This is a genomic window from Tenacibaculum sp. TC6 (assembly GCF_050606265.1).
In the GTDB taxonomy this organism is placed as follows: domain Bacteria; phylum Bacteroidota; class Bacteroidia; order Flavobacteriales; family Flavobacteriaceae; genus Polaribacter.
On the sequence record NZ_JBOCUK010000004.1, the window covers coordinates 80914 to 138584 of the forward strand.

At 32.1% G+C, this 57671-nt stretch carries 45 protein-coding genes (2 of these 45 only partly in view); 9 read left to right on the top strand and 36 right to left on the bottom strand.

What is annotated here, in order from left to right; translation table 11 throughout:
• The 8 genes from ACQY1Q_RS03490 to ACQY1Q_RS03525 all read right to left on the bottom strand — a co-directional run.
• On the bottom strand, positions 1-1928 hold the 5' portion of the coding sequence (locus ACQY1Q_RS03490) for a zinc-dependent metalloprotease (RefSeq protein WP_431003899.1). Its footprint begins 568 nt before the window's first position; 1928 of the gene's 2496 nt are visible here — the first part of the coding sequence; it begins with the start codon at positions 1926-1928; the stop codon falls past the left edge of the window.
• Positions 1929-2188: 260 nt separating this feature from the next.
• Complete coding sequence (locus tag ACQY1Q_RS03495) at positions 2189-2929, bottom strand: phytanoyl-CoA dioxygenase family protein (protein ID WP_431003900.1); 741 nt, start codon at positions 2927-2929, stop codon at positions 2189-2191.
• 154 nt (positions 2930-3083) lie between these two features.
• Complete coding sequence (locus ACQY1Q_RS03500; RefSeq protein ID WP_431003901.1) at positions 3084-3479, bottom strand: hypothetical protein; 396 nt, start codon at positions 3477-3479, stop codon at positions 3084-3086.
• Positions 3480-3539: 60 nt separating this feature from the next.
• Complete coding sequence (locus tag ACQY1Q_RS03505; protein ID WP_431003902.1) at positions 3540-4106, bottom strand: hypothetical protein; 567 nt, start codon at positions 4104-4106, stop codon at positions 3540-3542.
• Between the two features lie 517 nt (positions 4107-4623).
• Entirely contained in the window at positions 4624-5355 is a 732-nt protein-coding gene (gene qatD, locus ACQY1Q_RS03510) for a Qat anti-phage system TatD family nuclease QatD (protein ID WP_431003903.1), read from the bottom strand.
• Positions 5355-6776, bottom strand: a complete 1422-nt coding sequence (gene qatC, locus ACQY1Q_RS03515) for a Qat anti-phage system QueC-like protein QatC (protein WP_431003904.1) — start codon at positions 6774-6776, stop codon at positions 5355-5357. Before qatC ends, qatD begins: the two co-directional genes overlap by 1 nt.
• On the bottom strand, positions 6769-7557 hold the full coding sequence (locus ACQY1Q_RS03520) for a hypothetical protein (protein ID WP_431003905.1): 789 nt from the start codon (positions 7555-7557) through the stop codon (positions 6769-6771). Before ACQY1Q_RS03520 ends, qatC begins: the two co-directional genes overlap by 8 nt.
• Entirely contained in the window at positions 7557-9431 is a 1875-nt protein-coding gene (locus tag ACQY1Q_RS03525; protein WP_431003906.1) for a KAP family P-loop NTPase fold protein, read from the bottom strand. The genes ACQY1Q_RS03520 and ACQY1Q_RS03525 overlap by 1 nt, the downstream gene beginning before the upstream one ends.
• Positions 9432-10524: 1093 nt before the next feature.
• On the opposite strand from ACQY1Q_RS03525, the gene ACQY1Q_RS03530 reads away from it, so the two are divergent.
• The 4 genes from ACQY1Q_RS03530 (at position 10525) to ACQY1Q_RS03545 (ending at position 16620) form a co-directional block, all read left to right on the top strand.
• On the top strand, positions 10525-11268 hold the full coding sequence (locus ACQY1Q_RS03530; protein WP_431003907.1) for a DJ-1/PfpI family protein: 744 nt from the start codon (positions 10525-10527) through the stop codon (positions 11266-11268).
• A 158-nt stretch (positions 11269-11426) separates the two neighbouring features.
• Complete coding sequence (locus tag ACQY1Q_RS03535; RefSeq protein ID WP_431003908.1) at positions 11427-13433, top strand: cytochrome c biogenesis protein CcdA; 2007 nt, start codon at positions 11427-11429, stop codon at positions 13431-13433.
• A 384-nt stretch (positions 13434-13817) separates the two neighbouring features.
• The gene (locus tag ACQY1Q_RS03540; protein ID WP_431003909.1) at positions 13818-15773 is read left to right on the top strand and encodes a YgiQ family radical SAM protein; all 1956 of its coding nucleotides are present in this window, start codon (positions 13818-13820) and stop codon (positions 15771-15773) included.
• A 214-nt stretch (positions 15774-15987) separates the two neighbouring features.
• Positions 15988-16620 (top strand): hypothetical protein, encoded by a 633-nt coding sequence (locus tag ACQY1Q_RS03545; RefSeq protein ID WP_431003910.1) that lies wholly within the window; start codon positions 15988-15990, stop codon positions 16618-16620.
• Between the two features lie 234 nt (positions 16621-16854).
• Here the strand turns inward: ACQY1Q_RS03545 and ACQY1Q_RS03550 are convergent, their stop codons facing one another.
• From ACQY1Q_RS03550 to ACQY1Q_RS03645, 20 genes are all read right to left on the bottom strand, one after another.
• On the bottom strand, positions 16855-18306 hold the full coding sequence (locus tag ACQY1Q_RS03550; RefSeq protein WP_431003911.1) for a nicotinate phosphoribosyltransferase: 1452 nt from the start codon (positions 18304-18306) through the stop codon (positions 16855-16857).
• An 83-nt stretch (positions 18307-18389) separates the two neighbouring features.
• Positions 18390-19397, bottom strand: coding sequence for an ADP-ribosylglycohydrolase family protein (locus ACQY1Q_RS03555; RefSeq protein ID WP_431003912.1), 1008 nt, complete (start codon positions 19395-19397; stop codon positions 18390-18392).
• Between the two features lie 18 nt (positions 19398-19415).
• A complete protein-coding gene (locus ACQY1Q_RS03560) occupies positions 19416-19967 on the bottom strand; it encodes an NADAR family protein (RefSeq protein WP_431003913.1) in 552 nt (183 codons plus the stop codon).
• 64 nt (positions 19968-20031) lie between these two features.
• Positions 20032-20757, bottom strand: a complete 726-nt coding sequence (locus ACQY1Q_RS03565; protein ID WP_431003914.1) for a metallophosphoesterase family protein — start codon at positions 20755-20757, stop codon at positions 20032-20034.
• 2 nt (positions 20758-20759) lie between these two features.
• Positions 20760-21314 (bottom strand): RNA 2'-phosphotransferase, encoded by a 555-nt coding sequence (locus ACQY1Q_RS03570; RefSeq protein ID WP_431003915.1) that lies wholly within the window; start codon positions 21312-21314, stop codon positions 20760-20762.
• Positions 21307-21819: an O-acetyl-ADP-ribose deacetylase gene (locus tag ACQY1Q_RS03575; RefSeq protein WP_431003916.1), complete on the bottom strand. Its 513-nt coding sequence runs from the start codon at positions 21817-21819 to the stop codon at positions 21307-21309. The genes ACQY1Q_RS03570 and ACQY1Q_RS03575 overlap by 8 nt, the downstream gene beginning before the upstream one ends.
• The gene (locus tag ACQY1Q_RS03580; protein ID WP_431003917.1) at positions 21809-22456 is read right to left on the bottom strand and encodes a DUF4291 domain-containing protein; all 648 of its coding nucleotides are present in this window, start codon (positions 22454-22456) and stop codon (positions 21809-21811) included. Before ACQY1Q_RS03580 ends, ACQY1Q_RS03575 begins: the two co-directional genes overlap by 11 nt.
• Entirely contained in the window at positions 22453-23295 is an 843-nt protein-coding gene (gene prs / locus ACQY1Q_RS03585; RefSeq protein ID WP_431003918.1) for a ribose-phosphate diphosphokinase, read from the bottom strand. The genes ACQY1Q_RS03580 and prs overlap by 4 nt, the downstream gene beginning before the upstream one ends.
• Positions 23296-23359: 64 nt before the next feature.
• Positions 23360-24049, bottom strand: a complete 690-nt coding sequence (locus ACQY1Q_RS03590) for an NUDIX hydrolase (protein WP_431003919.1) — start codon at positions 24047-24049, stop codon at positions 23360-23362.
• A 124-nt stretch (positions 24050-24173) separates the two neighbouring features.
• Positions 24174-25298, bottom strand: a complete 1125-nt coding sequence (locus tag ACQY1Q_RS03595; protein WP_431003920.1) for a glycerophosphodiester phosphodiesterase — start codon at positions 25296-25298, stop codon at positions 24174-24176.
• Positions 25299-25364: 66 nt separating this feature from the next.
• Positions 25365-25904 (bottom strand): sigma-70 family RNA polymerase sigma factor, encoded by a 540-nt coding sequence (locus tag ACQY1Q_RS03600; RefSeq protein ID WP_431003921.1) that lies wholly within the window; start codon positions 25902-25904, stop codon positions 25365-25367.
• Positions 25905-26204: 300 nt separating this feature from the next.
• On the bottom strand, positions 26205-26543 hold the full coding sequence (locus tag ACQY1Q_RS03605; protein WP_431003922.1) for a DUF3703 domain-containing protein: 339 nt from the start codon (positions 26541-26543) through the stop codon (positions 26205-26207).
• A gap of 43 nt (positions 26544-26586) precedes the next feature.
• Positions 26587-28200, bottom strand: a complete 1614-nt coding sequence (locus ACQY1Q_RS03610; protein WP_431003923.1) for an amidohydrolase — start codon at positions 28198-28200, stop codon at positions 26587-26589.
• Between the two features lie 370 nt (positions 28201-28570).
• A complete protein-coding gene (locus ACQY1Q_RS03615; protein ID WP_431003924.1) occupies positions 28571-30337 on the bottom strand; it encodes a S41 family peptidase in 1767 nt (588 codons plus the stop codon).
• A 13-nt stretch (positions 30338-30350) separates the two neighbouring features.
• A complete protein-coding gene (locus ACQY1Q_RS03620) occupies positions 30351-31097 on the bottom strand; it encodes an outer membrane beta-barrel protein (RefSeq protein ID WP_431003925.1) in 747 nt (248 codons plus the stop codon).
• 451 nt (positions 31098-31548) lie between these two features.
• Positions 31549-31911 (bottom strand): DoxX family protein, encoded by a 363-nt coding sequence (locus tag ACQY1Q_RS03625; RefSeq protein ID WP_431003926.1) that lies wholly within the window; start codon positions 31909-31911, stop codon positions 31549-31551.
• A gap of 12 nt (positions 31912-31923) precedes the next feature.
• Complete coding sequence (locus tag ACQY1Q_RS03630) at positions 31924-33369, bottom strand: M20/M25/M40 family metallo-hydrolase (protein WP_431003927.1); 1446 nt, start codon at positions 33367-33369, stop codon at positions 31924-31926.
• 166 nt (positions 33370-33535) lie between these two features.
• Positions 33536-34036, bottom strand: coding sequence for a GNAT family N-acetyltransferase (locus ACQY1Q_RS03635; RefSeq protein WP_431003928.1), 501 nt, complete (start codon positions 34034-34036; stop codon positions 33536-33538).
• Positions 34037-34943: 907 nt separating this feature from the next.
• Entirely contained in the window at positions 34944-36716 is a 1773-nt protein-coding gene (locus ACQY1Q_RS03640; RefSeq protein WP_431003929.1) for a hypothetical protein, read from the bottom strand.
• A gap of 36 nt (positions 36717-36752) precedes the next feature.
• Positions 36753-39773 (bottom strand): tetratricopeptide repeat protein, encoded by a 3021-nt coding sequence (locus tag ACQY1Q_RS03645; protein ID WP_431003930.1) that lies wholly within the window; start codon positions 39771-39773, stop codon positions 36753-36755.
• A gap of 127 nt (positions 39774-39900) precedes the next feature.
• Between ACQY1Q_RS03645 and ACQY1Q_RS03650 the strand changes: the two genes are divergently transcribed.
• Positions 39901-40584, top strand: coding sequence for a cell division ATP-binding protein FtsE (locus ACQY1Q_RS03650; protein WP_431003931.1), 684 nt, complete (start codon positions 39901-39903; stop codon positions 40582-40584).
• 1 nt (position 40585) lies between these two features.
• Positions 40586-41461 carry a glycosyltransferase family 2 protein gene (locus tag ACQY1Q_RS03655; RefSeq protein ID WP_431003932.1) on the top strand — a complete coding sequence of 292 codons (876 nt, stop codon included), beginning with the start codon at positions 40586-40588 and terminating at the stop codon, positions 41459-41461.
• Here ACQY1Q_RS03655 and ACQY1Q_RS03660 read toward each other — a convergent pair.
• From ACQY1Q_RS03660 to gyrB, 5 genes are all read right to left on the bottom strand, one after another.
• Complete coding sequence (locus tag ACQY1Q_RS03660; RefSeq protein ID WP_431003933.1) at positions 41432-42520, bottom strand: glycosyltransferase; 1089 nt, start codon at positions 42518-42520, stop codon at positions 41432-41434. The genes ACQY1Q_RS03655 and ACQY1Q_RS03660 overlap by 30 nt on opposite strands.
• 301 nt (positions 42521-42821) lie before the next feature.
• The gene (gene mdh / locus ACQY1Q_RS03665; protein WP_431003934.1) at positions 42822-43748 is read right to left on the bottom strand and encodes a malate dehydrogenase; all 927 of its coding nucleotides are present in this window, start codon (positions 43746-43748) and stop codon (positions 42822-42824) included.
• 111 nt (positions 43749-43859) lie between these two features.
• On the bottom strand, positions 43860-45752 hold the full coding sequence (locus ACQY1Q_RS03670; RefSeq protein WP_431003935.1) for a PQQ-binding-like beta-propeller repeat protein: 1893 nt from the start codon (positions 45750-45752) through the stop codon (positions 43860-43862).
• A gap of 105 nt (positions 45753-45857) precedes the next feature.
• Complete coding sequence (locus ACQY1Q_RS03675; RefSeq protein ID WP_431003936.1) at positions 45858-46883, bottom strand: DUF6588 family protein; 1026 nt, start codon at positions 46881-46883, stop codon at positions 45858-45860.
• Between the two features lie 102 nt (positions 46884-46985).
• Entirely contained in the window at positions 46986-48923 is a 1938-nt protein-coding gene (gene gyrB / locus ACQY1Q_RS03680; RefSeq protein ID WP_431003937.1) for a DNA topoisomerase (ATP-hydrolyzing) subunit B, read from the bottom strand.
• Between the two features lie 623 nt (positions 48924-49546).
• Between gyrB and ACQY1Q_RS03685 the strand changes: the two genes are divergently transcribed.
• Positions 49547-50722: a DUF3103 family protein gene (locus ACQY1Q_RS03685; protein ID WP_431003938.1), complete on the top strand. Its 1176-nt coding sequence runs from the start codon at positions 49547-49549 to the stop codon at positions 50720-50722.
• Positions 50723-50783: 61 nt separating this feature from the next.
• Here ACQY1Q_RS03685 and ACQY1Q_RS03690 read toward each other — a convergent pair whose 3' ends face one another.
• Positions 50784-51557, bottom strand: coding sequence for an LA_2272 family surface repeat-containing protein (locus tag ACQY1Q_RS03690; RefSeq protein WP_431003939.1), 774 nt, complete (start codon positions 51555-51557; stop codon positions 50784-50786).
• Between the two features lie 114 nt (positions 51558-51671).
• Between ACQY1Q_RS03690 and ACQY1Q_RS03695 the strand changes: the two genes are divergently transcribed.
• Positions 51672-52634, top strand: coding sequence for a helix-turn-helix domain-containing protein (locus tag ACQY1Q_RS03695; protein WP_431003940.1), 963 nt, complete (start codon positions 51672-51674; stop codon positions 52632-52634).
• Positions 52635-52693: 59 nt separating this feature from the next.
• Here ACQY1Q_RS03695 and asnB read toward each other — a convergent pair whose 3' ends face one another.
• Entirely contained in the window at positions 52694-54355 is a 1662-nt protein-coding gene (gene asnB, locus ACQY1Q_RS03700) for an asparagine synthase B (RefSeq protein ID WP_431003941.1), read from the bottom strand.
• 364 nt (positions 54356-54719) lie between these two features.
• Here asnB and ACQY1Q_RS03705 point away from each other — a divergent pair, with 364 nt between their 5' ends.
• Positions 54720-56507 carry a tetratricopeptide repeat protein gene (locus tag ACQY1Q_RS03705; RefSeq protein WP_431003942.1) on the top strand — a complete coding sequence of 596 codons (1788 nt, stop codon included), beginning with the start codon at positions 54720-54722 and terminating at the stop codon, positions 56505-56507.
• 537 nt (positions 56508-57044) lie between these two features.
• Here the strand turns inward: ACQY1Q_RS03705 and ACQY1Q_RS03710 are convergent.
• Positions 57045-57671: the final stretch of a GH92 family glycosyl hydrolase gene (locus ACQY1Q_RS03710; protein ID WP_431003943.1), read on the bottom strand. 2319 nt of this gene lie beyond the right edge of the window; the window shows 627 of its 2946 coding nt (coding positions 2320-2946); its start codon lies beyond the right edge, outside the window — the gene reads right to left on this strand; the stop codon is at positions 57045-57047.

The following is a 57671-nucleotide window of genomic DNA, read 5'->3' on the forward strand; positions in this document are numbered from 1 at the left end:
GGAACGTGAGTATACACAGCTCCATCTTGATCAGCAGTTTTAAAGTATTCATAAACCCCTCCAATGTTAGAGCTAACATGTCCCATATATCTGTTAAACTGACCAATTAATTGCCCGTACATAGTTTTTAGTTCTTCATACGTTTCTCCATCTTCAGCTGTCCATTCTTCTAAACGAGGTAAAATACGCTGTAAGTTTTTAATACCGTAGGCACTGGCTTTCATGGCATCATCCCCTAAATCTTCAGTTTGAGAACTTGGATCAATAATATTTCTAACCTGTTGATGTCCGAATCGATAAACAGGATCTCCGGCTTTTTCTTTAATCCATTGATTCAAAACAACTTTTTCTCCTTCAGCAGTTGTATTTAAAATAGGTCTGTATCCCCAACTGATAGCGTATTTATCATACGGACCAATATTAGGCATTAAAGCAACACCTTGGTCTTCAGGTTGAGCAATATAGTTAAAACGAGCATAGTCCATTATAGAAGGAGCTGTTCCGTTTTTTTGAGTAAACTCAGCAGAACGTAACGACTCTACCGAATAGGCAACAGAGCTTCCCATGTTATGAGGTAAGCCTAACGTATGTCCAACTTCATGAGAAGAAACAAAACGAATTAAACGTCCCATGATTTCATCTTTGAATTGGTTAGTTCTGGCATCAGGATTAATAGCAGCAGTTTGAATAAAATACCAATTATGTAATAACGTCATTACATTGTGGTACCAGTTAATATCCGACTCTAAAATTTCACCGGATCTAGGGTCGCTAACATGAGGACCATTGGCATTAGGAATGGGTGACGCTAAATATCTAACCACTGAAAAACGAACATCTTCAGGACTCCAATCAGGATTTTCTTCTTTGGTAGGAGCATCTTTAGCCAAAATAGCGTTTTTAAATCCGGCAGCTTCAAAGGCAACTTGCCAATCTTCTATTCCTTGTTTAATGTATGTACGCCATTTTACAGGAGTAGCTCTGTCAATATAATATATAATAGGTTTTTTAGGCTCTACTAATTCACCTCTTTTAAACTTTTCTAAATCTTCATCTTTAACTTCTAAACGCCATCTGTCTAAGTACGTAACAGATTTACTTTTTTGTACATCCAGTCCATAATCAGTTTGAGAACTGGTAAACCACCCGACACGCTCATCAAAATAACGTCTTTTCATCGGAACTTTAGGTAAGAGAATCATAGAGTTACTTAATTCCATAGAAACAGCTCCAACACTTGCATTAGAGGGTGGTTCTGCAGAAACATACGTTTTTACATGACGAACTTCAATGTTTTGAGGGTAACTACTAATACGATCTATATACGAACGATCTTTATCAACTTTTGAAATTTTATATTGTTTTCTGCTTCGTTGCGGAAAACCTATAGCTTGTACATCTGTTTCAAAAAGAGAAGTAACATCAATTACCGTTGCTGTTGAATCTTTACTAAATGCCTTTATAGGGAAAGCATATAAAATAGGTTCAAAATTAGAGTTAACTACCGCTTCATGAATAGGTAAAATAGAATCTGCTACAACGTTATGAGAAACCACACGTAGTAATATTTTTTCTTGATTTTTTTGCCATCTTAACACCTGTGTGTTTTGTTTACCACCCCCAAAACCAATACCGTTGGCTGTTTTAGCAATTCTGGTAACCATTAACATTTCACGGTTAAGTAATGAATCAGGAATTTCAAATAAGTACTTATTATCTTTTGAATGTACTTTAAATAAACCGTCATCGGTTTTATGATCTTTGGTAACTACTTTTCCATAAGGTTGAATACCATCCTTTTTGGGTTTACTTTTTTCAGCAGTATCTTTACTAGGTTCTTTTTTCTTACGCTTTTGAGCTTCAGCATTAAAAGAAACGCCTAAAGAGAAAAATACTACTAAAATAGATGAGAGTATTTTTTTTGTCATTATGTGTAATTTTATATAAATAAGTTGCCTCCGAATTTAAAACAAAAGCAACTGAATGATTCTTAATTAAATGTTAAAGACTTTAAGAATGGTTTAACATTTAACAGAAAGCTTATAAAAGTTTACAGGAATACTACTATAAGGTGAAGTTTTGATAGCACAGAATTATTCAAAATGCTCTCATTAGTTTTTGGTTTGGTCAAATACACTATATAACGGTAACGTATAAAGTTACGGGTTTAAAAGTTAGTGTTTTTCGGTTACACGTTATTGTGTACTGGCTTTTTTACTTCATAATGTTCCAACCAACCTAGCGGATTAGTTAGATTATGTTTATTAAATTCTAAATGTATTACTCGTCTTTTTTTTCCGTTCGTTGTTCTGTTCGACGCATGTAAAGTCAAAGGTTTCATTAACATTGCTCCACCTTTCTCTATTTCACAAATAAATTCATTTTCTAAAATCCAATCTTGAGAGTCGGCTCGAATTATTCCGTTTAAGTGAGATTTCGGAATTACTTTTAACGCTCCATTGTTTTTATCCGTTTTGTCTAAATGAATTCGTATTGTTATTGTGTCTTGTAAAATCTCAATTGGTGGTTGAACTCCATATTGTCCTTTTTTAACAGTCCAATTCACATAATTTTCTAAATTGACTTTTTTGTCAACTGAAATGCTCAAATCTTGGTGATAGGCTACAAACCAATTCGATTTGCTAGGTTTGTCAAAATAGATTGCTTTGGTCAGAAAATATTCAGATTCGGAAAGGTCAGAAATTAATTCAGTCAGCTTTTTATTAAACAATAAATCGGTTAATTCTGGTATATTTTTGATTAACTGTCTAATCGCAAACAAGTCCTTTGTTTTCATAAACGAATTTTCGTCCTGTTCAGTATTTTCGATACAAGCTAAAATTCTGCTTATTTCATTATCCGAATACAAGTCAGTTAAAACTGAAAATCCATTTTCTTCAAGTTCTATTTTATTCTTTACGTAATTCATTTTTCTGCTTGCACATAACGTGTTTGTGTATGTTTTTTTGCGGGAAAAGGAGGTGAGTTCTTTTCCGTTGATGTGGAAAGATACTTAATAAGATTGAATTTCCGGTGAGGAAATTTAGCCGCAATTAATTGTAACTTTGTTATGTGCTTTTATTCTAATTTATTTTCTCAGGTAATAATGTTTTAAACTCTAAATTGTACTTATTTGATAAGTTCCAATTCAATACGCTATCTCCTTGAAGTTCATCTAGTCTTTTGAGGCTTTTCATAGGTGAATCCTCAGTAATCCTCATTATTTGATGACCATATTTTTCAATTCTATCGCTAGGGAAAATTAAATGTCCATAAACATAGCGTTTTGATTCTTTCCTAAAAATTGATTTAAGTCCTGTATTTTTTTTATATAAATGAACCGATAAATCATACATGAAATTTTCTACCCAATTAACCTCTAAAACTAGAGTTCCATCTATTAAACCTCTTTTGGCTTTTAGATAATAGGATGTGTCAGCATATTCTCTTTTATGTTCCTTAATTATTTTCCATTTCATTATGGACTTTTTTATGTATAGGTTAAATGAATTTGATTTTTACACTTTTAGAGCTGATTTTTATTTATTTAGTTCATTCCGATATAATTCTGCTAACTTTAAGCGTTCAGTTTTGTTTTTCAGTATATTTTGCAGCCACATTTGAGGTTGCTCTGTAGCACTTTTAAATTCCTTATATTTAGATTTGTTGAATTCAGTAAGGTCATACCAATTTTTACTGTGAATGTGTTGAAGTGAATAAATAGCCATTTCTCCGTTCGTTGCACTAAAAAATGGGCAAGTATGAATTTTAGTCTTTGTTGTGTCAGCAAGTTTGGTGATTAAAAATTCAGTCAATTCCTTTTTGTCATTTTTCATAAATTTTTTCCATTCATTTTCGCTAAATACCATAGTCGGAATTTCCCTTTTTTTATCTGAAACGTATTGTGTGCCACCTAAACAACCTCCTTTTTGGAATACCATAAAATTCCATTGTCCTTCAATAGATTCCTTTTGTTGAAATTCTATATTTGCGATTTCTTTGGTGAATTCAGTAGTTTGATTATTTAATTTAGACTTCTTATCTGTTTGATTTTTACAGGGGGCTAAGGTCAAAATTAATAGCAATATTTTTATTAGGCTTTTCATTTTAGTTTGTGTACAACTTGTTTATATGACCAACTAATTTAGTGAATACTTATTAATTTTTATTATGGTAACCGATAACTTAAGCTATTTAAGTCGTAAAAAAATATTGTAAAGTGTAAGTGGTTGAAATACAAAAAATAATTGAGTTTTGCTAAATGTACCCGAATAGTCTCTTAGCACTTCCTGAAACGGTGCTGGTACGGTGATTTTTTACGGATATCATTAATTGTCTTTCCTAGAATGATTATTCATCTAATTTTTAATACTTACTCATAACCGTCACGAGAAAGGATTCTCGCGGTAGCCGTTACTTTGTCATTCGTGCGGTAGCCCTTATTTATTATCAGTTATTATAAGACTTTTATAATCGTTAATCTACTTAATCGAAGCACTGCTGTTTCCGAAAAAAAAGTTTTTAGGGTCGGCAAAAAGCGGTAGCAAATAGACAATCTCTTTTGTGTTTTTTGGTCGAGTGTTAGTTTGTGCGAATTGCAAATGTGATTGGTTGTGTGGGCTGTCATCTTATTGTTTTAATGATAGTTTGAAAATTATTGTAAATTATATTCTCGATTTCTTTTTCTGTTTTGTTATAAACCTGCGAAATATATGTTATCACATATTTAACGTCCTCAGGTTTTGTAGTTCTATTAAACAATGTCGTATAGGGAGCATCGGTTTCTGTTAATAAAAGATTAAGAGGTATTTTTGATATGATTTTCTGTCCACTTTGACTATTAATCATAGAAGTATTAACTGAAAAATAATATCCGTTATCAATTATCTTTTTGAGGCTTGTTAGAGTTCCTGTATACCAATGAAAAATGGCCGTTTTTATATCATATTTTATTAAATATGATAGAACTTCATTTTCTGCTCTTCTTGAATGAAGACTAACGATTTTCTTTTTACCTTTTATTGCATTTAAAACATATTCAAAGCTTTCAATTTGCTCCTCCTTTGTAGATATACCTTCTTTTGAAAAATCTAAACCAACTTCTCCGATATAAGATGTTTTGTCTACATTTCGTTTAAACTTAATACGCTCTCCTTTATGTCTTTCAGTTAATAAAGGATGTAGACCTAAGGCAAATCTAACATACTTGCAATTTTGCACGTGAGATAATCCTATTTCAAAATGACTTGGAAGATTTGTCATACCGATAGTTATGATACAATTACTTTCACATGCTTTTAAAACCTGTTTGGGATTTTTAAACATATCAATATGACAATGGGTATCAATATACATTATAGTTTTGCTCTTTTTTTTAATTCTTGATAATTTGAATCATTAGAATGACTATTTAACCAATCTTCTATTTCTTTTATTGTTCTTACAACAACATTAGAGTAATCATCTAATTTATAGAATGGTAATGTACCATTAATTAACAATTCCCTTTTAATCTTTGTTTGATTTTTTTTGAGTGAAAGGAAGCTCAATAGTGTTTTGACATCTTTCATGCGCTTATTTGACCGAGTATTCTTCCAACTCCATTGATTTTCGTCAAATATATTGTCGCCATAGTATTTTTCATAATCCCAACCAACTTTATGCATTGCAGCTCTTCGATAAATACATGGCATACATTTACCACAGTGATGAGAATCCGAAGTGTCAATAACTAAACTGCTATGCTTTTTATGCCAAAATTTATACCACCAAACTTTATGCCCGCCTTTTCCGCATGAATTAGATAGTTCAACTAGTCCTTTAAAGAAATTATCATTATTATATGGAACAAGCATTTCTCCTTTGGTGTGGAACTCATATGGGTTTTTTACACTTGTTAATATATTTAAACTATTAAAAATAGTATTTACTAAAGACAAAACATGTGGGTGAGTTGTCTTGGTACTACAAGAACTCCTTCTTGAAGGTGATAATGGAATATTTAAAGAAATAGTACCATTTTCTGGAATATGAAATGATTCGTTTGGTGTTAGGTTATGAGCTAGATATGAAGCCATACCAATGAACAAAATTGAACGACTACGGAATGTTGTTTCTAATTTCTTACTACTTCCTCTTTTTGCTCCAATTCTGTTATCAACCCAATCAAAATCGGTACTGATACTAAATTTAGTTTCTAATTGTGAAATGATTTTACGTTGATCGCTATTAGGACCACTCATTGCCACATCAAAGTGAGATACAAGTAAAGTTTTTTTTGAGGTTTTTAACAATTTATAACTACCAACTAGTGAGTCAAGTCCTCCTGAAAATAAGCATATTTTCTCTGGAATAAAGTTGTTTTTATTTTCCAAATCCAAGGGTGTATAAAAACTATCTGAATCTCCCTCAAAAAAATCGACGTTCCAAACATCCCCTGTCAAAAAGGATAGCATTTCATTTATTTTTTTTTTATTTGAATCCCATACCGAGAGGTTACTAACTGGAAATTCAAATTTGATTTCTCTCGTCCAACCATCTAATGATAATTTTTTACGGGGGATAAGCTTGTCAATATTATATATAATAACAGTAAAAAGATAAAATTCAAAAGCAATTGATGTTGCCTCTTTTGTGTAATTGTATAACCTCTCAAAATATGTATTGTCAATTTCTAATCTATAAGAACTATCATCTTCAAGTGACAAAAATATTCTTGAAAATGCACCTTTATCCGTTGCACTTGGCTTTACTATGTTGATATTAACTTTATTCATTATTGAAGACTTTAAGAACATTATCAAATATTTTTTTGGATATTCTTTCACAATCACTGGGATTATCCCAGTTTATAATATCAATTCCTTCAGTTGAATTGATTGTTTCTAGTTCCGAATCGATAAAATCACGAATTTCATCCATTGTTCTATTGCAAACCTCTTCTCCTTTTCGTTCAAATAATTTTTCCTCTATTGGTTGAGATAAGTGCTCAAAAATATATGTACCGAAAAAGCTAATTAAGATAGAATCAATACCTTCTTTAGCTATTTTGGATTGCAATAGTTCATCGATTTCTCCAGAGCTATTTACATCGTTTAAAAGTTCGTTTAACAACTTGTCTAATGCGCTTTTAGCCGCACCTTCATCAAAATTGGTTGTCGCACCACAAATATCATCGAGTAAGAAGTTTATAATTTCTTCTTTACTTCTAGTTGCAAAGTTAGTTAAGCCTTTATCCTCTGCATATGAATTTAAATTACCACTCGAAACAATATTTAAAAAACCACCAAAAGAACTTGCTGTTGTAATAGCTGCCTTTCCTCCTTTTGAAGATTTTCCCGATGACATGCCTCTTCTGCCCCCAGCTGCTTTAATATACTTGTTCAGAATGTTCTTTAATTTTGCATCTCTTTTAGTATTATATTTTGGATTGTTAAGAATCGAAGGGCTCCGAATTTCCTTATCAATACTATTTGCAAAGTTTGAAACAGCACTACTTGTTTGTCCCCAATTGGGGTCGCCTGATACTCCAGGACTAATGCTTTGCGAAGTACCCATTATTTATCTTTTTTAGTTTTATATGTTCTGTATGCTCTACATTTTTTATCTGAACCTAATGTTTTAATGATGCTCTCGACATCTATGCCATTCTTCTCTAGTACAAAAACATTATTCCCAATTGCAGGGGGTAATTGATTTAAATCTGGTAAGTTTTTAATGACATTGCTATATTCTGAAATGAATTGTTTTTTTTCATTCATAAATGCTTGCATAATAGCATGTCCATTCATGTTTTTAGGGTCTTTAATGATACCTTCACAAGTTAGAGTGACTAAATGTTCAATGTAATCGGAAGATTCAAGTATCTCTTCAATTTTTTTAATGCGAGAAGTAATAGTTTTAGTAGCTCTAGATTCTATTAAATCTTTATAAACTTTTTTTACAATTGGAGGAACTAAGTTAGCTGATTGTAAAGAGACACTTAGTTTATCTCTTGAAAGCCAGAAATAATCTCTCAAGTCAATCCTATTGAGTAAAGGTTCCATTTTGAGCCATGTTTTTATATTTTGTTTATCCCAATTTGGGAACTCTTTAATAGCGTTGTCAATGTCATCTAAGTTGGCTTCAATACTTTTTAAAAATTCAGGAAATCCATTTTCAGATGATTGTAATTTGAATAATTCTTGAAAGCGATTATTATCCATATATTCAAGAATCATTAATTTCACCAAAATATCATTTTTGAAATCCTCAATATTAGCTGCATCAGCTAGTTTTTGTCGAATAGTAAATGCATTTAAAAACCTCTTGATTTGTCTTGGATTTCCTTTTAAGCCATCTGTAATTAAAGGTGATAAAGTAGGAATGATAGCAAGATTTGATAATTCTCCTCTAATACCTATTGCATCTTGTATTTGTTGAAAACCAAAAGTAGAATGCCTATCCTTGTTTCTAAAAGCAATAAACTCGGTAATTATATCATCAAATTTACCTTTTAAATCTCGTTGGCAAAAAAGTAATGTCAAATAGGTTTCTACTTCTGTTTCTGATAACTTTGGTAAAATATAAGGAACTTGAATTAATTTTTCTAAATAGTCTGTTACTAACGATTCGTAATCACCAATTTCAGTATCTCTTATATCATTTGCTTTGTAACGATGCTGAATAGCATGCCTCACAATTCTTCTATCAGCACCAATAATAAAGGCAGTTTTCTTAACATTTAGAAATAATTTAATTGCTTCTAAATTATCAATAATCCTGTCAGGAGTACACCTATCAAGGTCATCTACTAGTATTACCAATGAATCAATTTTACATTTATCAATTGTATCTTCAAATTCTTTTCTGAATTCCCTTACAACCTGAGGTGTTTGATTAGTATTTTCTTTATTTGATTTGATTATACTTTTTAGTTCAGACTGAAGCTTTTTCCCTTCTTCACCTTCTAGCTTTTTAGCTAGTTCTGTAGGATTATCGAATAAGTCGGCAAACTTAGATAATCCGTCACCTATTAAACTCATTCCCCCAGTTGCATACGCTTTGGCTAAAGGAATCCCCACGTTTGTAACTGTAAGTTTTCCTAACCTTAACCAATCAACTTTTTTTAGAAGCTTTTTTGCGGCATCAATACCTTCTGGGATTATCTTCTTCTCCTTGATAATACTTTTTAGGATTGTTTCAATTAATGCAGATTTCGCATCATCATATCCTTCAAAAACCCAACCATTAAATGTTATTGTTATAACATTTTCTTTTTCTTGAAGCGAATTATTAAGCATTTTCATTACGCTAGATTTTCCACTTCCCCAATCTCCAAATAGTCCAATAGAAATTGGCAGCATATCTTTATCTGTAACAATATTCTTTATCAATTCGGCATGTATGCCAAATCCTAATAGGTCTTTATCTGTTTCATTATCGTGCCACATATCTATTTATTTTGGTGTAAGGTTATATAATTACGGGATTAAAAATTGCACTCTTTTGCTAATTTTGATTTGTGGGTTAGCTTGTGCGATTTGCAAATGTGTGCAATGTGTGTGGACCTCCCAACTGACCCGAAAGGTAGAGGCAGGTGGGCAAAAACTAATTTTTTTCTTGCACCCATCTTCAATTAATGAGACAATATTTTCAATCTGATTTTTCAAATTTTATAGCCAGGTTTCAATGTTAGATTCGGTCTTTCAGTCTTGTATGCAACAACAGTATAAAAGACATATGTCCTTTATCCTCTTGTTTATTCCTATAAAAGGAAACTAAAAAGATATGATTCCAACAATTTTTAGTTCCCGTGTATTAAACGCTGACGAACCTAGCCAATAAAATTCAAATTTCTTTACGGAAAGCCGTAAATAGGCAAACTTTTATAGTATAAAGGGTAGTTTTAGGTATAATCTGTTAACTTAACAAGTAGGGAAGCCTTCGGCACTCCCCGAGACCGTCCCGCCGCTGGTGGGAAGCCTTCGGTAGTTCCCGAAACCGTCCTGCCATTGGTGGGAAGCTTTCGGCAGTTCCCGAAACGTTCCTGCCGTTGGTGGGAAGCTTTCGGCAGTTCCCGAAACCGTCCTGCCGTTGGTGGGAAGCTTTCGGCAGTTCCCGAAACCGTCCTGCCGTTGGTGGGAAACCTTCGGGGCTTCTGGAAGTTATGCCAGCGAGGCTGGGAAGCTTTCGGGGTTTCTGGAAATCATGCCAGCGAAGCTGGGAAGGTTTCGGGGTTTCTGGAAGTCATGCCAGTGAGGCTGGGAAGGTTTCGGGGTTTCTGGAAGTCATGCCAGCGAGACTGGGAGGGTTTCGGGGTTTCTGGAAGTCATGCCAGCGAGGCTGGGAAGGTTTCGGGGTTTCTGGAAGTCATGCCAGCGAGGCTGGGAAGGTTTCGGGGTTTCCGGAAGTCATGCCAGTGAGGCTGGGAGGATTTTCAATAATCAATGAACAATGATCAATGAATCATAAACCAAGCAAATAGAAGTTATTAATACTGCGTAAGAATTTATATCTTTAGTGGTTTATAAACACCATGATAATTTGAAGTACTTATACACTTTTGTTTTTATTGTTTGTTGGGTGGGCTGTCAACAAAAAAATACGAGCTCAAATGAAGCTACGCAAGAAACGGCTAAAAGTCAGCAAACAATCAAACTAGAACCCAACCGATATAATGTGGCATTTTTAATTATGAATGGCACGTACAATACAGAACTAACGGCTCCTTTTGACATTTTTCAACACACCATTTTTAGAAAAAACATCAAGGCGATGAATGTGTTTACCGTTGCCAATACCCATGAACCTATTACTACATTTGAAGGAATCAAAATACTTCCTGATGTGAATTATTTAAAAGATAGCCTTCCGAAGATTGATATTTTAGTGGTACCCAGTGCAGAACATCATTTAGATACAGATTTAGATGATGAAGCCTTAATTCATTTTGTAAAGAAAGTTGATAAGGAAGCTCAGCTAATTACTTCTCATTGCGATGGGGCATTTGTACTGGCAAAAGCCGGAGTTTTACAAGGGCATGCTTGTACCACGTTTCCTGCTGATATTGACAAAATGAGAACGATGTTTCCTGATTTAGATATTAGAAAAGAGGTGTTGTTTGTACATGACGGTAAATATATTACCTCAGCCGGTGGAGCAAAATCTTTTGAGGCAGCTTTGTACCTGTGTGAGCTTTTGTATGGTAAGGAAATAGCTAAAGAATTGGCAAAAGGTTTGGTTATTGACTGGGATTTAGAAGCAATACCGCATAGTGTAATAGAGTAGTTTATTTTAATTGTACGTGTTTTTATGTAACAAATGTTACATTGTAAAACGGCTTTTTTAACATAAAAAATACAATCAATCCTATCATATTTTAATAATATTGCATGCTTTTGAGCTTGTAAAATAGAAAGTTTACTACTTTAACAATGTTTAATTATATGAAATCACTTATAAAATTTACTTCCGGTATAAAAGGAGCATTCCTTTTATTTTTTGTGTTAATGTTTTCAGGAACACAGCTATTTTCTCAAATATATGAACCTGTAAAATGGTCAACATCGGTTGAAAAAATAACGGACACTGAATTTAACTTAGTAGCCACTGCATTAATAGATTCGGAATGGCATATTTATTCTCAACATGTAGGTGAAGGAGGGCCTATTCCTACTACTTTTTTCTTTACGGAAGATGATAATTATACCCGAGTAGGAGAGGTAGTTGAAGAAAAAGGGCATACCATACAGGATGCTACGTTTAATATGGAAGTAAAATCATTTAGTGATAAAGCTAAATTTGAACAGCGAGTTAAAGTAAAAGATGCTACAGCTACCATAAAAGCATCCGTTGAATTTATGGTATGTAAAGATACCCGATGTTTACCACCAACAGAAGTAGATTTGGTATTTGATTTAACGAAGGCTAAAGTAGTTTCAAAAAAAAAAGAGGTAAGTACTAATACTCATAGTACTTCAAATAAAGGATTACTTTCTATCTTTTTTATCGCCTTTTTATCAGGTTTTGCAGCCTTGTTAACTCCGTGTGTATTTCCTATGATTCCTATGACGGTTAGTTTTTTTACTAAACAGAGTAAAAACAAATCACAAGGAATTAGAAATGCCTTAATTTATGGAATTTCAATCGTAGTTATTTATGTTGTTTTAGGAACAGTTGTTACTTGGGCTTTTGGTGCAGACTCGTTAAATGCGCTTTCAACAAACGTATGGTTTAATTTAATTTTCTTCTTACTATTAGTCGTTTTTGCCGTGTCTTTTTTAGGAGCTTTTGAACTAACGTTACCAAGTTCATGGAGTACTAAAGTTGATGCTCAGGCAGATAGAGGAGGTTTGATTGGTATCTTTTTTATGGCCTTAGCCTTAGCTATTGTATCTTTTTCATGTACCGGACCAATTGTAGGAACCTTGTTGGTAGAATCTGCTTCAAAAGGAGGTACAGCGCCAATTATTGGAATGCTTGGATTCTCAATGGCCATAGCTTTACCGTTTACACTGTTTGCTATTTTCCCGGGGTGGATGAATTCGTTACCAAAATCCGGAGGATGGTTAAACACGGTAAAAGTAGTGCTAGGGTTTTTAGAATTAGCCTTAGCGTTTAAGTTTTTATCGAATGCAGATTTAGTATTGCAGCTGCATTTATTAGAACGCGAAGTGTTTTTAGCTATCTGGATAGCTATTTTCGGAGCACTTTCATTATACTTATTCGGAAAAATACAGTTACCACATGATTCTCCTTTAACACATATTTCTGTAGGAAGATTAAGTTTAGGGTTATTATCCTTAACATTTACAGTTTATATGTTACCGGGTTTATGGGGAGCACCTTTAAATTTAATTAGCGCTTTTCCACCGGCTCAACATTATAGTGAATCACCTTATGGAGTTGGGTATAAAAAAACCGAATCTAATACTATAATGCCAAGTATTAATGTAAACATAATGGAGGAAGGTGAAGCCCACTCTAATTCATTACCAGACGGAGCGCACTTAATGCCTCCTCATAATATTTTAGCGTTTAATGATTACGATAAAGGATTAGCGTATGCCAAGAAGGTAAACAAACCTGTGTTGATCGATTTTACCGGACATGCTTGTGTAAATTGTAGAAAAATGGAGCAAAATGTTTGGGCAAAAGATAAAGTATTGGCTGTTTTAAAAAATGAAGTAGTGTTAATTTCTTTATATGTTGATGACAAACGTGCTTTGGAAGAAGACGAAGTAGTAGAATCTAAATTAAACCCGGGAAAAAAGTTACGATACATAGGGCAAAAATGGAGTGAATTACAAACCATAAAGTACAAAACAAACTCTCAACCTTATTACGTATTAATGGGAACCAATGAAGAGAATTTAATAGCCCCGGTTGCATATACACCGGATGTTGATGAATATTATAACTGGTTAAAAGAAGGAATAGGAGCATTTAAATAATCTTAGTTTGATTATTTTTGAGTGCAGACTGGTTAAGACTAGATTTTTTGTTTAGCTCATTAACTCTAATTGGTTTTCAAAGGAATTCGTGAACCTCCAAAGCCGGTTTCTTTTTCATCAATAGAAAAAGAAAGATAACTAAAAAATGAGTGACAAGCATTTTAGAGATTTCTCCCTAAGGTCGAAATGACGTCAAAGCTAGTAGTTTTTCTTCCTTTAGGGCATAAAAACGACTTGATGGGACATTAATCAAATAATAAAACTCGAAATAAAATTAGTAAAAGCCTCATACGTATGAGGCTTTTTTTGATTTTTTAACCTAAGTATCTAATTGTTTTATAGAGATGAACAAATACCATAAAAACATTGTACCTTTGCAACGGCATGAGAATTAGACGACTTTCAGATTGGTTACCTACTACGAATAAGGAGGTGAAGTTAAGAGGATGGGATGAATTAGATGTAATTCTGTTTAGTGGAGATGCGTATGTAGATCACCCGGCATTTGGTCCGGCAGTGATAGGACGTATATTGGAAAGTTACGGATTGCGTGTGGCTATTGTACCACAACCAAGCGTACATGATAATTTACAGGATTTTACCAAGTTAGGTACCCCTCGATTATTTTTTGCGGTTACCGCAGGGTGTATGGACTCTATGGTAAGTAATTACACCGCGAGTAAACGTAAAAGAGATAAAGATGCCTATACGCCTAACGGAGATATAGGGTTTAGACCTGATTATGCAACTTCTGTATATACTAAAATATTAAAAGAAAAATTCCCTGATGTTCCTGTATTAATCGGAGGTATTGAAGCTTCTTTACGCCGTGTTACCCATTACGATTATTGGTCGGATAAATTAATGCCTTCTATTTTGGAGAGTTCCGGTGCTGATATGCTAGTGTATGGAATGGGAGAGCAGCCGTTAAGAGAATTGGTTGAATTATTACAAAAAGGAGTTCCTTTTGATAATTTAAAAACAATTAAACAAACTGCTGTTTTACTGGATAGAGGTGAAAAAGTACCTAAAAATAAAAATTGGGAAGATGTTGAAATCGCTTCTCATGAAGTTTGTTTAAAAGATAAAAAGGCGTATGCCTCTAATTTTAAAGTAATAGAGCAGGAGTCTAATAAATTATATGCTCGTAGGATTTTTCAGAAGATAGGAGATAAAAACCTGATGATTAATCCACCTTATCCAACCATGACGGAAAAGGAAATTGATGCTTCGTTTGATTTGCCCTACACAAGAATGCCGCATCCTAAGTATCATAAGAGAGGGCCAATTCCGGCCTATGAAATGATAAAATTCTCTGTAAATATTCATAGAGGATGTTTCGGAGGATGTAGTTTCTGTACCATTTCTGCTCACCAAGGTAAGTTTATAGCCAGTAGAAGTCAGGAATCTGTTTTGAAGGAAGTAGATGAGCTAACTCAAATGGAGGATTTTAAAGGGTATTTATCTGATATCGGAGGGCCTTCAGCCAATATGTATCAAATGAAAGGAAAGGTACAAGCTATCTGTGATAAGTGTGTAGCGCCTTCTTGTATTTCTCCGGTTATTTGTAGTAATTTAGATACGTCACATAAACCACTAACAGAATTATATCAGGCGGTAGATAAACATCCGAAGATTAAAAAATCATTCATAGGAAGTGGAATTCGCTATGACATGTTAGTGCCTGAATTTAACAAAAACGCAGATCCGAAAGAATTAGATGCCTATACAGAGGAAGTAATTTCTAAACATGTATCCGGGCGTTTGAAAGTAGCCCCTGAACATACATCGGACCCGGTACTTAAATTAATGAGAAAACCATCGTTTACGTATTTTCATAAATTTAAAGAGCGATTTGATCGAATTAATAAGCGTAAAAACTTAAACCTACAGTTAATTCCTTACTTCATATCAAGTCATCCGGCTTGTGAACCTGAGGATATGGCAAATTTGGCAGCAGAAACGAAAGATATGGGCTTTCAATTAGAGCAGGTACAAGATTTTACACCTACTCCAATGACTGTAGCTACCGTTATTTATTATAGCGGATATCATCCTTATACGTTAAAAGAAATAAAAACGCCAAAAACAAAAGAAGAAAAGTTAGATCAGCATAAATTCTTTTTCTGGTATAAAAAAGAAAACAAACAGTGGATAAAAGATACGTTAACAAAAGTAGGCCGTGCTGATTTGTTAAAAAAATTATTGCCAACTGATACTTCATGGCGAAAAAATAAACCACAAAAAACAAAGAATACTTTTGATGATGCAGTAACTTTTAAAACAGCATCTAAAGAGCCAAGAAATAAATCGAGAAAATTTAAGAAGAAGAGAAGATAGAGGATGAATACAGATATTGTATAATTAAGCCTGCTAACTCTTTAGATGTTTTAGGAGTGATTTAGTATTCAATACATTTTGTATTAAGAATTTAATTGTGTATTTCTTAGTCTGTTTTGTAAGAAAATTATAAAGTAGAATAGAAGATATTTCGTTATGAATACTGAATTATTACCTTAAATTTGATACAATATATTAAAACAGTATGATACCTATGAAATTATACCTCTCTATTATTGCATGTTTATGTTGGTGTGTAACCATATTTGCTCAAGAAAATGATGGTATAGGAAACATCGATGCGCAAAGACCTACACTTACAGAATCGTATTCTATTATTTTGCCAAATATGTTGCAATTTGAAAACGGTTTAGATTTTATAAATAATAAAGCAGTCTATAATACATTTTTACGTGGTTCCGTAACTGATAAGATAGAATTAAGAGCTTCTACAGATTATAGTAATCTGAGTACTGTTGGAGCAAAATTTGTTGTCATGAATCCTGAAAAAACTTCGCTAGGTATTGGAACTTCATTTATTTACAGTAGAAATTTGATAGATAACACCAATGATTTCAGATTAGCAATGTCTAAGAGTTTTTCAAATTTTTTTGTTACCTATAACTTAGGTCATGCTGCCAATTTTTATACTATTTTTTTAGTAGGAACTTCCATAACTGAAAAAGTTAACGGTTTTATCGAATATTATTATGACTCATTTATGAATAGAGTTCATAGCGGTATTACTTGGATTGCACATAAAGATATTCAATTAGATGTTAATGGTGGTTGGATAGGAACAGATGTTTGGTACGCCGGGTTAGGAGTTTCTTTTAGGTTGAGGTAATTATTTTTAGAATCAAGTGGTCTCAAAGAAAATGGGTGTACGACAAATTTCTGCTTTAAAAAAAGGACCGTCACTGCGAAGCAAACACTTTTGCTGTGGTAGCTTCTTTTTATTAAGAGATTATTTCAGTCGTTACTACTCCTTCGAAATGGCCGAAAGGAAATTTGTCGTACACCCGTTTTAAACTTGTTTATCTAAGAGTTTCGTATTTAAAAGATGTTAATTATAATTGAATTAAAGTCTAACTCTTTCTCTAATCTCACTCAGTTTTTCATCAGCTAGTAATTTCCCATCTCTGAAAACTTCTCGCAATTCACCTTGCTGTTCTTCTTCCCAAGTTACTTGATCGTATAAAGTATATTCACCATTTTCGAGAGTTATTTTCAATAAACCTTTAGCTGATTTCTTTGTACCATCATCGGTAATAGGGTCTTTAAAAATTTCACGTCCTTCTCCATCAACTTCGCCATAGGTAGCTTTCATAGCAAAACCAAACGTATCACGAGTGTTGTATTGGTAAGTAAAAGAACCAATTCCTAAAACCACATTGGTAGAAGCGAATCCCTTTTGTTTTAAGCGTTCACAAATTTGAGTAGCTCTTTCAATGGTAATGCTATCGCCATAAATAGCTCCAATATGAGCGTCTAATTCTTTGTAGCCTTTATTATTGGTATTACCGCCAAATGTTTCCCAAAGTAATTGAATTACCCCTTTTTGTTCTACCGCTGTTTTACCGTTAGGATTTCCGCAAATGATGTCTACAGGATCACCACTGTCAGGTCTGATAACTACTTTACCATCTCTAGCAAGTACTTCTTCTTTTAAGTTAGGTAAATATTCAGTAAGTACTTTCCATAAATCCCAAGTATCAGAAACAATAGAAACAATTCCTTTAGGATAAACTTCCGTAATTAAACGTTTAAACGTTTCTTGCTCTTCGGTATTGGTACCCATACACATTACAGAATGTTCAGTGGCTGCCACAGAACCGCCAATCAATTCGTTATCAGAATCTGCATTGTAATACTTTTCTAAAAAGTCAATAGCAGGAATGGTGTCAGTACCGGTAAAACTTAACAAATGACCGGCAGCACTTAATTCAGCAGCTTCTAAACCAGCCATTCCTCTCATAGAAAAATCGTGTCCTTGCCAATCTACAAATTCAGGGGTAGAAGAAGTTTCCGTAGCGTAGCTATCTAATACTTTTCTGTATTGCTTGGCAATGGTTGCAGAATTACAAGGTAACCACACGGTGGTAGATAATAACGTTTCAAAATAATTAGTTAACCAAAAAAACTCAGGTAAGGTGTTATACATGGTAAACATAGGTACTCTTACAGGTACTTCCACACCTTCCGGTAATGCTTTAAAAACCATCGGAACAAAGCCTAAATCATGTAAGGCTTCAATATGTTGAATGCCTACTTGGTTTTCGCCTAAATAATTATTAATTCTTCGGCTGTATTGTTTACAAACCTCTTCTTTCTTTTTGTTGAAGAAATTAGTTTGAAATTCCTCCATAATATATTTTTTAATGAAGTATTGCAATCCGAAGAACACCACTTTTTCAATGCCGTTAATTCTACTTTTTCTTGGCGTCCAGTTTGAATATACTAAGGTAGTTTGGTTAGGATACTGTCTTCTATGGTCTACTTTGTAACCGTCTGTATATAATAATGGATTCATAGGTAAATAATTTAATTTGTGTCAAAAATACGCAAACTAAAATACATACACAACATTTTAATGGTTTATATGCTTCAAAAGAATTAAGAAGTATAAATATACTGGCTAAATAATGTAGAGATGTCTTTTATATATTTTTTACCTTCTACATTTTCAATCATATATGTAGGAATGCTGTTAAGTCCTTGGGTAGCTGCTTTTATTCTGGTTGTAATAGATGCAATTGAGTCAACATCACCACCTATTAAAATTGATTTTTTAAGAGCATCAAACGCGGTAGTACTATGTTTTAGGATGTACAAAACGCAGCCTGTAGTGTATTTTGAATCTGAAGGCATTCCTTTGATACCAGACAGAAAATATGGACTTTTGATAGGCTGGACTCCACATAAAGTCGTATAGTCTTTTTCGGTTAACATTTCATAAGAGCCAACTTGGTCAACGAGCTTAAGATAATTTTGATACTCCTCGTTTAGATTAACTTTTTCAAAGCAATAGTTAATAACATTGTTTTTATCTCCTTTGAGTACAACCAGATATTCGGTAGCTCTGGCAATACACTGGCTTGAGATAATAGCATTAATATTGGGATGGGTAGCATTGGCATTGATTGCCGAATATTGATTAATTAAATCGGGGTTAATAAGACCTAAAGGTACTGATCTCATTGCGGGCGCATTACCGGGATTGGTTCTGTTTTTTTGAAAACTTCTAATTTCTTCTATATTCATTTTTCCTGAATAGTACCAACTCATAGAACCATGTCCGTTTCTTCCATATCCTTTTTCTAATTTGCCTTTTTCATATTCTTCACTCCATTTTTCTATTAATAAATCTTCGTTGAATTCTTTTTTTGAAAGGAGAGCTTTTATGAGTCCGATAGTCATTTCAGTATCATCTGTATATTGCCATTCATGGTAACTATCTGTAAAAAGGTATAGTTTTTCAGGAGGAACTTTGATTTTATCTCTTACATTAATAAAATTTGAAAAATCTACATTTTTTTGAATCCATTCTCTATCCTGAAACTCCAATCCGGCTCCATAGGCATCTCCAATAGCTATGCCTAATAATAAGTTGTATATATCCATTTTAAGCATAGTTAGTATTTATTCTTTTTTTAGTTTATCTCTAACTTCCATTAGGGCATAGCCTAATAAATTATGTCCTCTCCATAAATTAGGATTCAAAGCCTTTTCATTAGATTGCCCCATGCCAATTCCCCAAATACGATCTCTCGGACTTGCTTCCACAATAATTCGATCGTTAGTGTTCAATAAAAAAGTTTTTAACTCCGGATTTTGAGAAAACTTGGCATAATTAGCTTTTACTACAATATCAAATTTGTGTTGATCCCAAATATCCGGAGCAAAGTTTTTAACCTTTCTACCCAACTTTTTGGCATCATGCGGGTGTGATACTTGTAAAATTTCTTGCAGTACTTCATGATCATTAAACACATGTGCCTTACTTACCATCATATAATGTTCAGCCGTAGGGTAGGTAATTCCGTCTATTTCAAAAGAAGCTTCCCACCATTGGCTAAAACAGCTTTTGCCAATGCTACCATCTTTGTTGGGTTGATGTCCCCAAAAGAAAAGAAATTTTAAAGATTCGTTATTGTTATAGCGTTCGGTTATGAGTTTGTTATTGTATTTCATAGTCGTGTTATTAAATAATTATATTGCAATTTTATTTTTTCGAAACAATTATAAATTGGTATTATTAATTTCTACCTCGCTCATTCGGATATAAACTTTTAACTCTATTGCTTTGCCAAAATTCTTTGGTGTCAACATCCATAATGGTTAAGGATCCTGTAAAAGCGGCTCCGGTATCTATATTCCAAACATTAATTGCATTCATCGGTTCCAAACAATTATACTTAGTGGTGGGGGTATGACCAATATAAATTTCTGAGTAATGTGTTAATCTTTCAGGATATAATTTTGAATCCTTTTCAATCCTTTGGTTCATGGTTAATGCCATTTCCCATAAGGTTCTGTCAAAATGATAGTTTAGTTTGAAAGTTTCTTTCTCTACTCCGTGCATAGACGTAAAACCGGCATGGATAAATAACCGATTTTTTGTGTCAATATAATACAGTTTCATTTGTTGGAAAAAAGCTACATGCTCTTGTTTTTGGACATCGGAAAAAGATTCATAGCTTTTTCTGGTTGCTTCCCCGCCATGAGCTAACCAAATCGGATCTCCTTCACCCGTTTTTAACCAATCTTCACACCAGATGTCATGATTCCCCTTAATAAAAATACAAGGTTGTTTTTTAGCCAACTCAATAAGGAACTGAATTACCTGTGCAGACTCACTCCATCCGTCAACATAATCTCCTAAAAAGATAAGAGTATCTTCCGGACTGATGTTTGCTTTTTTTAAAACTTGCGGAATGGCTTTTAAACCTCCGTGTATATCTCCAATGACAAATGTTTTCATTTTTATAATTCTTTAAACTCAATAAATTCAGCAGGAACGTTGTCTGTTAGCCAAACGCCATTTTCCGAAAGATAAAATAAGTGCCCTTGCTGGTGCATATCACCGGAACGTACGGTTAAAATAATAGGAACTCCACGGCGACTGCCTACTTTTATAGCCGTTTCTTTGTTAGCACTTAAATGAACATGTTGTCTGCTCATTTTTTTTAAACCTTCTTTACGGATGGCTTGCATAAACTTAGCTACTGTTCCGTGAAAAAGAAAGTCAGGCGGGGTGGTTACCGGAAGTTCTATGTGAACGTTTTGAAGCGAATGCCCTTGACTGGCTCTTATTTTTGTTTTAGCATCGTTAAAAGCAAAACGTTGTTTATCATTTGTTTTTACCACAAAGTCTAAAGTTTCTTTGGTAAAAGAAACTCCGTGTTTTTTTGATTTTTCTATGAGTTCTTCTATGGAAGCCCATCCGTTGGCATCTAATACCAACCCAATTTTTTCAGGCTGATGTCTTAAAATAAGACTTAAAAATTTACTGATTCTTTTGGTGTCTTTTTCATTCATTGCTTAATAATTTTTTATAAATCGTATAGTTTTCATCATCAAAACAAACAAAGATTACTTCCTCTAAAATAGGGTTGCTTTTTACTGTTTTAATGGCAATTTCAGCAGCTACTTGCTTAGGAAAGCGATAAATTCCGGTGCTAATGTTTGGAAATGCAATGGATTTCAATCCATTTTCTTTAGCAAGTAGCATACTGTTTTGATAACAGTTGGCTAATAATTCTTTTTCTTTTTCATTTTTTTTCCCAATTTGGTATACAGGGCCAACTGTATGTATTACTTTTTTGGCGGGTAAATTTCCGGCGGTGGTTATAACTGCTTGTCCTATTTTGCATGAGCCTTGTTTGCTTCTAATTTGTTGACAAGCATCTAAAATAGCTGAACCACCGGCTCTGTGTATGGCACCGTCAACCCCGCTACCACCTAATAAACTTGAATTGGCAGCATTTACAATTGCATCAGCATGAATTGTTGTAATATCTCCTTTTATGAGGTTAATTATCATGAGCTGCTAATTTTAATTTTCTGTTTACTTCATCATTGGATGACGTATATGGTTTTTCATCTGGAATCATTAAAAGGTGCAATTGTTTGTTTAAAACGTGTTGGTGTTGTTCTTTTACAAAATTGGAGATATCTTCTATTTCCAGAATATCCTCTGTTGCATATTGAATAATTTCTTGGTTTCTGATTCCTAATTGAATAGCGCGTCTTTCTAACTTATTTCCATGTGGGTCGTGATCCGGATCCCATTGTAAACGGATAGAAGAGTTTTTAACATCTTCTTGCCAGGCATCCCAGTTTTCGTAAACGTCTTTTTGAAAACTGGAATACACGGCTTGATTTAAGTAACGTTCAAAAGCCGATCTTTTTAAATGTATGGCTAAAACAACTTCTTGCCCTTCTTTTGTTCCCCATCCGTTCCTATACATCATCCATAAAAAGTTAGGTTTTATCCAAGTCATTCTAGTGTATTTAAAAGGACCTCCAAAATATTGGTTGTTCATAGCAAAATTCCCAATAGCCGGACGATATGATTGGTAAACAATCACTTTTTCTTCATCATATTGCGCCATGATGTGTTGCCCTTTCTCGGGCCATTTTTTTAATTGTTCTTTATATAGCGTTGTTTTTAGTTTCATTTTTTTAATAATTTTTCTAAAGGTATTTGCACACAGTGCACATTCTCAATAGTTTTAAAACTATCGGTGGTAAAAATTTTGGTGAACTGTTTTGCTAATTCTTCAAATCCTTTGTTAAAGATTCCATGACTTACTGCTAAGTATAAATTTCCGGCATTTTTAGCTTTTAACTCTTTTGCTAGTCCTAGAAAAGTACCGCCTCCATCGCAAATATCATCTACTAATAAGCAGTCTTTTCCTTGTAAATCATCAGCATATACTTTAAAACCTGTTAACTGTCCGGTTTTTACATTTCTACTTTTTGAGCATTCAACTACTTCATATTTTTGTAGGTAACTTGCTACTTTATAGATCTTTTTCAAAGCGCCACCATCCGGAGATATTAACACTACATCTTCAGAAATTTGTAGAGTAACTTTTTCAATGAATGTATGGTTGTCTATTACTTTACAGTTATTTAAAAGAGCGGGAGTTACCTCAGAATGCGGATCAAAAACAGTTACCGATGCATACTGTTGTGCATTTATCAAATCTGCATATACTTTTACAGATAAGGGTTCTCCTGATACCATTAATCTGTCTTGACGAGCAGCCGGAAAATAAGGTAGCACTACCTGTAGTTTTTGTACTCCCATATTTTTAAGTGCATTGGTAGCTAATAGTAACATACCCATATTATTAAATGATTGAATGCGATGCGTAATAATCACTTCATTGATGTTTTGTAAATCTGAAGTGATTTTTATATGAGGTTCGCCTCCTGAAAAAGTAAAAGAAGTAAATTCAATTATATTTTCTGTGCCGTATGGAGCGAATTGAGGATCTAAATTTAAAATCATATTGCGTAATTTTAACGCAAAAATAAGAAAGATTTATAGATGTGAAAAGTTTTTTGTGTTTTTTTTACGCAAACTTTATTTCGAAGTGAAATCCGCTTTCTTCCAGCTCTTTATATTTTTGAGCATTAAATTTAAAAAGCTTGGCAGGTCTACCACTGGAAGGTTGGTGAATTTTATCGGTTTCAATGAGAATATCAAAGCTTAGAATTTTTTTTCTAAAGTTTCTGCGGTCAATTTTTTGATTTAAAATGGTTTGGTATAAATTTTCTAAATCAGAAAAAGGAAATTCTTTATTTAATAGTTCAAAACCGATAGGTTGGTAGTTTATCTTGTTTTGTAGCCTCTTTAATCCGGTATCTAAAATAGTGGCGTGATCAAATGCCAGTTTGGGAAGTTTGTGAATAGAAAACCATTGTACTTCATCAGCATCTGTATCCGCATTAATTTTAAAATGATTAGGACTTACTAAACCAAAATACGTAACAGAAACTACTCTGTTTCTAGGATCTCTTCCGGGGGCTCCAAAAGTGTACAATTGTTCCAGATAATCAATGGTTACTCCGGTTTCTTCTTGTAACTCTCTTTGTACAGCATCTTCCAAAGATTCATTTTCCAAAACCAATCCGCCGGGCAGTGCCCAGGTACCTTTAAAAGGTTCAATTCCTCTTTTTATTAATAAAACAGAAAGCTCTTTTTGTTCGTAACCAAAAACAACAGCATCTACAGCAACTTTTATATTTTGTGGTATCTTCATTTAGTGTTGAATTTACACAAAATTACAAAAGTTTTGATGATTTTTTAAAAAGAGTAGATGTATTAAAAAAACACTTCCAATATAAATCAGAAGTGTTGTAAGATAGGTTCCTTGAAAAGTTGGATTATTTTTTATTCCATGTTTGTAAAGCGTTTACTGCTTCATTGGTATAATCAGTAAACAATCCGTCAATGCCGGCATCAAAAAATAAATGATATTCGGCTTCCGGGTTTCCTTTACTCCATTGAGTGTTTTCATTTCTGAAGGTATATGGGTGTACTTGTAACCCGTTATCATGAGCTAGTTTAACAAAGTTAGTTGGAGGTAGTAAAAGTTTATTCCCGGTTTTATCCGTTTTATAAGAAATAATAAAAGGTTTCCACGGACCAATTCCATCTGCATAGGTAGCCGTAAATTCCATTCCTTCTTTAGTGGTGAAATATTCGTAGGTTCTTTGGTCTCCGTTTATATAAAAATCATAAGGAGCTCCGTAAGAAATAAAATCACCTTCAGGTACGTCATATTGTAGAGAGCCATCACTTTTAATATCGTAAGTTGAGATAAGCTGGATAAGTTTTACGTCAATTTTTGAGTTAAGATATTGTAAAGGTTCTACCTCAAAGCATTGTACAAATACACGAGCTTTTTTAGTGTTTAAATGATATTCATTTAACGCTTTTACTAGCTGATCTTCCATAAAGTGAGCGCCAAAAACAGTATTGTGAAAATAAGGATGCTTAATTTCCGGATATATACCTATAGGGGTTGAGGTTTTAGCGTATTTTTTGGCTAGTTCCATAACTTCTTTAAAAGTAGGAATCTCAAATTGGCTATCAAAATTGGTAGGTCTTCCTTTGTAGGCTTGTTTAGCTCTCAGCTTTTTTATTTGAGCTAGCGTAAAATCAATGGCAAACCAATCGGTAACCATTTTTCCATCAATATTCTTAGTGGTCTTTAAACTAGCAAATTCAGAAAGTTCAGATACATTGGTAGTACCTGAAAGCATAGGTTCGTGTCTTACAATTAAATGTCCGTCTTTAGTTAACACCAAATCAGGCTCAATGTAGTCAGCTTTCATTTCAATTGCTTTTTGATAACCTTCTATCGTGTGTTCCGGTAGGATAGATTGTGCTCCTCTGTGTGCTATTATCAGAGGTTTTTTAGAAGGTTCGCTTATTTCATTTTCGTTACAAGAAAAGAATAGGAGGATAGTTCCTAGGGTTAGGAAACCAGATACTAATTGTTTCATGAGGGTTTATTTTTATGAATACAAAAAAATGAAACCAACATAAGGATATTGTAAAGAGAATTTTATTTAATTACAAACCTTGCAATCTTCTTTATCTTGAATTTCACCAACCAGCTTTCCTTCTTCATTTAATACAAAACCGCAACAATCTATAAATCCTTTAGCTATAAGTTTACGTGCTCTTTGTATTTGAGATTTAGTAGTAGGTAAACTTTGATTGAGTTGATGAGCAACTTCGTGTTGTTTTAATCCTTTAATATCGGCTAAAAATAAAGGAGTTCGATATTTTTTTGGGAGACTTTGTAAAATGCCTCGCAGGCAATCTTGTTCAGTATGTGTAGAGGTTTCTATATAGGTTTCAGTTACAATATTGGCTATTTCAAAAGTTTGATTTTTACTATTAAAGTAGTCTGTTATGGAGTTGCGAGCTATACTAAAAATCCAAGGCTTGAGTTTAGAGATATCTTTTAACGTATGAAGTTTTGTGTGAATTTTTATAAAAGAATCTTGTAAAATATCTTCAGTAATTCCTTGGTCTTTTACTTTACTTAAAATAAAAAACTTTACATCTTTAGCATACTGAGCCCAAACTTCTTTTGTAGTCATGTTATAAATTTAATTAAAAAGTCATTCTGAATGCAATTAGTTTAATGGTTTTTATTGCATTCAGAATGAGGGTAGGTTGTGAAATTGAAATTTTATACGTTACTCATTGGTTAATTAGAAAATCATTTTAAATTATATGATTAACAGTTACAATGCGTGCAAGTACAATTATCACAAGTACAGTTTTTACAATCTCCGGTGGCACATCCGTCACAACCGCAAGTACATTGGTTTTTATAATTCATGAGTGTTTATTTTTAAGTTCATATAGTAGACAGAAATAGTTTTAAAAAGATGCATTTACAGTAAAAAATATTTTTGCAATTCTTTTCTAACAGGAAGTTTTTTAATTGCTGAAATATTTGTACCTCCGGTATTTCCTGTAGGAACCCAAATTAACGTAAGGAGAAGAGAAGCAATTATTCTAAAAAATTGACCTGTAATTTCTTTATTATTATTGGTTTTGAGTCCGTAAATGAGCATCCAATAATGAGCTAAAGTATGTCTGTATACATGTTTTTGACCAAGAATGTGGGCGTTTTCAAAATGATAAAAAGGCACTTTAAAGCGGTTGCTTTTAAGTGCCTTTTTGCCTAATAGTAATTGTTTGTAAAATTCTTGTTTACGTTTTGTTGTCATACATTGTTTAAGTAATAGACAACATTTTTGTAAGAAAGATGCATTAATGAACTTTTTCTCCATTTACATAAGTAGCAAGTACTTTTGTATTTGGAATTTCTTTACCTGCTATTTTCATAATATCTTTGTCTAACATAATAAAATCGGCTACTTTTCCAACTTCAATACTTCCTTTTTCATTTTCTTCAAAATTGGCATAGGCATTCCAAATGGTCATTCCTTTTAAGGCATTTTCCCTAGATAATGCATTTTCCATTTGATAGCCATTATCCGGATATCCTTTTAAATCCTTTCGAATTGTTGCTGCATAAAAAGTGTATAAAGGACTTACATCTTCAATAGGAAAATCAGTACCTAAAGCTACTTTTCCGTATTGTTTTAATAAATCATTGTAAGCATAAGCTCCTTTAATTCTTTCAGAACCAACACGATCTTCAGCCCAGTACATATCAGAAGTTGCATGGGTAGGTTGAATAGAAGGTAGTACATTTTTAAACAAATCAAAATCATTGATATCTACAATTTGTGCATGTTCAATACGCCAACGTCTGTCTTTTTTATCTTTTAGTACGTTATTATAGGTTTTCAGCATGATGTAATTAGCAGAATCTCCAATAGCATGTGTGTTCATTTGGTATTTAGAATTAGCAATTCTTTCTGCCAGTTTTTGTAAATTTTCATAGGAATTAACCAACGCTCCAAAATGCCCTTTTTGATCGGAATATTCATCTTTTAAAGCAGCTCCTCTTGAGCCTAAAGCACCATCTGCATACACTTTTACGGAACGAACATTTAAACGATTGGTTTTAATAATTCCTTTGTTAAGGTAATAATCAAGGTTTTTGGGGTTGTTAGAAATCATAGCATAGATACGCATTTTTAAATTACCGGATTGTTGTAAACTATCTATTAATTCAATAACTTGTTTGTCTAATCCGGCATCATCAACAGTAGTTAAACCTAAATCAAAACAAATTTTCTCGGCATCTTTTAATGCTTGAATTTGTTCCTTTTTTGTAGGTTGAGGTACATTGATAAAATTCATAGCATTATCAATAAGCACTCCTGTCAGTTTTCCGTCTTTCTTGATAAATTCGCCTCCCTCAATTTTTGAGTCCGATGTTATTCCTGCTAAATCTATAGCTGCTTGGTTTACTAACATCGCATGTCCATCAATTCTTCTAATAGCCACAGGTGTATGAGGAAAGATACTATCTAATTTTTCTTTGGTAGGAAATTCTTTGAGCTCCCAATCATTTTGATCCCAACCTCTACCGGTAATAAAAGTGGTGTTTTTTTCTTTTTGAAAATCAACTAAGCGTTGTAGTACTTCTTCATAACTTTGTGTACCTACTAAATTTACTTTTTGTTGTTGTAAACCTAAACCATAAAAATGGCAATGTGCATCAATAAAACCGGGATATATAGGAGCATTTTTTGCATCAATAATTTGGGTACTTGTATAGTTGTTTGTTATTTCTTCCGTGCTTCCTACTGCCACAAATTTTCCGTCTTTTATAGCAAAACTTTCAGCTACATTAAAGTTAGAATTTACGGTGTAGGTTTGTGCATTGGTTACTATTAAATCTACTTTTTGAGTTTGCTTGCATGAAATACTTAGTAAAACAATAAATAGCAGGAGGATTGATTTTTTCATTTATATAAACTTTGGTTATGTGTTTTTGCTACTTTACAACACTTGATAAAAAATGCTGAATTGACTGCATTTTTTATTCAGATGACTAATTTATGGAATTTCCCTTTGGTGTAGGAGAATAGTTGTCATTTAGTTGAGAGCGTATCTAACAAAAATATTTAAAATTTGTATTTCTAGGTAATTATGATTGGAAATAATATGATAAAGCTATCTTTTGTTTGAATGTTTAGTTTTATTCTGAGCATTATATACATGAAATGCGATATGGAGCATTGGAATATTTTGTGTCAACTTATTTCAGGACGGGACATAGAGTATAAAAAAAGGAAAACCATTGGTTTTCCTTTATACTATGTAATAGGTAAAAAAATTATTTATTAACAGCTTGTAGTGCAGCATTAAATGCAGGGTCTACATAGGTGCTTGTTAATTGATCAACTTCTTCTTGTGTAGGGATAACTTTTACATCAGGAGTAACTCCAATAGATTCAATAATTTTTCCATCGCTATTCTTAAAAGCCATTAATGGCATATAAAAACTTAAGTACCCATTATTTAATCTATTACCTCCGTTAAAAGTATCTTGACCTCCTAAGCCGGCAGTACCACCATAACTATTATCTCCAACAATAGTAACATGGTTTCCTTGTGATTTAATCATCATGGTACTAATTTCGGCCATACTTACTGAATTCCCATCAATTAAAATAGCAGTAGGAACATTTTGTTTAAGAGCTAATTTATGAGGTTTAGTTTCTACAGGAACCCATGGGCTATAGTTAAATCTACCGTTACCTTCTTTTGTTCTTTGGTATCCCCAAACTTTTTGTTGAGTTACAAATCTTTCTGTAAAAATACGTGCATCAAACACATATCCTCCTCCGTTTCCTCTAAAATCTAAAACTATTTTTTTAGCTGTACCATCTGTAATTTTATTATATAATTTGTCATAAAGGTCAAAAGGTAAGCTTAAGCTTAATGATGTTAACATTCTGTCAAACTCAGTATCTACAGGGATGAAGCCAAACAAAAGTCTTGTTGAAATAAAACCAGAAAGTTTTTTATATCTGGTTATACGTTGGTTATAAATTCCATATAATACATTTATAGCTTCTTTTTGTTCTTGAGTAGTGCTTGGATTTGTAAAATATGCTAGGCTTAATGATCTGATATTATTATAGTTTGTGTTAAAATCAGTTTTTTCTGTAGCAACAAAATTGGCTAATGGAGAAAAGCTATTTTTAAGATCTTCTGTCAATTCAGTATTTTGAAACTTAGTAAATCCTGCTTCATAATTTTTATACTCAGTAGTTTTTATGGTGTTAGAAATTAGTGTTTTAAACTGATTTAGATTCGATTTCATTAAGGTTTCAATTTCAGTTCCTTTAGCGTTATCAAGCTTTTTTAAATTATCAAAAAATGATTGATTTATTCCGTCAGCTGAACTTATGTCAGATAATATTGGGAACTGCTCATCTAAAATAGAGTTAGGATAAACCTCAAATCCACTTAATTGAATGTATAACGTTTCTGGATTATCTTTTAAGAAACCAGCTAAAATAGGTCCCTGTTTTATAATACTAGAAGGAATTAGTTTTTGGCTACTCATAACGCTAGCTACATCAGCCTGACTAACTACAGGGTTACTTCTTTGTTGCCCAAAATTAAGAAACCCATCCTCTTCGGTATATTTATATTCCATTCTACTATTAAAAGCTTCTCGAAGGGAAAATTGGCGATTTGAACCCTTAGCGCTAGGTATCGGAATAGTTACAGCAACATTAAAGTGTTGGTCTATTATATTATTAGTAACAATTTCAGCAAAATATTTAAAAGCTAAATTAGCTTCTTTTTCAGCTAAAATTGGGTCTACATTCCCTTTGTTAAATGTAGAAAGGTTTTTGAACTTAGGGTTATATTCTTTGTAAACATTATCCCAATTTTGATGTTGTTGTTCATTAAAATAATTATAATCATTATTCATGGTATCCCAAAAAGTATTGAAAAGGTCTGAATAGCTGGTTACTTCAGTTCTGTTTAATTCTGAAATTTCCATAGCCTCTTCTCTACAAGCTTGTAGTGTGTATAATGAAAATACAATTGCAAAGACTTGTACTAATTGTTTTATTTTTTTCATAAGTGGTTAGTTTTTAAAAGTTATAAGATACTCCAATACCGTAGTTAGAGGTAGTGTAATAATAGTTAGACGTTTTTCTTAGTTGGTTTTTTTGATTATCAGACAAACCATACATAAAAGAATATTCTACAAACACATTCATGTTTTTGTAAAAATTGTATTCAACTCTGGTTTCAGCTTGAAGTCCGAAATCTACACGATTAAAATGGTTTTCGTTTTTAGCAAAGTCGTATGATTCAGTTACTGTTTTTCTAGGAAATCCGTCAAAGTTTAATTCACCAAAAACTTCTACAGTACTTTCTCTATCTAAAGTATTCCACCAACCTGCGTAAGTACCCGCATAGACTTCAAAGTTAAATTTAGTGTCCTTTAATACATTGTAAAGTGGTTGTACACCTACCATAACCGGAATATTAAAGTATCTGGTTTCATAAAGCGTTGAAACTCCTTCTTGAGTTCCGGTACGTTGATATTGGTAGTTTTTGTTAAGGTATGTTAAGCCGGTTTGAATACTTATGTATTTATGAATTTTAAAATTGAATCCTGCTTTAAAGTAGTTTCCAGTTTTTCCTACATATTCAGTGTTTATTCTATTGTCTGCACTGTAGGTAATATCATTGTTATTTAATCCTCCGGAAAAACTAACTCTGAATTTTTCTTGGGCAGATAGGGAAGTTCCGATAAAGAAGGTTGTAAAAAGCAATAAGAAAGCCTGATGTTTAAAGAATAGTTTTTTTTCATTTGTTTTTTTGTTTTTCATACGTGTTAATATTATGTTATGGTTAAAAAATGATATGATTACCCTGAAAAGGATAAGTGTGAAATTTGTTTGGGGATGATGATTTTCTTAATTTTTACAGGTAAAACAACTATACACAGTGTAACCCTACTTGTTTTATAGTAAATAGTATGAAGAATAAATGAAGTTTACATTATGTTTTTGAGAAATTTGATAGGGAAGAGACGTGCTAAAAGTTTGGTATTAAATACTATGTGTAGGCTTAAGATTGCCTATTAATTCATCTAAATTTTTTTATTTTTTTTCAGAAAAATAAAATTTAAGAGAACTATTTCTTTAAGTTATTTAAAGAAAATGATATAAAAAGAATACTGAAAATAGATAAGAAAAAAGAAAGTATATCTTAGTTAATAGTAAATAAACTCACATCCATAATTTTTATATATGGAAAAGATGATTTACAGAATTTATATTATGAATGTGAGTAAATTAAAAAGGCAATATACAGTAATACAAACTGTAATGGTAATCTTATAAATGCTATTTTTTTTGAGCCAATGGCGGGTCTTTCTCTAAAAACATCCCAAATGTGAATAGGTAAAAACAAAAGCATAAGTACAAAAAACGCCATGGCGGCTTGGTGGGTTGTTTGTTTTATAAGTAACCCAATTCCAATGCTAAACTCAAGTATGCCAACTAAATAATTAACTGTTTTCTTCGGTAAAAAAGAAGGTATAAAACGATTGAAAATTTTAGGTTTTATCAAATGCATAACACCTGCAAAAGCAAGAAATAATCCAAATAAAATGCGAAGTGTTATGATTATGATAGGCATGTTGTATAAAATTTAAGGTTTTACTTTGTCGTTAGTATACAAATAGGTATCCATTAGGTAAATAATACTGGCCATAGAAGCACTTCCTAACTCCAATTCACGCTTATTAACTTTATCAAAAGTATCTGTTTCAGTGTGGTGGTAATCAAAGTAACGTTGAGAATCTGGTCTGTAGCCTACTAAAGTAACATGATCGTCTTTTAAAGGTCCAATGTCTGCACCACTTCCTCCTTTTATTAAATCGTGTAAGCCATAAGGAGCTAACAATTTTCTCCAACTTTGTACTAAGTGTACATTTTTTTCATTAGCATCTACAGAAAAACCTCTTGGAGTGTGTCCGCCGGCATCAGATTCTAAAGCACCAATATGTACTTCACCGTTTTCTTTAGCTAAACGGTTGTACTCTGTGGCTCCGCGTAATCCATTTTCTTCATTCATAAAAAACACGACTCGAATGGTATTTTTTGGTTTTATTCCGTTTTGTTTAAATAAATAAGCTACTTCTAGTGATTGTACAATTCCTGTTCCGTCATCATGAGCCCCGTCACCTAAATCCCAAGAATCTAAATGCCCGCCTACAACCATAATTTTATCAGGGTTTTCACTACCTTTTAGTTCTCCAACTACATTAAAAGAAGGAGCATCCGGTAAGGTTTCACAACTTTGTTTAAAATAGAATTTTAAATTCGGATTTTCTTTTAAATGTTTACTTAGGTTTTCCGCTGCTCGTGAGCTTATAGCTGCAGCAGGAATATGTTGGTTTTCAGGTAAATCTTTATAGCTCATAGATCCTGTATGCGGATAATCGTTAATACCATTAGTCATTGAACGCACAATAACTCCTACAGCTCCAAACTTTCCTACAGTTGCTGCACCGGCAAAACGTTGTCCTACACAACCACCGTAAGCTTCAAAGGTGTGAATGAGTGTATTATCAAAAGCACCATTGTAAAAAACAATTTTACCTTTGGCTTTGTCTCCTAACTCTTGGGCTTCTTTTAAACTTTTTACCTCAATTACCTCAGCCGTTATACCATTGGCAGGAGTGGCAATAGAAAATCCTAAAGCACAAATAGGCACGTTAATTTTTTCTCCGTTAAAAGTATAATTAGCTTCTTCTTTTTCACCACGTACCCAGTGAGGTACCATAATAGGTTGTAACCAAACAGAGTCTAAACCTACTTCTTTCATTACTTTTTCTCCCCATACTACAGCTTGCTCAGCTTGTTTTGAACCGGAAAGTCTACCTCCTATAGAGGTTAAATCTCGTAACCATTCATACGATTTACCTTCTGTAAGAGCTGTATTAAATAAGTGTTTTATATGAGTTGAATCTTTTTTTTCTTCAATAGAAAGCTCGTTTGAGTTTGCTTGGGTGGTTTCAGTTTTTTTTTCTGTTTTACATGAGAATGTAAGGGCAGAAACCGTTGCCAATGTAAGTATAGTTAGTTTTTTCATGTATTTATATAGTTAATAGCTTATAAAACTACATAAAAATATGATTTTAAAAAGTTAAAAGTGTTGAAGGAATGTATTTTATTGAAGAGAACTATATATAATCTAACAAGAATCTACTATGAGTAGAAAAAATAAACCATTTAATTAAGGTGTACTAATTTAGTGGTTATATGTTTTTTTCATAAAGGTTATAAGTAGATAAGGATAATTCTTTTTTACCTACTTTTTGAAATCCTAAATTTTCATAGTAACTACAAAGTTTCGGGTTTTTTGAGTCGGCATCAAGCCTTAAATATTTACAATTGTCGTTTTTTGCATTATTTTCTATTTCTTGAAGTATTTTAGTTCCAATGCCTTTTCCGTTATATGCTTCTCTAACTACTAATGAATGGATGTATTTTGCCTTTTCATTTTGTTCACCCCAGTATAATAAGTCTTCATTTAAAATTCTTACCATTCCTAAATTTTCTTGGTGAGAGTTTTCAACAAAAAAGAATTCATGATTTAGGATACCTTCTTCAACCCATGTTATTTTTTCTTGAGGCGGGTTTTTCCAGTACTGCCAATGATTAATATTCATTTTATTGATTTTTTCGGCAGTTTCTTTAAATAGGGCAAGAACTTCATTTTTATCTTTGATTTCTATTTGCTTAAATACAATTTTCATTAGTTAGTGTTTGGGTTTAAATGGTGTTAAGAGTTTGATTAAAGATAAGAAGTATTTTATATGTTTTCTTTATTGATTTTTATGTCTTTTTTGATAAAGAAAAATCATGGTATTTCAAGGTTAAAATTGAACGTGAATATGATCGTCATGACGTACTGCTTTACAGCCTTGAAATCGAATTTTGTTTGAATTTAAGCCTAATCTTTTTTTTAAATGAGGTTCTATAAAAACTTTTTTTGTAGTTGGATTTTTAGTGATTTGTTTTAACAAAAATTGATTAGCTTCTTCTGAAAATATTAGGTTATCATAAGTGCCAAAGGTTAAGAATTTAGTAAAATCATATTGCCAATATCCTTTGTTTTTACAGTATGATGTAGTTTGTAGCTCTTTTTTATGAGGCGTTTCAAATACACCATAACCGGAAATAGAAGGTTTTAGATTTGTGAGTTTTCCTGAATGAGTTTGATATATAAAGCTAAGATCAATTTTTCTACCATCATTATGGCTTAAATGAGGAAGTAATGGAAAGCCATCAATAAAAGGAAAGTTTGCATCTAAATATATTAGTTGAATTGTTGGGTAGTTTTTGGTAAGAGTTTTTCCTAAGTTTTGTAAAAAGGTATTAACTTTTGGTTTAACATAGTTTCTGTTACATAATACTGTAAGAAAATGATGTGGTTTTACGTATTGATTATTGATAATTTTTTCTCTTCCTAAAATCGGAGTTAGTTTAGGAAGAATAAAAAAACAGGTAATTAGATATAAAATACTAAAAGTGCTATTTGTTTTAACTTGGTGTAAGGAGTGTTACGGAATAAAAAAGTTGACAGTATATATAAAATACCGCCAACTTGTGTGAATATAGTTAATAAGCTAAAAAGGAGTATGTGAAATCCTATTTTTAGCATTAAAATAAAGTGTCAAACTTCCAAGTTAACCCAGCCATAGCTTGAAAACCTTGTACTCCAAAATTGGTATAACGTTGATAGCTATTATTTAGCACGTTTTTAAGATTTAAGAATACAGAAAAATCATCATGAAATTGATATCCTCCGTTAAAGTTAATATCTATATAACTTTTTAGGTCTATTGGAGTGTAAGGTGTTGCAGCCGGACCGTCATATTGCACTCCTTTTCTGGCTCCGGTAAAAAAGAAATTAGCCCCAGCATACCATTTTTCTACTTTATAGGTTCCAAAAATTTCTCCTTTAATTTTAGGCGTGTTCCAAGCATATTCACTATTGGTTAATGTAAATTGATTTACTTCAATATTAGCCCCTACGGTTAAATCTTTTATTCCCTCAAAAGCAACTTCACCAAATATAGATACACGTTTAATATCGTCATAAATAACTCTAAAAGAGTTTCCGTATTCATAACCAAATAAAATAAAAGCATTGCTACCTGTAGTTCTGTTACCGTCAGATTTAGAGTAATTTAAATTGAAGAAAGGCTGGTCTTCAATATTAGCATAACTTCCTTTAAGGTTATAACTAAATTGTTGTCCCATTTTACCACGAACTCCTGCAAAGGCATTATATTTCTCGTTAGTTTGTAATACGTTTAATGTTGGAGATACAAACGGGTTGTCATCACTAAAGTTTTTAAAACTATTATTGTGTAATTCTCCTGTGGCTCCTACGTATACATTGGCAAAATCTTTTACTATTGGGTATGATAATTCAATATCCGGATATACGAAAAATTGATTAGCATTGTTTTCTATATCTAAAGAAAAATACACTTTTCCTCCTAATTTAACAGCTAAATCTTTTATATCAAACTTATACGTTGGATGAAGACCTGCGGTAAAAAAGCTGTAGTTTACTTTGTTTTGATCTTCATATGATTTGTCAAATTTTCCGCCTATGTAATTAAGAGAAGTATGTAATGATAAGTCATTTAAATTTCTATTGATTTGATCTAGAGGAAATTTAAAATCAGTTCCTAAATTAATAGAAAACTCAGCACTGCTAAAGGAGTCAGAGAAAAAAGAAAGCGAACCGTTAGCTTTGTCGATATACGATTCATCAAAATCAATAGATCCGAATAGGTTATAATACCCGTAAGTTTGATCTTCTTCTATGGCATCAATAACTCGGTCTGTAAAATTAATATTACTTGGTAACCCGTACCAATTGTACTTATTTCGTTCTAAATTAAGACCTGCTTCCCAAGTAAAATAACGTTCTATTTGTTGATGTGTAATATCTAAATCTAAATTATAATAGGTACTACTCAATCTGGTGTTTTGAACAGGATCTAACGACATAATGAATCGGGCATAGGCTCCTAATTCACTATCATGACTCATGCTTCGTCTAAAGTATCCTTCTACAAAAGGCGTTACTGTATTACCAAATCCGGCCGATAGGTAATTGGCATATAAACGCTCACGCTTACCTAAGTTAATCTTTTTTAAAGTACCACTTTTAGGAATAAAAGTCGACGCTACAGGAACCGAAAAAATTTGATAATCTAATTTTTTCTTTTCAGTTTCCTTCGTGTGTGTAATAACTGGTTTTTGTTTTATTTTAAAAGCATCAGTAATTTTAGGTACATATGAGGTAACTACCTTAACTACTTCTGTTTTTATAGTATCATTAGCTTTTGTTGTTTTTTCTTGAGCATTTACAATAGTTATTGTAAACATAACAAGTAACCATACGTGCTTTTTCATTGATTTCAAGTATTTAGCTTTAAGTTGTAACAAATTTTAGTTTTGTTTAGTTACTGATTCGTTGGTTTTTGCTTCTTTATTTTTTATCGTATTCAATTCGTTTTGAGCTTCTTCAACTATATCTTTGAATTGAGTAAAGTTTTTAATAATGTTTTCTAAGATATACGTTGCCTGATATGCATCTTTAAGAGCATAATAGTTTTTAGCCATAATTATATAACTCTTAACTCCCCAATACTTATAGTTTGAGTAGTTAGCAATTAAATCTTGTACAGCTTTGTTAGAGTCTTCATAGGCTTTTTGGTCATTTAAAAAGAAAGCATTGTAATATAAACACTCAGCTTTTAGCTCTCCAGTAGCATTTTTATTTAACTCAAAATAATATTCTTCGGCGGTTTCGTAATTATTATTTTTAAATGAGGCTCTAGCTATAATAATTTTAGCATCTTCGCTCACTATCTTGTCTACTTTACCGTTACTTAATACTTTTTCAGCATAAGAAATTGCTTTTTCATATTCATCGTTATTATAGTATCCTTTCATTAAATTACTTTGAGCGAAAGTGATATTTTGCGGATAGTTGGCTTCTTTTTCTAATTGCTCAAGTATGGCTATACCATTTTTCCAATCCTCTTTATCTAAATAAATTTGAGCCAGTTTAGCTAACGCTTCCTCGGTAAATTCATTTTTGGTTTGTTGGGTTACGTATGCGTAATGCGGAGCTGCTTCAGCACTGTTCCCTATTTTATTTAATGACTGAGCTAAGTAAAAATGAGCTTTAAGTGTATTTAATCCGTTAGAAAAACGTTGCAAGTAGTTTGAAAAACCTGCAATAGCTTTGCTGGTATCATTATCTAAAAACTTGTTTTCTGCTGATTGATACGTAGCATTGTCAAGTTCGGCATTGGATACATTTACAAACTTTACAGTTTTTACCCAAGTAGCATATTCATCAACTTTACCTATATCAATGTAAACATTTTTAACATTGGTAACAGCTTGTTTAGCTTCAGAAGAGTTAGGGTATTTTTCCACTACAGCTTTGTATTTTTCTAAAGCTTTTTTGTTGTTGTTATTGTTGTAATACAGTAATCCTTGGCGTAATAGTACATTAGGAATATAACTGCTTTTTGGGTGTTTAGTTATAATACGATCATAAGCAGCTTGTGCTTTCGCAACTTCTCCTTTGGTAGTATAAGTGGTAGCTAATTGATATAGCGCATCATCTTTTAATTGAGAGCCTTCGTATCCATTTGAAATTTTTCTCAGACTTTCAATTTTGTCATCATTCTTTCCTAGGAAACCGTAACTCATACCTGTTTGGTACTGCGCATAATCAGCCCCTATACCTTCTTGTTGAATAACTCGGCCATAGGCAGCAATAGCGTTGTCGTATTGTTTGGTTGCATAAAAAGCATCTCCTAAACGATTTGCAGCATCATCATTAAGCTCGTTATCTTCAAGATTTTTATCTAAGTATTTCTGAAAATGTTTTGCAGCATCATCATACTTTTTCAGTTTAAAGAACGTATATGCTATATTATAATCTAGCTGATTAAATTCTTCGTTAGTAACATCAGTAACTAATAAAAAGTGCGTTAAAGCTTTGTCATAACTACCCGTTAAATATTCAGTTTCAGCTAACCAATAATTAGCCTTATTAACTGTATCAGTATTCTCCGCTTTTGTAGCATTAAAAAAGTAAGGTTTGGCTTCCTGTAATTTTTGTTCATTAAATAATTGAATACCTCTGTATAGCGAAACTTCATTAGCTAGTTTTTCGTTTTCAGGAGTTTTATTGGTATTCAAATATTCCAAAGCTCCAATATAATCTTGTTGATATAAATAAGAGGTAATAAGTAATTCCTTTATTTCTGTTGTTTCAGGTGAAAGCGGATATTTAGCTAAATATTCTTTTAATACCTCAGGAACACTTTTGTACGGGTTACCTTGCTCATAACTTAATTTAGCATAGTTTAACCAAGAACTAGCCGTGATTTGAGAATCAAAATCCATTTCACTGGCATTTTTAAAAGCATTTAAAGCTTCTACTTTTTTATCTAACTCTAAATAACATTCTCCTAAATGGTAATAAGCATTTTGAGCAACCGTATTGGTTCCGTTAATAATTTTATTAAAATTACTAATAGCTGTTTCATAATCTTTTTGTTGATAATAAGCATATCCTAAATAATAGTAATCGGTATTAGTCCATCTACCGCTTTTACCTTTGTAGGCTTTTAAATAAGGAATAGCTTTGTCATACTGCTTTAGGTTGAAATAACTTTCTCCGATAATTTTTGAAATTTGAGATATTTCATTTTTATCCGTTGTGTTTTCTAACAATTTCTCACCTATCTGAACCGATTTGTCAAAACGTCCCGCTTTAAAACTAATGTCTAAAATATAGTAATTAGCCTTAGATTGATACGTAGCATCATCAGCAAGTTGACTTAAATTGTCTTCTGCTTCACCAAAGTTTTCTTGTTTGTATGCAATGTATCCATAATAATATCGGGCATCATTACCATATACCGGATTTCCTAATAGTGTTTTAAAACGAGTTTTAGCGTCTTTTAAGTAATTTGATACTAAAAGACAGTAACCCATTTTATAGTTTAATTCATCTTTTTCTTCCTGTTTAAGTAATTTATCATTTACTTTTTGGTACCAACGTAGTGCATGTGCAGCCTTGCGGTTAGCAAAATAATAATTACCTACATTAAGAAAAGCATTATCTTTTTTGTTGTTATACGGGTGATTGGCAACAAAATTTAATACTTTTTCATTAGCATCATCTTGTTCAAGTTTAATAGCACACATGGCATCATAGTAATCGGCATCTGCTTTTAAGGTCTTATGTGGCTGTGATTCTTCAGATGTTTTAATAAACAATTTTTGAGCTGCCGCATACGATTTATTATTATAAAGTTCTATAGCCTTGTAATAATCAGAACTATTACTTACATTTAGCGCTGTTTTTTGCGCAACAGAATTACTAATACATGCTAATAAAAGCAAAAAGAAAACTTTCTTTTTTAAACAATTAAATCTCATAATTTTTAGTTATCTAGAAACTATAACGTCTGTTTTTTGTTTTTGTTGGAGGGATAAACATCAAAAGTAATAAATGTTGTAGAATTACGTAATAAAATTTTAGTTTTGTAGAAAACAAATCTTATATATGAGCACACCTGTTTTACATCTTGAAAAAGCGGATATTTACCAAGGAGACAATTTAGTATTATCAAAAGTAGATTTTACTCTTAATCAAGGAGATTTTTATTACTTAATAGGAAAAACAGGAAGTGGAAAAAGTAGCTTGCTTAAAACGTTGTATGGTGATTTACGTTTACAAAGAGGTTTAGGAAGTATCGTGGGGTTTGACTTAAAGAAAATGAAAGAAAAAGAAATTCCGTTTTTACGAAGAAAACTGGGAATTGTTTTTCAAGATTTTAAATTATTGAATGATCGTAATGTCTTTGAAAATTTAGAATTTGTATTGAAGGCTACCGGATGGAAAAATAAAGCTAATATGAAAGATAAAATTCATGAAGTTTTGGATAAGGTAGGTATGAAGGAGAAATACTACAAGAAAACCTTTGAACTTTCTGGAGGAGAACAACAGCGTGTAGCGATTGCGAGAGCACTTTTAAATGATCCGGAATTGATATTGGCAGATGAGCCTACTGGAAATTTAGACCCTAAAACCTCGTTGGAAGTAATGGAGCTTTTAAATGAAATTCATCAAAGTGGTAAAACTATTTTAATGGCTACTCACGACTATCAGTTAATTGTAAAGTTTAAACAAAGTACAGTTAAGTGTGAAGGAGGGGAGTTGTTTGAAGTAGTGCAACAAACAATTTAAAATGCTGTCGGTGTTAATTCCAACGTATAATTGGAATGCGTTGCAATTAGTATATAAGCTACAAAAACAGTTAGAAAAAGAAAACTGTATTTATGAAATTATAGTTCTGGATGATGCTTCTAAGTCGGAGCTAACTATATGTAATCAAGAAATTAATAAAATTCCCAACTGTTTTTTTGATGAATTACCCGTAAATATGGGTAGAAGTAAAATAAGAAACATGTTAGCCCAAAGAGCTAACTACGATTGGTTGTTGTTTTTAGATGCAGATGTAGATCCTGTTAATGAAAAATTTATCAGTAGATACCTTTCGGAAATAAATAAAAAAAGAAAAGTTGTTGTAGGAGGAATAGCTTATAGTAAGTATGAAGGGAGTGGAAGTCTTCGTTGGAAGCAAGGGAAACAAAGTGAAGAAAAAAGGATTGAAGAACGAATAAAACTTCCATATAAATATTTTTTTACAGGAAATTTTTTGATTGAAAAAGAAACTTTCTACCAGATATATTTTGATGAAACTATTAGAGAATATGGTTATGAAGACTTAGTTTTTTCTAAGCAATTAGAAAAACATAATATACAAGTTTGGCAAATATTGAATGAAGTTTACCATTTAGGTATTGATAAGAATGCAGCGTTTATAAGTAAAACTAAGGAAGCTTTACAAAATTTAGTTTTACTTATTAAAGAAAAAAAGCTAACCGTGAAAGATGTTAAAATAATGCAGGTATATAGAAAAATACAGTTTTTGAAATTACCTTTTATATTGCATTTTTTTGCTGAGTATTTTGAAAAAAGAGCAGGAAAAAAATCATCTTTGTTTTACTACCAATTATTTAGATTAGCCTATTTACACAAGATTATTAAAAATATGCTGTAAAATTAATGTTTCTTTTTCCCAAACAAGTTCTTCTTTGGCTTTCTTTAATGCTAAAGAAAAGTTTGAGTTAAGTACTGTGTTAATTTTTTTAGCCAATTCTTCCGGAGTTCTTATTGATAAAACGTCACCTATTTGATATTCATTGACTATCGTTTTCATTTCCGGTAAATCCGACACAATAACAGGAACTTCAGCCTGAATATAATCGAATAACTTATTTGGTAAACAATATCTATAACTTAACCCCAGATCTTCTTCTAAGCTAAATCCAACATCAGCTAAAGGAGTTATTTTTTTTAGTTTTTCGGGAGGTAGGTTTCCTAAAAAATGTACGTGCCCGTGTAGGTTTTGACTGGCAACTTTTTGTTGAAGTTTTTCAAAAATGTCTCCTTTTCCTGCTATTATTAGTAAGCAGTTTTCTAAAAGAGGCATGGTATCAATAATAAGTTCTAAACCTCTACCAATATTAATGGCTCCTTGATAAAGAAGTATTTTTTTACTTGTATGCTGAAAAGGAAGTTCACCTACAGAAATATTATTCAAGCTTACCGGAACATTTCTAATAACTTTAAAATTTACACGATATTTATTTTGATAAAAATCAGCAATACTATTACTAACGGTATAACAGTTTTTTATTTTAGGAAGTAAAAATTCTTCTAAGCTTTCCCATATTTTTTTTACTTGTGGACGTTCTACGAGTTCCGGTATCTCCGGAAATAATTCATGACTGTCATATACCAGTTTTTTATTCTGAAGTTTACTCACTAAAAAATTAGGAAGTAAAGTGTCTAAGTCATTCGATAAAAGAATGTCTTTTTTTGAGCATATTAAAAAGAAAAAAAGTCTGAGGTTGAACTCTGCATAAAATAAAAAACCCTTATTAAAAAAAAGCTTAAACCTTTTGGTGTCGTATTTTCTTTGAAGAGGTAGGCTGGAAGGAAGTTTTCTGCCAATTAAAAGAATGGCATAATCCATTTCCAAAAGAGCATTGCAAACTTTAGCTACTCGTTGGTCTGTTGTTATGTCATTAGTTACAGATATGATAATTCTTTTCACCTATTTAAAATAACCGGGTTTATACCTAATGCTACTTTGAATTCTTTTAACAGTCATGGTAAAATATTAAAAGAATAATTAAGGGAGGAAAGATATAAAAAACAAAACCCACTTCTAAAAAGAAGTGGGAAAATTGCTATGAAAAACTATGAAAAAGAAACATAGGCTATGTTTCTTATTGTAATAGACGACACATCTTTAAAAAACTTACACTAAAAAGACAAGTTTAACATATTTTAATAAAAAAACCTGATAAACAATTGTTTATCAGGTTTTGTGTTGATTTTTTTTAGTAAAAAACTTAGAAAGTTAAAGCTTCATTGTTTTTCTTAACATCAGCAGCAGAATCTTCTAAAGCTTGTTTTTCAGCTGCATCTAAGTTGATTTCAACTATTTTTTCAATACCGTTTTTGCCTAATACTACAGGAACTCCGATACATAAATCTGATAAACCGTATTCACCTTCTAATAAAGCAGAACAAGGGTAGATTTTCTTTTGGTCACAAGCAATAGCTTGTACTAAACCAGAAACAGCAGCACCTGGTGCATACCAAGCAGAAGTTCCTAATAAAGCTGTTAAAGTAGCTCCACCAACTTTAGTATCTTCTTTAACTTGCTCTAATCTGTCAGCAGCTAAAAACTCAGTTACAGGAACAGAATTTCTGGTAGCTAAACGAGTTAACGGAACCATTCCTTTATCAGAATGTCCACCTATAACCATACCATCAACATCAGAAATAGGAGCTTCTAAAGCTTCAGCTAAACGATATTTAAAACGAGCTGAATCTAAAGCACCTCCCATACCAATAATTCTGTTTTTTGGTAATCCGGTAGCTTTGTGTACTAAATAGGTCATAGTATCCATAGGGTTAGATACTACAATGATAATTGTGTTTGGAGAATGCTCAATTAAACTAGAAGCAACAGATTTTACAATACCTGCATTAATTCCTAATAATTCATCACGAGTCATTCCTGGTTTACGGGCAATTCCAGAAGTAATTACACAAACATCTGAACCAGCAGTTTTGCTATAATCTCCTGTAGTACCTGTAATTTTAGTGTCAAAACCATTTAATGAAGCAGTTTGCATTAAATCCATAGCTTTACCTTCAGCAAAACCTTCTTTAATATCTACTAAAACAACTTCAGAAGCAAAATCTTTAATAGCAATGTACTCAGCGCAACTTGCACCTACAGCACCTGCTCCAACAACCGTTACTTTCATTTTATATATTATTTTTTTATTGAATAATTATTAATAAGATGCACAAAAATAGCGATTTGCTAATGGATATAAAACAAAAGACCACCTAAATTTAGGTGGTCTTTTGTTTTATTAATTATAACTGAAAATCATTAGTTGATTTTCTTTTCTAAAGAAGATTTTTTTTGAGGGTTTATCTATTTCGTATTTAGGTTCATTGACCCCAAATTCAAAACTTTCTATTAAATCTCCGGTATCTTTATTGATTTGTAATAATATTTTTTTGCCATCTTTCTTCGTGTAAAAGAAGGCGCTATTTTTAGTAGCCTTGAAAGCACTAAATCTTTCTGGAGTATATAAAAAGTTACTTATTTCTTCATAAGTTTCTCCGTTTTTAGATATATAAGCAGCATCTTTTGCATTTTGATCGTTTACAATATTAGCAGATGAAGATACATTAACCACAGTATTTCCCTTTGAGTCTGTAGAAGTATATACTTTTGCGCTAGCCATTGCTAATGCGGCGCTTCCAAAGTTTTTTAATTTCCTAAAACCTTCCCCAGGTGTTTCAAAATATTCTTGTTTAATTAAGTTTCCTGATAAATCTGTAATGATATATTCCCAGTTACTATTAATAAAGTATTTGTTTTCTCTTATTTCAATTGAGTTTATTTTTTTATGATCATTAAAATCAATCTTCTTCATTTGGTCATCACCTAAACCTTTGTCAGGGTTTAAGATGTATAACTTTTTTCCTTTCAATAAAATTAAAGAATTGTTTATTTCATCATAGGCCATTTTATCTTCTTTTTCATCTATTGAAATTTTATAGGCACGTTTTTCTTGATCATTTTTAAAATACTCTATTCTTGTTGGAGTTAGGAACAAATTTCCTTCTTTATAGGTAAACACTGTAAAGTCTTCATCATCATCTACTTCAAAATCTACATTTTTAATAACCTTTTCTGGTTTTTTCCAAATTTTCTTACCTGTATTATCTACTAAATGTTTTTTGTTTTTATAGTAAACAAGATAGCCTTCATCGGTTTTTTCAACGCTTTTTACCTTATTCTTTTTAAACTCTTTTTTCCAAACTTCCTCACCATTATGATAGTCATAAAGCATAGCTCCGTCTTTATGAATTACAAAAAGTTTACCATCTATAAATTGATAGTCAACAAAACCTTCTTCTAATTTAATTGGTCTCTTCCATACTTCTTCACCGGAGTTTGTGTCAAAAGCTAAAAGTTCTTTTCCAATTACTTTTTTACCAATTAAAGATAGTCCCATTGTAAAACCGGCTTTGATAGCTCCTCCAATTAAAGAACTACTTTTGTTTTCAACAGCAATTAAACTTTTTCCATCTTCAGTAAAAAAAAGTTTTCCAGCATCGTATTTTTTTGATAAAATGATATTTCCGTCTAGTTTATTTACCAAGAAAATAGTTTTACCTGCTACAAATGCAATTTTTTCATTATTTTGGATAAAATCTGTAAGACCTCCAAATCCCATGAAACCTTCTAGTTTTTTGTTTGAAGTTATCTCAGATTCCCATAAAATACTATTGTTTTCAAGGCTGGTTAGAAATAGTTTGGCTTTATTGTTTGCTGTTTTAGCAAAGAATAATATGCTTTTTTTGTTAGGAATCAGTTTGTTGTCAATAATAGAAGTATAACTGTTAGTTTTATCATCTATAATCTTTTGACCATTTTTAATATTGAATATAGTTTGATTAAATTTTCCGAATGGAGAAAATGGTATTTCACTGAATGAAGATTCATTTCCTTGACCTAAAGAGTTAAGATTTGCTAATAAACCTGATTCATTAAATTCCCATATTTTTTGTCCAGTTTGACCATCAATTCCGTAAACAGCTCCTTGAGTTGTAACTACAGGAATACCGGTAAGTCTATGAAGATTAATGTCTGTAATTTTACTGTCTAAAGTAATTGTGTGTTCTGGTTGTTTTTGGCTAAATGCTAAAAACGAGACCATGTAAAATAAAAGGAGAAATTTTGCTTTCATAAATTTTGTTTTGATTTTTTGAACTTGAAAGCAAAAATATAAAAGAAAACCTCACAATATTGGTTGTGAGGTTTTTATAATAAGTTTAAATAAAAATAACAAATACTATCTGAAGCTAAAAGCAATACCTGCATTTAATGTATTGTATTCTTGAACCGTATAACTTCCGAAAAGTTTGAAAAAGCCTAAGCTTAAACGAGCTCCTATAGTAGCATTAAAACCACCTGCATCAAAATTTAAGTTTAAAGGATCAGTTATTGTTCTTTGATTTATTGAAGCATTATACGAAATGGTATATGTTCCTAACATTTTTAAGGTTGAGTTTCCTGAATTATAACCAACACCTCCGTAAATATTAAAAACAGGGAAATTTAATGAAGCTAACGCCTGAAAAGTGTATGAATTTAATCTTAGTTTAGCAGCAGAATCCGGAGAAATAGCTATGTTGTCATTAGGATCATCATCATTTATTTGATAGTTAACATTCATATTGGTGTAAGCTGCTAAAAGTGAAACATGAAGCGGTGTTTTTCCTAAAGGTCCAAACCAATCTGTAATTTCTTTTTTCAACCCAAAACCAAATAAATCACCTTTTACATCTTCAGAACCTACTTTAGGTACAAAGCGTAAACTAGCTTCAAATTGCCAAGGAAGCCCTAAGCTAGCTTGAATTGTAGGTGAAGGTATAGCATTTAAAGGTAAGCTTTCTTTAATACCTCCGGGCATATTAAAAGTACCGGTATACGTAATTCCGTTTTCTTGAAAAGTAACAGTCGCTAAGCTTCCGTCGTTTTCAGAACCGGCAACTGTTGCTGAGGTTAAATGCCCAGGAGGACGACCAGGTTGAGTAATAGAGTTTAAGTTTGTAACTGAAAACATTTCATCTTTTGAAGGAACCATTGAAGCGTTTACAGCAATAGAAATATCAAAACCAAACTTTTTATGAACCTTAGCTGTATGATACCAACTATTATTCATGCCATATATAAGTCCTTTCATGGCAGGATTCATATAGGCCTGTGTTAAGGTATTGGCATCTTGTAGGTTTGAAAATAAAATACCTTCAGGACCATTTTGGGCATACAAGCCTGTAAAACTTAATAAAAGAATGAAAAGAGAAAGTTTTTTCATGGGTATATTGTTTTATTTGAATATAAAAATATAAAAAATAAACGGAAGTATGGGGTATAAAAAAAGCCTCGTTAAAAAACGAGGCTCAATGTATTTTGTAGACTATGCGTCAATATTGGCATATTTAGCATTCTTTTCAATGAAATCTCTACGAGGCGGTACATCATCTCCCATTAGCATAGAGAAGATTCGATCAGCTTCTGTTAGGTTATCAATAGTTACTTGTCGTAAGGTTCTGAATTCAGGATTCATAGTTGTATCCCATAATTGTTCAGCGTTCATCTCTCCAAGACCCTTATAACGTTGAATGGTAACTCCACCACCCATTTTTTGAGCAATTAAATCACGTTGATTATCATCCCAAGCATATTCTTTCTTTTGTCCTTTTTTAACTAAATATAAAGGAGGAGTAGCAATGTAAATGTATCCTTGTTCAACCATTTCACGCATGAAACGGAAAAAGAATGTTAAGATTAAGGTAGCAATGTGAGAGCCATCTACATCGGCATCACACATAATAACCACTTTATGATAACGTAATTTAGTTAAGTTTAATCCTCTTGGATCTTCTTCTGTACCAATGGTAACCCCTAATGCGGTAAACATGTTTTTGATCTCTTCGTTTTCAAAAACTTTATGTTGCATTGCTTTCTCAACATTTAAGATTTTTCCTCGAAGTGGTAAAATAGCTTGGAAGTTTCTGTCACGCCCTTGTTTTGCAGTTCCACCCGCAGAGTCTCCCTCAACTAAGAATATTTCACATGCAGCCGGATCCGTTTCAGAACAATCTGATAATTTCCCGGGAAGTCCACCAATACTCATTACCGTTTTACGTTGCACCATTTCACGTGCTTTACGTGCTGCATGACGAGCTTGCGCGGCTAAAATTACTTTCTGAACAATAGTTTTAGCATCATTAGGATTCTCTTCTAAATAGTCAGTTAACATTTCAGAAACAGCTTGAGAAACGGCTGAAGTAACTTCACGGTTACCTAATTTAGTTTTGGTTTGTCCTTCAAACTGAGGTTCTGCAACTTTTACAGAAACAATGGCAGTTAATCCTTCACGGAAATCATCTCCTGAAATTTCAAATTTTACATTTTTAAGCAATCCGGAATCATCAGCATATTTTTTCAGCGTGTTGGTTAATCCTCTACGGAATCCTGATAAGTGAGTTCCTCCTTCATGAGTATTAATGTTATTTACATAGGAATGAAGGTTTTCAGAGTATGAAGTATTGTATACCATAGCTACTTCAACAGGAATACCGCTTTTTTCACCTTCCATAGCAATTACACCTGCTGTTAATTGCTCACGAGTGCTATCTAAATATTTTACAAATTCAGATAACCCTTCAGTACTATGGAATGTTTCATAAATATAATTTCCTTCATCATCTGTATTACGTTTATCAGTTAAGGTAATAGTAATTCCCTTATTTAAAAACGATAACTCACGCATACGAGTTGCTAACGTGTCATAGTTGTATTCAGTAGTTTGTTGAAATATAGATTTGTCCGGTAAAAAAGTAACTTCAGTTCCGGTAGTATCAGTTTCTCCGATTGTTTTTACAGGATACTGTGTTTTACCTCTTTCATACTCTTGTTGCCAAATTTTACCATCTCTATATACGGTAGCTTTTAAATGATCAGAAAGTGCGTTAACACAAGACACCCCAACTCCGTGTAATCCTCCGGATACCTTGTAAGAATCTTTATCAAATTTACCTCCGGCACCAATTTTAGTCATTACTACTTCTAAGGCAGAGACTCCTTCTTTTTTATGGATATCTACCGGAATACCACGACCGTTATCACGAACCGTTATAGAGTTATCTTCATTAATATCTACAGAGATAGTATCACAATGTCCTGCTAAAGCTTCATCAATAGAGTTGTCAACAACTTCGTAAACCAAGTGGTGTAATCCACGAACTCCAACATCACCAATATACATTGAAGGACGCATACGCACGTGCTCCATTCCTTCCAGTGCCTGAATATTATCAGCAGAATAATTTTGCTTTTTTTCTTCGCTCATATAATTGAGTTTTGTTTCTGTTTTCTAATTATATATAAGTTGTAAGGAGCAGACAAAAAGAATTACAGAAAAAAGAGTAGTTCTTTTCTATAAAATAGTCTGTGTCCCCCAAAAAAATAACCGCGATAAGCGATTATCTGAATTACAAATTTACATTTTTTTAACCTTAAAATAAAGTTTTTAAGAGAGTTTGTTAATAAAAAAGAATAAAACAGTAAAAACTTATAAAGCTCTTAGAAGGCTTAAAAAGCACTTTAAAATTAAACTTGAAGATGAAAATAGTTTTTTTAAAATGTCAAAAAGCTAAAAGTTGCTTAGAAGTAAGAAATCGATGTTTTTATAACGTGAGTATTCTACAAACTTATACATAATTAATCGAAAAAATATTTTTGCTTTTATTCATTTTAGGAAAGAGGAGTTGTACTGTTGTTTAAAAAGCAACGGGTGTATATCAAAATAATGTAATTAAAGTTGTTTTAAATGTTAAAAAATAATAAAATATACATTAATTTATTGTTTTTGATGTTTGTTTTATTGCTAATTTAACTTTTTTAACAGTTTATATTTAAATTTTTGTATGTTTGAAAGAATGAATATAAATTAACATTTAAAAATTTAAAAAAATGAAAACCCCCCGATTTTTATTGAAAACCTTATTGGTTTCATTATTGGTAGTAAGTTGTAATAGTTCTGATGAACTAAATACACAGTCAGATGTTTCTGAACAAATTGAGTTAAACTCGGTAAATAAGGAGGAGATAACTCTTAAGTTTATTGACTTAATGCAAAATAAAAAATTTAAAGAAACTACACTTGGTTTATTAAAAAATCAAAAGCCTAGTGTAATTATGTCAGAAATTTTAGAAAAAACAGCTGAGTTTGTAAATGGTCAAGAGTCGTTTAAGAGTTTAGTTAAAAAAACAAGTGCTCTAGAAAAGAAAGCGAACTCAAAAGAAGCTCCTGATAAGATTGAAATTGTTGAAGTTTGGATGAGCAACCCGAAAAACAACCTTGATTTTTCTAACGTGCTGTTTTCTTTTGCTCCTAAAGGAGATGAAAAAACTTGGTCTACAATTAAGGCGTATACATTAGATAAGAAAGCAGTGTACTTAGATGCTAAAGAAGCTCCAAACCAACCTGTGATTGTAATTGAAACAGATGGGTTTGAAACGCTAAAAAGAGAGGTATCATACATGAATCAATATCTTAGAGAGTTAGGGGTTCAAAACATGAGATTTAACGATTCAAAATTAGATTTAAGAGCAACTTCCTCTAGAAATGCCGGTTTAGAAACTACTAAGCTAGATAAAATCAGATTAAATGATGATGAAGAGCCTTGGATAAGCGGAGCAGCAGAAGTTTATGCGGTTACTTCAGGTATTAAAGATGGAAATAACAATCCTGAAATTAAAGTAATACCTATGTATTATTTAGATTATGAGGATACAGATTATTATCCAAATCAAATATTATTATTCTGGGATGATTATCAATATCAAGCAGCAAATATTCAGTTATTTGAAAAAGATGATAATGTAAATTACAAAGATTTGGTATCGGCTATTGTTAATGGAGTTTTTCAAATTATCGGAACAGTTTCTACGCAACCTTGGGTTAATGTTTTAGGACAGGTAGCAGGAGCTATTATTCAAGCAATGCCAGATAGTTGGTACACGAATAATGATGATTACGTAGATTCTTTTTATACAATAGAAAAAAATAAGAGTTACACTAATTATTATGGAGCTAGAGGAAATGCTAAAGTGAATATGTCTCCTTATTATGTAGCTTCAAATTAATTTAATTTGAATAGATAGTTGAAACTGATAAGAACCTCGTTTTTGAACGAGGTTCTTATTCTTAAAAACACCAATTAATAAAAGGTAAATTTCTCTTATTGTTTTTATTCCATAGTCCTATTTGAATGCCTTTGAGAGATGAGGAACTGTTAAAAAGACCAATTTGAATTCCATGCACATCACTAGCGTAATTAAGAACGCCTAATTGCGTTCCTCTGATGGAGAAAGGTTTTTTAGTGTTATTGTTTTGAATACCAATCTGAACTCCTTTTGCTAAAGAGGCAAGATTGAAGGCTCCTAATTGAACTCCGTTTAACTTCTTTGCGTAATTGCCAAGAATTCCACCACTAATACCATTTATAGTATAGCAATTATTTCCTAAAATACTTAAAGCTGCACCATTTTGCTTTTCAATAATATTTCCTATTCCGGAAATTGCTATTCCGTTCATTTTTATAAAGTGTTGACCAATAAAAGCTCCAGAGACACCGTTGACCAATATTTCAGATGTAGAACCGGAGGATAAATTAACTCCATAAACAATTTCAGAGGGTTCAAAATTTAACTCGTTTTCATGTTCTTCATCACTGGTTGATAAAGGAGATTTAGGAATTAATGGAAGGAGTACACCAAGTCCCGGTATTTCTAACCGAATGCCATAAGTTCTGGTTAATGTTGAGTCATTAAAAACGGTTTTAGGAAGTATTCCAAAAGATATTCCTACAATATCAGTGTTTTTAGAGTGTGTAGTCCATAGCGGGGTCCTTAATTTTCTTTGTTGAGCTATTATTACTCCAAAGCTTAGTGATAAGAATAGTAAAAGTATATTTTTCATGATTCAAAAATTTATTGACGACTAAATTATTGTGATTAATTATAGTTGAAATGTGTAATTCACTATGTTTGATGAATAGTTTTGTAATTATCGCAATAAAAACTATCTTTGAATATGTTTCAAAAAGTATTGTTAGAGCGGATTAAGAGGGAATTAAGAGGAGGGTCTCTTAATGAAGAAGTAGCTAAAGTACTAGATATAAGTTACGATGCAGCCCATAGAAGAGTACGTCATAAAAGTAAAATTTCTATAGATGAAGCCATTTTGTTAGCTAAGCATTTTAATTTTTCATTAGATTCATTGTATGGGGAAGCTGTGAGTGGTTATGTTTCAGTAGAAAAAACAATGTCAATTAAAAATGAAGAGGATTTAAAGCTATATTTTGATACTTCTTATGAGTTGTTGGCGGGGACTGCAAAAGATAAAAGCTTTCAATTGTATTATTCTGCTAAGGATATTCCTTTGTTTTACTTAATTGATGGAACTTTATTGAGTAGGTTTAAAATGTATGTTTGGTTGAAGTTATTGTGTAAAGAGTATAGAAACATTCACTTTGAAAACTTTCATCCAAAATTATCAACCATACAATCAGGTAAGCGATTGGGGGATCTTTATAGGTTTTTAAATGTATCTGAAATATGGGATACCACTACCATAAACAGTACCTTAAAGCAAATTCAATTTTATTATGAGGCAGGACAAGTGCCAAATGATATGGCAGTAGATCTTTGTAAGGAATTAAAAAAGCTTCTGAATAAAATTTCTAAAAAAGTATTAAAAAATGAAGGTTTTAGTCTTTATTATAACGAGTTATTATTAATGAATAATAATGTATTGGCGTTTAATGAGGAACAGCAACTCTTGTTTGTTCCTAATTCCATGTTGTCTTATTTTAAAACAAATGATAAAGACACTTGTATGGAGGCTAAAATATACTTAGATAATCAAATTAGACATTCTAAACTGCTAAACACTTCCGGGGAAAAAGAACAAAATATATTTTATTATAAAATGATGCAAAAGATTAATGCTTTGATGAGTTTAATAAAAGCGAGTGGTATTTTAGATTATGAATAAAGAAAAACCTCGCATTAGCGAGGTTTTTTTACACAACTAAAAATTTAAAAGAAACTATATTAATAAGCATCTTCATGTACAGCTTTTATCGCTCTACCTGAAGGTTCGTTTTGGTTTCTAAAGCTTTCATCCCAAGCTAAGGCTGTAGGAGTGCTACAGGCAATTGAGGGTACTGAAGGAACAGTTAAAGCAGCGGCATCACTAGGGAAGTGCTCTTCAAATATTGAACGATAGTAGTATTCTTCTTTGGCTCTTGGTGTTTGAATAGGAAAACGATGTGCTGCATTTTCCATCATTTCATCTGTAACAGCAGTTTCAACTACCTTTTTTAAGGTGTCAATCCAGCTATAACCAACTCCGTCAGAAAACTGTTCTTTTTGTCTCCAAGCCACACTTTCAGGTAAATAGCTCTCAAAAGCTTTGCGTAATACCCATTTTTCCATACGTTCACCGTTAATCATTTTATCTTCAGGGTTTATACGCATGGCTATATCCATAAACTCTTTGTCTAAAAACGGAACACGCCCTTCAATTCCCCATGCCATCAAACTTTTGTTAGCACGTAAACAATCATATTGATAAAGTTTTTCTAGTTTACGAACGTTTTCTTTATGGAATTCTTCAGCATTAGGAGCTTTGTGGAAATATAAATAACCACCAAAAATTTCATCTGCTCCTTCACCGGAAAGCACCATTTTAATTCCCATTGATTTAATAACACGAGCCATTAAGTACATAGGAGTAGAAGCTCTTACGGTTGTGATGTCATAGGTTTCTAAGTTGTAAATAACATCTTTAATAGCATCTAGTCCTTCCTGAATGGTAAAGGTAATTTCATGATGGATTGTTCCAATGTGTTCAGATACTTTTTGAGCGGCAGCTAAATCGGGGGAGCCTTCTAATCCAATAGAAAAAGAATGTAATTGAGGGTACCAAGCATCATCTTTATCGCCAGACTCTACTCGTTTAGAGGCATATTTTTTAGCGATGGCAGAAGTAATAGAAGAGTCTAATCCTCCTGAAAGTAAAACTCCGTAAGGAACATCACTCATTAATTGTCTGTGTACAGCGGCTTCTAATGCTTCGCGTAATTCTTCAATACTTGTTTCATTGTCTCTTACAGCATCAAATTCCATCCAATCACGAGTGTACCAACGTTGTAATCCACCTTCTCTGGTATAATAATATCCCGGAGGAAAAACTTCAATTTTATTACAGTATCCTTCTAAAGCTTTTAATTCAGAAGCTACATAAAAAGTTCCTTTTTTGTCCCATCCTATATATAAAGGAATAATTCCCATATGATCACGAGCAATTAAATATTCATCAGTAGCAGTGTCATAAACCGCAAATCCGAAAATTCCATTTAAGTCATCTAAAAAATGTTCACCTTTTTCTTTGTATAAAGCTAAAATAACTTCACAATCAGATTGCGTTAAAAACTCATGGTCTTCATTTAATGTAGCTCTGATTTCTTTGTGGTTGTATATTTCACCGTTAGCTGCTAAAACAAATCTTCTGTCTTTGCTAAATAAAGGTTGTTGTCCTGAAGTAGGATCAACAATAGCTAAACGTTCGTGAGCCATAATGGTTTTATTATCGCTATAAATACCACTCCAGTCCGGGCCACGGTGTCTGATTTTTTTTGCCATTTCTAAAATCCTTGGTCGTAAAATTTCAGATTTTTCTTTTAAGTCAAATGCACATACAATTCCACACATAATCTTTTATTTATTTTTATTTCTTAGTTATAAATGATAACTCAAAAATTGTTTTAAGTTTTAAATGATGATGCAAACAACGGTATAAACTTTATTTTTTTAAATATAAAATGATATTTTGGTTTTAAAAATAAATTATAAAATGTTTTTTTGTTTCAAATTGTTATGTGTTTTGAAATTATGTGTGCTTTTTTTGTGAATTTATAGGTTATTTTTTGAAAAACTGTTAGATTTTATTCTGATTGATGAGAAACCGATATATAAAAGATGGTTTTTACTATATTCGACATTCGAATTTTTAATTTATATGCGTTTAACTTTCAATATTTTACTTGTATTTTTTGTAGTGATTTCAGCAAATGGAATGAGTTTGCAGAAGGTTCAAAACGATACCATTAAAAAATATATTGATGATATTCGTTTTCTCATTGAAAATAAAGAACAGCTTAAAGAAGAATTTTTAGATGTAAACTATTTACTAAGAAAGAACGAAAATTCAGAAGGTATTGAAAAAGTAGAAGTTTTATTGAAACTGTATTCTGCCTATGTGTTTAGATCTGAACAAGAGGCTAAAAGATACAATGATGAAGCTTGTGAATTAGCAGAGAAAATACATTATCAAAAAGGGAAGTTAAAAGCAGCTTATAACAGAGCTTATATGCTTTTTGTAAAAGGAAACTTTGAAGATTCTTTTAAAAAAGTAGAAGAATTAGGTAGTCACGTTAGTTATGCTGAATATCCTGAAATAAAAGCAGATGTTGATAAACTAAAGTCATATATTTATACAGAAAGAGGAGAGTATGATTTAGCTTTAGAATTAGGTTTGAAATCTTTAGATATAGCTGAAAAGAGTAAAAATGATCATCTTTTTATGAGAGCTTATGCGTCTTTATCTCATTATTATTTAAGAAAATGTAATTATAAAAAAGCACTTAATTTTTGTTTAAAAGGATTTCATTATATATTAAAATTAAAAAAGGCTTATTATATCTATCCTAAGTTAGATGAAATGGCTCGAATGTCTGCAAAACTTAATGATATTGAAGGGGCTTTATATATTTATGACTTTTTTCTTGAGGTAGAAAAAAAAATCCCTCCGGCCGGAAGTTATATACAAAGTGTCGTGTATATGAATATTGCCGATATTTTAATGGCTACCGATCAATTTCAAAAAGCTCAAAATTACTTAGTGCAATCGTTACAAATGATTGATGAGTATCATTATAATTTTAGAGCCCCAAGAGCGCTTGTATTATTAGGTGAATTATACTTAAAGAAAAAAGATACTTTAAATGCTATTGTAGCTTATGAGAAAAGTTTAGACGCAGCAGAAAAAATCAATGCTTTTGATGTCGTAAAATCAAACAGCGCATTATTGGTGACTTTATGTAAAAGAACAAAAAACTTATCAAAAGCATATGAGTATGAAACCTTGTATAAGGTTATTAATGATTCTCTTTTTAGTAATGAAAAAAAACAGAAGATTGCCATTTTAGAAGCAAGACAACAAATAAAAGAGGTAACACAAAAAAAGAAGCTTTTAGAGTATCAAAATAAAATACAAAAAGCAGAAATAAGAACTATATGGGTGGTGTTTGTTTTTAGTTTATTATTTGGAATTTTTATAGTTTGTGTATATATAAAAACGAAACAGAAGAATAAATTTTTATATAAAAAAACACTTGAGCTTGCAGAAGTGCAGTTAAAAATGCGAACAAAAATTGATTTTCTTGAAAAAGAAGGAGGTAAAGAAGAAATAAATAAAAAAGAGCCAATTGCAAAAGTTATTGATGACGATGTGAAAGATGTTATTTTATTACGACTGCAAAAATTAGAAAAAGAACTGTTTTTTATCAATTCTAAATGTTGTTTAAGTGGTGTTGCAGAGCAATTGAAAACAAACCCGAAATATCTATCTCAAGTAATTAATCAAGAAAAAAAGACCAATTTTAATAATTATATTAACGATTTAAGAATTAATTATTTGTTAACCAGGTTGATTGAAGATGAGGAGTTTAGAGATAATAAGTTAAGTTATATTGCTATTTCTGTGGGGTTTAATAACTTAAATACGTTTAACACTGCTTTTAAGAAACGACAGGGGATTTTACCTTCATATTTTATTAATGAACTTATTCAGGATAAAAATTAAAAAGTATTGAAGAGAGTTGGTTTTATAGTAGTTTGTCTTGGTTGATCTAGCTCTTTAAGAGTATTCAAAAACGCATACATTTCGTTGAATAGCCTCAGAATTAATTATTAAATTTGGAGATAGGTTTATCGAAGAAGAATAAAAAAATTGACACATTTTATTGAATACTCCCCAAATATGAGGCGCTGATAGTACGGCATGCTCCGTTAACATCACGGCACGGGACTTTGATACCACGGCACGCTCCGTTAACATCACGGCACGGGTCTTTGATACCACGGCGCGGTACTTTGCTATCACGGCATGCTCCTTTAATGCCACGGCGCGGGTCTTTGCTATTACGGCATAGGACTTTAACATCACGGTACGGGTCTTTATTGTTACGGTATACCCCTTATAAAATTATATTTAATAGTAAGTAAAAGACCCCACAGGTTTTTTTAAGTTTTGTGAGGTCTATATAATACATAGCCGAAATAGTAAGTTGTAAATGCTATAAGATTGATTCGTCTCTTAATTTACACCGTTTTTTTCGTGTTATTTTTCTGAATAAAAATAGTTATCGGGTATTTTTTCTCTTGTAGCGTTGGGCTTTTTCCAATACACCTCTAAGCCTATATTATCAGAGCATTGAAAATACTTAACTTCAAATTTATGAAGTCCTTTGGCTAAGATGATGTCATTTTTTTGGGTAAAGCTAAATGATTTTCTTCCGTCGCTTTCAAAAAGCTCCTTACCGTCAATTAGTAGCTGAGCCCCATCATTTGCGGCAATTTCAAAATTATAGAGCCCGCTTTCAGGAATGTCAATATATCCGGTAAAATCTAGTCCAATCCATTCGTCTCTCAATTTAGGTTCAAGACTAATATTTGAAATATGACCCGATTTGGTTGGGGGTACAGTTGAAAAATCGTAAACAGACCTAAAAATACCTTCATAATATGCGTAGTGAAGCCCTGTAATTAGGTCGTTTTTAGTAAGTTCATAAGTTGGTGTTTGTTTGGTAACTTGTATGGAGGTAGTATAACTAGGAAGTGCGCTTTTTGAGAATGCTTTTACTTTAAACAAAGTACTTTCTGTAATCACAAAAGGTTTGGTAAATTGATTACTTGATTTTGTAGGTTCTGTGCCATCAGTGGTGTAATAAATATCCGTATTTTCTTG

Excerpts from the sequence above, each read along its gene's own strand:
- ACQY1Q_RS03575 (WP_431003916.1), bottom strand. The coding sequence starts at position 21,819 with ATGATAATTAACCTCATAAAAGGAGATATTACAACAATTCATGCTGAT.
- ACQY1Q_RS03500 (WP_431003901.1), bottom strand. The coding sequence starts at position 3,479 with ATGAAATGGAAAATAATTAAGGAACATAAAAGAGAATATGCTGACACA.
- ACQY1Q_RS03525 (WP_431003906.1), bottom strand. The coding sequence starts at position 9,431 with ATGTGGCACGATAATGAAACAGATAAAGACCTATTAGGATTTGGCATA.
- ACQY1Q_RS03555 (WP_431003912.1), bottom strand. The coding sequence starts at position 19,397 with ATGGATATATACAACTTATTATTAGGCATAGCTATTGGAGATGCCTAT.
- ACQY1Q_RS03565 (WP_431003914.1), bottom strand. The coding sequence starts at position 20,757 with ATGAAAACATTTGTCATTGGAGATATACACGGAGGTTTAAAAGCCATT.
- ACQY1Q_RS03495 (WP_431003900.1), bottom strand. The coding sequence starts at position 2,929 with ATGAATTACGTAAAGAATAAAATAGAACTTGAAGAAAATGGATTTTCA.
- ACQY1Q_RS03670 (WP_431003935.1), bottom strand. The coding sequence starts at position 45,752 with ATGAAAGCAAAATTTCTCCTTTTATTTTACATGGTCTCGTTTTTAGCA.
- ACQY1Q_RS03605 (WP_431003922.1), bottom strand. The coding sequence starts at position 26,543 with ATGACAACAAAACGTAAACAAGAATTTTACAAACAATTACTATTAGGC.
- ACQY1Q_RS03580 (WP_431003917.1), bottom strand. The coding sequence starts at position 22,456 with ATGAAACTAAAAACAACGCTATATAAAGAACAATTAAAAAAATGGCCC.
- ACQY1Q_RS03640 (WP_431003929.1), bottom strand. The coding sequence starts at position 36,716 with ATGAAAAAGCACGTATGGTTACTTGTTATGTTTACAATAACTATTGTA.
- ACQY1Q_RS03570 (WP_431003915.1), bottom strand. The coding sequence starts at position 21,314 with ATGAATGAAAAAGACACCAAAAGAATCAGTAAATTTTTAAGTCTTATT.
- qatD (WP_431003903.1), bottom strand. The coding sequence starts at position 5,355 with ATGTATATTGATACCCATTGTCATATTGATATGTTTAAAAATCCCAAA.
- qatC (WP_431003904.1), bottom strand. The coding sequence starts at position 6,776 with ATGAATAAAGTTAATATCAACATAGTAAAGCCAAGTGCAACGGATAAA.
- ACQY1Q_RS03560 (WP_431003913.1), bottom strand. The coding sequence starts at position 19,967 with ATGAAATACAATAACAAACTCATAACCGAACGCTATAACAATAACGAA.
- ACQY1Q_RS03635 (WP_431003928.1), bottom strand. The coding sequence starts at position 34,036 with ATGAAAATTGTATTTAAGCAAATAGAAATCAAAGATAAAAATGAAGTT.
- ACQY1Q_RS03535 (WP_431003908.1), top strand. The coding sequence starts at position 11,427 with ATGAAATCACTTATAAAATTTACTTCCGGTATAAAAGGAGCATTCCTT.
- ACQY1Q_RS03545 (WP_431003910.1), top strand. The coding sequence starts at position 15,988 with ATGAAATTATACCTCTCTATTATTGCATGTTTATGTTGGTGTGTAACC.
- ACQY1Q_RS03685 (WP_431003938.1), top strand. The coding sequence starts at position 49,547 with ATGAAAACCCCCCGATTTTTATTGAAAACCTTATTGGTTTCATTATTG.
- asnB (WP_431003941.1), bottom strand. The coding sequence starts at position 54,355 with ATGTGTGGAATTGTATGTGCATTTGACTTAAAAGAAAAATCTGAAATT.
- ACQY1Q_RS03595 (WP_431003920.1), bottom strand. The coding sequence starts at position 25,298 with ATGAAACAATTAGTATCTGGTTTCCTAACCCTAGGAACTATCCTCCTA.
- ACQY1Q_RS03705 (WP_431003942.1), top strand. The coding sequence starts at position 54,720 with ATGAGTTTGCAGAAGGTTCAAAACGATACCATTAAAAAATATATTGAT.
- ACQY1Q_RS03590 (WP_431003919.1), bottom strand. The coding sequence starts at position 24,049 with ATGAAGATACCACAAAATATAAAAGTTGCTGTAGATGCTGTTGTTTTT.
- ACQY1Q_RS03625 (WP_431003926.1), bottom strand. The coding sequence starts at position 31,911 with ATGCCTATCATAATCATAACACTTCGCATTTTATTTGGATTATTTCTT.
- ACQY1Q_RS03650 (WP_431003931.1), top strand. The coding sequence starts at position 39,901 with ATGAGCACACCTGTTTTACATCTTGAAAAAGCGGATATTTACCAAGGA.
- ACQY1Q_RS03695 (WP_431003940.1), top strand. The coding sequence starts at position 51,672 with ATGTTTCAAAAAGTATTGTTAGAGCGGATTAAGAGGGAATTAAGAGGA.
- ACQY1Q_RS03645 (WP_431003930.1), bottom strand. The coding sequence starts at position 39,773 with ATGAGATTTAATTGTTTAAAAAAGAAAGTTTTCTTTTTGCTTTTATTA.
- ACQY1Q_RS03655 (WP_431003932.1), top strand. The coding sequence starts at position 40,586 with ATGCTGTCGGTGTTAATTCCAACGTATAATTGGAATGCGTTGCAATTA.
- ACQY1Q_RS03630 (WP_431003927.1), bottom strand. The coding sequence starts at position 33,369 with ATGAAAAAACTAACTATACTTACATTGGCAACGGTTTCTGCCCTTACA.
- gyrB (WP_431003937.1), bottom strand. The coding sequence starts at position 48,923 with ATGAGCGAAGAAAAAAAGCAAAATTATTCTGCTGATAATATTCAGGCA.
- ACQY1Q_RS03520 (WP_431003905.1), bottom strand. The coding sequence starts at position 7,557 with ATGGGTACTTCGCAAAGCATTAGTCCTGGAGTATCAGGCGACCCCAAT.
- ACQY1Q_RS03550 (WP_431003911.1), bottom strand. The coding sequence starts at position 18,306 with ATGAATCCATTATTATATACAGACGGTTACAAAGTAGACCATAGAAGA.
- ACQY1Q_RS03615 (WP_431003924.1), bottom strand. The coding sequence starts at position 30,337 with ATGAAAAAAATAAAACAATTAGTACAAGTCTTTGCAATTGTATTTTCA.
- prs (WP_431003918.1), bottom strand. The coding sequence starts at position 23,295 with ATGATTTTAAATTTAGATCCTCAATTCGCTCCATACGGCACAGAAAAT.
- ACQY1Q_RS03540 (WP_431003909.1), top strand. The coding sequence starts at position 13,818 with ATGAGAATTAGACGACTTTCAGATTGGTTACCTACTACGAATAAGGAG.
- ACQY1Q_RS03620 (WP_431003925.1), bottom strand. The coding sequence starts at position 31,097 with ATGAAAAACAAAAAAACAAATGAAAAAAAACTATTCTTTAAACATCAG.
- ACQY1Q_RS03690 (WP_431003939.1), bottom strand. The coding sequence starts at position 51,557 with ATGAAAAATATACTTTTACTATTCTTATCACTAAGCTTTGGAGTAATA.
- ACQY1Q_RS03610 (WP_431003923.1), bottom strand. The coding sequence starts at position 28,200 with ATGAAAAAATCAATCCTCCTGCTATTTATTGTTTTACTAAGTATTTCA.
- ACQY1Q_RS03505 (WP_431003902.1), bottom strand. The coding sequence starts at position 4,106 with ATGAAAAGCCTAATAAAAATATTGCTATTAATTTTGACCTTAGCCCCC.
- ACQY1Q_RS03675 (WP_431003936.1), bottom strand. The coding sequence starts at position 46,883 with ATGAAAAAACTTTCTCTTTTCATTCTTTTATTAAGTTTTACAGGCTTG.
- ACQY1Q_RS03600 (WP_431003921.1), bottom strand. The coding sequence starts at position 25,904 with ATGACTACAAAAGAAGTTTGGGCTCAGTATGCTAAAGATGTAAAGTTT.
- mdh (WP_431003934.1), bottom strand. The coding sequence starts at position 43,748 with ATGAAAGTAACGGTTGTTGGAGCAGGTGCTGTAGGTGCAAGTTGCGCT.